Source organism: Cupriavidus sp. 05L411 (genome assembly GCF_056398045.1).
Window position 1 is genome coordinate 171,536 of record NZ_JBFTOQ010000003.1, and the last position, 57,671, is coordinate 229,206.

A 57,671-nucleotide genomic window follows, 5' to 3' on the forward strand; every position below is an offset into this window, starting at 1 on the left:
TCTGGGGGCTGGCGCTGGGCGCGCTGGCCTGGCGCTACGGCTGGCAGGGCACGCTCACGCAAATGGGCTGGTTCTTCACCAAGGCCGCGCTGATGACCTTTGGCGGTGCCTATGCGGTGCTGCCCTATGTCAACCAGGGCGCGGTGGCGCACTACCACTGGCTTAGCGCGCCGCAGATGATCGACGGCCTGGCGCTGGGCGAAACCACGCCCGGCCCGCTCATCATGGTGGTGGCCTTCGTCGGCTTCGTCGGCGGCTGGACGCAGGCGGTGTTCGGCACCGATGCGGTGGTCGCGTCGGCCGTGGCGGCGGCGACGGTGGTGACGTTCTTCACCTTCCTGCCGTCGTTCCTGTTCATCCTGCTGGGCGGGCCGTTCGTGGAGAGCACGCACGGCAACCTGAAGTTCACCGCGCCGCTGACTGCCATCACGGCGGCGGTGGTTGGCGTGATCGTCAACCTGGCGGTGTTCTTTGCCTATCACGTGCTGTGGCCCGCCGGGCTGCAAGGGCGCTTCGAATGGCCCTCCGCGCTGATCGGACTGGCCGCGGCCGTGGCGTTGTTCCGCTTCAAGGCCGGCGTGATCCCGGTCATCCTTGCTTGCGGCGGCGCCGGGCTGGCGCTGGTGTTCGTGCGCGGCGTGGCCTGAACGGGCTACCAGCCACTATAGGGTGCGCCCGCCATCCGGTGGGCCGCGAAATGCTCCGCCAAAAAGTCCACGAACGCGCGCACCTTGGCCGTGAGGTGGTCGCGCGTGAGGAAGACGGCGAACACATCGGCTGGCGGCGTCTCCCAGTCTGGCAGCACCTGGCGCAGCCGCCCCGAGCGGAGCATCGGCGCCACCTCCCATTCCGAGCGCATCAATATGCCGTGGCCCTGCAAGGCCCAGCCGAGGGCCACTTCGCCATCGTTGGTGCTGGCCGGCCCGCGCACCTTTACGGTTTCGTGGCGGCTGGCCGAGCGCAGGTGCCAGGTGCCGTAGGTGGCGTCGCTCTCCCGGATCACGATGCAACGGTGCTGCTGCAGCTCGCGCGGCGACGCCGGCTCGCCGTGGCTGGCCAGGTAGCGCGGCGCGGCGCATAGCAGGCGGCGGTTGTGCGCGATAGGCCGGGCGGTGAGGCGCGCATCGGGCAAATCGCCCACGCGAATGCCGACGTCGAAGCCCGCCTCGGCCAGGTTCAGCGGCCGGTCCGTGAGTTCCAGCTGCACCTCCACCTCCGGGCAGGCCAGCAGGAAGGCGCCCACTGCCGGCGCCACGTGGCGCCTGCCGAAGCCCAGCGTGGCGTTGACCCGCAGCAGCCCGCGCGGCGCTACCCGGCTGCCGCCAAGCCCTTGCTCCAGTTCCTCCAGCTCGGCCAGGATGCGCGCACCCTGCGCCAGGTAAGCCTCGCCTTCCTGCGTCACGCTCAGCCGGCGCGTGGTGCGGTTGAGCAGGCGCACGCCGAGCCGCGTTTCAAGCGCCGTCAGCCGCTTGCTGGCGGCCGACGGCGTGATGCCGAACTGCTGGGCCGCGCCGGCCAGGCTGCCGCGCTTGACCAGGGTGACGAAGAAGGCGAGGTCGGAGAAGTTGTCCACGATGCGGTCTGCGGCCTAATTAGTGAAAGAGGCGACTGAATGAAAGTCTTTGGATGAAATTATAGCGGTAGGTTCAATGGTTAAACTGGCATCTCCAATCTCAATAAGCGCGCGGCGTCGGGGGYGTTCCCTTGCGGCCAGCCTGCCACCCAGGAGACCCCACATGAACCGCTTTACCGCTATCGCCCGCCGGATCTGCCAGATTTGCCGGACGCCGCTCGGCTTGAGTGCTGTCGCCTTGTCCGTTGCGCTCGCGCCGGCGGCGGCGCGAGCCGAGACGTTTCCCGCGCGCCCGATTCGCCTGATCGTGCCGTTCGCCCCGGGGGGGCAGCGTCGACATCGCCGCGCGGCTGGTCACCGAAGCGTGGGGACGGCAACTCGGGCAGCCCGTGGTGGCGGACAACCGCGCGGGCGCCTCGGGCAATATCGGCATGGACCAGGTGGCCAAGGCCAGGCCCGATGGCTATACGCTGGCCATCAACAACGTGGCGCTGGCGGTGAATCCTTCGCTCTTCGCCAGGCTGCCGTTCGACACCGAGCGCGACCTGACGTCGGTTGGCACCATGGGCACCTCGCAGCATGTGCTGGTGGTGACAAACAGCCTGCCGGCCAAGAACGTGAAGGAACTGATCGCGCTGGCCAGGAGCCGCCCCGGGCAGCTCAGCTTTGGCTCGGCGGGCACCGGCAGCACCTTCCACATGGCGGCGGAGCTGTTCAAGTCGGAATCCGGCACGGCCATCCTGCACGTGCCGTACAAGGGCGGCGGCCCGGCCATGGTCGATACCATCGCCGGCCAGGTGCAGCTCAGCTTCCCAGTGCTCTCCGCCGCGCTGCCGCAGGTGCAGGCCGGCAAGCTGCGCGCGCTGGCGGTGACGGGGCCCAAGCGCTCGCCGCTGCTGCCCAATGTGCCCACCATTGCCGAGGCGGGCCTGCCCAACTACACCTTCGAGACCTGGTTCATCGTCAGCGCGCCGGCCGGCACGCCCAAGGAGGTGATCGCCAAGCTCAACCAGACGCTGAACCAGGCACTGGCTGCACCGGAGATCAAGGCGCGCCTGCTCAAGGAAGGCTTCGAGCCGCTCACCATGAGCCCGTCCCAGGCCGACACCATGCTGCACAAGGAGATCAAGCGCTGGGCCGCGCAGATCAAGCAGGCCGGCATCACGCCGGAGTAAGCGCGGCTCTTTCTGCCGCGCATTTTTTCAATTCATTTCAAGCAGGCTGTCCCATGTCAGGCCTTACCTACTATCGCAAGCTGGTGGATTCGCACACCGTGGCCGCGCTCGATGCCGACCACGTGCTGCTCTACGCGGATCTGCATCTGATGAACGAATACACCAGTCCGCAGGCCTTTGCCGGGCTGGCCGCGCAGGGCAGGGGCGTGCCGTCGCCGGGCCAGCAGGTGGCGGTGGTGGACCACATCATCCCCACCCACGCGGAAAGCCCGCGCCGCATCCAGGATCCCGCCTCGGCGCTGCAGGCGCGCAACCTCAAGCGCAACTGCGACCAGCATGGCATCCCGCTGTTCGATACCGATGACGCGCTGCAGGGCATCGAGCACGTGATCGCGCCCGAGCACGGCATGATCCGCCCGGGCATGGTGGTGCTGTGCGGCGACAGCCACACCACCACCTACGGCGCGCTGGGCGCGCTCGGCTTTGGCATCGGCACGTCCGAGGTGGAGCACGTGCTGGCCACGCAGACGCTGGTGTACCGCGTGGCGAAGGACATGCGCATCCGCGTGGACGGCGTGCTGCCGTGTGGCGCTACCGCGAAGGACCTGATCCTGCATATCATCAGCCGCATCAGCGCGCAGGGCGCGCGTGGCTATGTGGTGGAGTTCACCGGCAGCGCCATCGCCGCATTGTCGATCGAGGCGCGCATGACCCTGTGCAACATGACGGTGGAAGCCGGCGCGCGCGGCGCGCTGATCGCGCCGGATGCGCCGGCCATCGAATACGTGCTGGCCCGTGCCGCCGATATCGATGCCACGCTGCGCGAGCGCGCGCTGGCCTGCTGGCGGGCGCTGCATTCCGATGCGGATGCCAGGTTCGACAGCGAACTGGTGTTCGACGCCAGCAACGTGGCGCCGTATGTAAGCTGGGGCACCAGCCCCGACCAGGCGATCCCCATCGATGCGTGCGTGCCGCCGGTGGAGGATGCCATCGACGACACGGCGCGCAGCGCTGCCGCCAAGGCGCTGGACTATATCGGCCTGCGGGCGGGGGCCACGCTCGAAGGCCTGCCGGTGCAGCGCGTGTTCATCGGTTCCTGCACCAATGGGCGCATCGAAGACCTGCGCGCCGTGGCCGCCATCGTGCGCGGGCGCAAGGTGGCCGAAGGCGTGCGCGCGATGGTGGTGCCGGGCTCCGGCGCGGTGCGCCAGCAGGCCGAGGACGAAGGCATTGCGCAGGTGCTGCTGGACGCCGGCTTCGAATGGCGCAAGCCGGGCTGCTCGATGTGCCTGGCCATGAACGACGACGTACTCGCACCCGGCGAGCGCTGCGCTTCCACCACCAACCGCAATTTCGAGGGACGCCAGGGGCGCGCCGGGCGCACCCACCTGATGAGCCCCGCCATGGCCGCCGCGGCGGCGCTGACCGGCTGCATCACCGATGTGCGCCGCCTGGAGCAAACCAATGCCTGATGCCATGCCCGACTACGATTCCGACCTGATCGCCGCGCTTGGCGCGCCGCTGCCCATCGGCAACCTCGACACCGACCAGATCATGCCCAAGCAGTTCCTGCGCATCATCGACAAGGCTGGGCTGGACCGTGGCCTGTTCTACGATATGCGCTTTGACGCGCAAGGCGTGCCGCGCCCGGAGTTCGCGCTCAACCAGGCGCGGTACCAGGGCGCGGGCGTGCTGGTGGCCGGCCCGAACTTTGGCTGCGGATCGAGCCGCGAGCACGCCGTCTGGGGGCTGCAGCAATACGGCATTCGCGCGGTGATCGCGCCCAGCTTTGGCGAGATCTTCTACTCGAACGCGATCAATAACCGGCTGCTGCTGGTGATGTTGCCGCAGGCACAAGTGGATGCGCTGATGGCCGCGGTGTCGGGCGGCGCGCCCGCGCGGATCGAGATCGACCTCGCGGCCATGTCGGTGAGTGCCGGCGCGCTGCGCTTTGCCTTCACGCTGGCCGAGCGCCACCGCACCATGTTCCGCCAGGGACTGGACATGATCGGCGCAACGCTGGCACAGTCGTCGCAAATCGCCGCGTTCGCGCGGCGCCATCACCAGTCGCAGCCCTGGCTGCAGGACGTCGCCGCCAAGACCATGGCGCGGCTGTCCGCCTGAAGGAGGACGGAACGTGTTCGAAGGATTCACGCAGCATCGCATTCCATGTGGCGACGTCGAGATCCACGCTGTCGTCGGCGGCCAGGGCCCGGCCTTGCTGCTGCTGCATGGCCATCCGCAAACGCATGTGATCTGGCATAAGGTGGCCGCCACGCTGGCGCGGCATTTCACGGTGGTCGCCACCGACCTGCGCGGCTACGGAGATAGTGGCAAGCCGGCCGGCCTGCCGGACCACGCCAACTATAGCAAGCGCAGCATGGCGCAGGACCAGGTCACGGCGATGCGCGCGCTGGGCTTCGAGCGCTTCCTGGTGATGGCGCATGACCGCGGCGGGCGCGTGGCGCACCGCATGGCGGTGGATCATCCGGATGCCGTGCAGCGGCTGGTCACGCTGGATATTGCGCCCACGCTGGCGATGTACGAGCAGACCAGCCTGCAGTTCGCGCTGGCCTACTACCACTGGTTCTTCCTGATCCGGCCCGCGCCGTTTCCCGAGACGCTGATCGGGGCCGATCCGGCGCTCTACCTGCGCAGCACCATGGGCAGCCGCAGCGCCGGCCTGGCGCCGTTTACCGAGGCGGCCATGGCAGAGTACCTGCGTTGCCTTAGCCTGCCGGGCGCGGCGCACGGGCTGTGCGAGGACTATCGAGCCAGCGCGTCGATCGATCTCGAACACGATCGTGCCGACCTCGCCGCCGGGCGCAAGGTCGAGTGCGAGATGCTGGCGCTGTGGGGCGAGCAGGGCGCGGTAGGCCGCTGCTTCGCGCCGCTGGAAGAGTGGCGCAAGGTGGCGCGCAACGTGAGCGGCAAGAGCCTGCCATGCGGGCACTATATGGCCGAGGAAGCGCCGGAACTGCTGCTGGACGAGACGCTGCCCTTCCTGCTGGGCGCAGGTTAAGGACGCAACGGGCGAATGCGCTGCGAGCCGGGCTGGCTTACACTCGCTGTCTTCGCCCCTGTGCCCAACCGAACGCTTTCCCCAGCCCATGCCGCCCCGCAAGAATCCCGCCGCTGCCACCGAGACGCTCGATAGGCTCGAAACACTCGCGCAAGGCCGCGCTGCCAGCGAGCAGGCCATCCAGTTGCTCGACGGCGCCGTCAACCACGTGCTGGAGCACGGCATCGGCGACTTGTCGCTGCGCCATATCGCCGAGGCGCTCGGCACCAGCCACCGCATGCTGATCTACTACTTCGGCTCGGCGGACCAGTTCTGGGAGGCGGTGCTGCGCCGCATCCGCCATGCCGAGCTGGATGCGCGCGCCAGCCTGGCCGCCAGCGAGTCCGATCCCGCACGGGCGCTGGAGGTAGCCTGGGCGCGCTACTCGGCGGACAACTACCTGCCCATCATCCAGTTGCTGTTCGAGATCTACGGACGCGCCATTCGCGATCGCGAACGCTTCCAGGTGTTCCTCGACGATGTGATCGGCAGCTGGACCGGCGCGCTGACCGAGCGCTTTCACAAGCAGCTGGGATTGAGCACGAGCGAGGCGAAGCTGCGGGCTCGCATCGAGGTCGCCACCGTGCGCGGCCTGTTGCTGGATCTCGTCACCACGGGCGATCGCAAGGGCACCACTGCCGCGCTGAAATACTTCGCGCGCATGCTGAACGCGCCTGCGGCCCCGGGCGCGAAATCCGCACCCGAAGCTTGATCCGTACGCGGCGCCGGCGTCGGCGCCGCAGTCCCGAAATTTTTTTCCCTCTTCGTGTACCACATGGTACAGTAAACCGGATGCACCTCGATGCGAGGGTGCCGCTCAAGGGATGCGAGAGGAGATCAAAGTGAACAGACGCACACTGATACTAAGCGCCGCGCTCGCCGTGGCGGGCATGGCATGTGGCGCAGCCGGCTGGGCGCAGGACTGGCCGCAGCGCCCGGTCAGGCTGGTCGTGCCGCAGGCCGGCGGCACGGGCAACGACGTGCTCGCGCGCGCGCTGGCCGAAACGCTGGGCAAGCGCTGGGGACGCAGCGTTGTTGTGGAAAACAAGCCCGGCGCCAACGGCGTGCTGGCCATCAACTATGTGCTGCAGCAGCCGGCCGATGGCTACACCCTGTTCTTCGCGGGCGTCTCCAACCTGGCCTTCAATCCCTTCCTGTACCCCACGTTGCCCTATGTGCCGCAACGCGACCTGACCGGCGTGGCGATGCTGGCCAACTCGCCGTTCGTGCTAGTGGTCGCGCCGGCGATGCATGCCACCAGCTTTGCCGAATTCGTGCGGCTCGCCAAGGCGCGGCCGGGCGGCATCAGCTACGCCTCCGGCGGCATCGGCAACTCCACGCACCTGGCCATGGAGCTGGTGGCCGAGCGCGCCGGCGTCAAGCTGCAGCATGTGCCGTTCAACGGCGCCGGCGGCTCGACCAGCCTGATGTCGGGCGAGACGCCGGCCATGATGAATGTGGTGGCGGGCGTGCAGGCCTATATCGCCGGCAAGAAGCTGGTGGCGCTGGCCGTGACCGGCGAGCGGCGCCTGGCCGCGCTGCCCGATGTGCCGACGTTCAAGGAGCTTGGCTACGACGTGGCTGTGCCGGGCTGGTACGCCATCGTCGCAAAGACCGGCACGCCGGCGGCGCTGGTGCAGAAGATCAACGCCGACATCAACGCGGCCATGGACGAGCCGGCATTCAAGGACAAGCTGGCCAACCAGTTCCTCGATCCGATCAAGGGGCCGCCGGCCGAGGTGGAGCGCCATATGCAGCGCGACGCGCAGGCCTGGGGCCCCATGATCCGCAAGCTCGGCATTGCCCTTTGATCCCGCCCGGACCCATTACCAAGGAAGCAAGGAACCAAGGAGACTAGATATGCCCCAGATCACGACCGCCGTGCGCGACTATCGCCTGGCGATGATGCACGCGCTGATGGACCGCATCCGCGTTGACGCGCTGGTGTTCAGCACGCCGGACTTCTTCCAGTTCGCCACCAATTTCCAGCTGGATGTCTGGCCGTGGGAGCGCCCCGTTTTCGTGTTCGTGCCGCGCAACGGCGAACCCTTCGCCGTGATGAACGAGCTGTCCACCAACCACATGCGCCTGTGCACGGAAAAGGACAAGGTCTGGCTGCGCGACGTGACCTACTACGCCGAGCATCCGCGCGTGTCGCAGCGGCTGGCGCTGGCGCCGCAGTTGCCCGAGGTGGTGGCGTCGCTGCTGGCGTCGCACGGGCTGGGCGGCTCGCGCATTGCCGTGGACGTGGCCCATCCGATTCTCGCGGCGGCGCAGCGCTACCTGCCGGAGCTCGCGCTGCGCCCGGCCATGGCGGAGATGCGCGCCATGCGCTGGGTCAAGCATGCGGAAGAACTGCAGGTGATGCGCGAACTTGGGAGCCTGACCGACTGGGTACAGGACCGCTACCGCGAGAACATTCGGCCGGGGCGGCTGGTGCAGGAGCTGGACCATGCCATGTCGGCGCTGATGGTGGAGGAGGCTGCGCGCCGCTTTCCCGGCGAGGATTTCGATATCCTCAAATGCTGGACGCTGACGGGACCGGCCTCGGCCTCGCCGCACGGCGACGGCGCCGCATGCGGCGCGCGCATCGCGGCTGGCGATACCATCGTCAACCTGATCCTGCCGCGCCTGAATGGCTACTACGTGGAGAACGAGCGCACGTGGTTCTGCGGCAAACCGGACGAGCGCCAGGCACGCTGCTACCAGGTTGCCGCCGAGGCCACCGACGCGGCGGCGGCGGCCGCGGTGACCGGCCGGCGCGTCTGCGACATGGACGCCGCGGCGCAGGCCGTGATCGAGCGCGCGGGSCTGGGCGAGTACATCTTCCACCGCACCGGCCACGCGGTCGGGCTGATGCTGCACGAGTATCCGGAAGACATGGCCTTCAACACGCGCGCGCTGCTGGACGGTGAGGTCTACTCGGCCGAGCCGGGCATCTATGTCTATGGGCTGGGCGGCTTCCGGCTCGACGATACGGTCGTGGTGGGCGAGCGCCCGGAGGTCATCGTGAAGACGCCAAAGACACTGGAGTACGCAACCGTGGCGTGACGCCAGCGACAAGCGGGGATAGCGGGGGGATAGCGGGGGGATAGCGGGGGGGATAGTGGGGGGATAGTGGGGGGAAACCGTATGTGACCGGGGGGCATCGTGGCGGGCACTGGCGCGCAATCCTTGGGCCGAAGGCACGCGCCGGCATACCGGCGCGGGGCGTTCGAGGATAGAATGCGGCCGACGCCTGCCACCTGCCGCCTTGTCAACCGTGATGCATGCGGTGCTCGGACGACCCCCCTCGACATGGACGACTCTCCCCAGCGCGCGCCACTTTTGCCCTGTCATGCCAATCCCGCGACTACGCCGCCCGCCGGGGCGTTGCCCACGCATCTTGCCGCGATGCTCGATAGCGTCGCGGATGGCGTCATGTCGCTCGACCGCGAGTGGCGATTCGCCTACGTCAACCAGACCATGGAGCGCTGGCTCAAGCGCACCCGTACGGATCTCGACGGGCGCGGCATCTGGGAGTGCTATCCGGACCTGATTGGCTCGGCGTATTACCGGACGTTTCATGAGGCCGCTGCCAGCGGCGCATCACGCACCTGTACCGCCTACTATGCCCCGCTGGCATGCTGGTTCGAAGCGCGCGCCTTTCCCGATGCCAACGGCCTTACCGTGCTCTTTCGCGACGTCAGCCGCGAACGGCAGCAGTCGGCCCAGCTGGAATACCATGCCGACCACGACTACCTGACCGGCCTGCCGAACCGCCGGCGCTGCACGCAGGTGCTGGCGCGCGCGGTGGCGCAGGCGGCAGAGCAGGCTGCACAAGCCCAGGTGGCCGCGCTGCCCGCCGGCATGGAGGCGCAAGTGCCGCAAGCGGCTGGGGTGGTGGTGCTGTTCGTCGATCTCGACCGCTTCAAGGAAGTCAACGACGCCTTTGGCCATGCCGTGGGCGACACGTTGCTGTGCAAGGTCGCCGAACGTTTTCGCGCGCTGCTGGCGCCTTCGGCTTTTGTCGCGCGCGTCGGTGGCGACGAGTTCGTGTTCATCCTGCGCGACGCGCGGCCGGGACAGGCCGAGCGCTTTGCCGGCGCCATCCTGGCCGGCGTGTCGCAACCATTCCAGGTGGACGGCCACACGCTGCTGCTGGGTGCCAGCGTAGGGATCGCGCAGTGGCCCGAGGCTGGCGACACCGCTGACACGCTGTTGAACCACGCCGATGCCGCCATGTATGCGGCCAAGGCCGCGGGGCGTTTCCAGTTCCGCGTCTTCCACCTGGACCTTGCCCAAGGCTTGCGGCAGCGCCTGCAGCTGCGCGCCGACCTGCATGCCGCGATGGCTGACGACCAGCTGGTGCTTCACTTCCAGCCGCAGTGGTCGCTGCCGGATGGCAGGCTGGCGGGCGCGGAGGCGTTGTTGCGCTGGCAGCACCCAACGCGCGGCCTGCTGCCTCCCGCCGCCTTTCTCGATGTGCTGCTGGAGTCCCCGCTGGAGCCGGCGGTGGGGCTGTGGGTCATGCGCGCCGTGTGCCGCCAGATAGCGGCCTGGCGGCGTGCCGGCCTGACGGTGCCCAGGATCTCGCTCAACCTGTCAGCGCGGCAGCTGGTCATGCCTGGGCTGGCTGGCTTGCTGGCGGACCTTGCGCGCGAGCACGAGGTGCCGTGTGGGCTGCTGGATGTGGAGGTCACCGAGGACACCTTGATGACCGACCTCGACAGCGCCGCGGCGGCACTCGGCGAGCTCGGGCGCTGCGGCATCAGCGCCTCGCTGGACGATTTCGGCTCCGGTTACTCGAGCCTGGCCTACCTGACGCGCCTGCCGGTTGCGACACTCAAGATCGACAAATCGTTCGTTGCGGTCCTCGGCACTACGCCCGAGGCCCTGGCGGTCATTCGCGGGGTCATCGCGCTGGCGCGCTCGCTGGGCATGAGAACCCTGGCGGAAGGTGTGGAGACCCACATCCAGCAACGCTTGCTGGCCGAGGAGGGCTGCGACGCGGCGCAGGGCTACCTGCTCGGCCGGCCGATGCCGGCAACGGATTTCGCCGCGGTCATGGGCCAAGGCGCCGTGGCGCGGGGGGATTGACGCGGCGTGGCAACAGCCCCGCGGTGCCGCAAGCATGTGCCGTCCCGGAGGTGCATAATCGCTCACCGATACGTTGAGCCCTAGCCCGATTTCTCCTGCCTCAACATACATTCATGAACGGATGTATAATTTCGTAATGATTCGCTTGTCCCTAAGCGATTGTTGCGGAAATTGACCATGACTTACCGATTTATTGCCGGGTGCCTAAGCGCCTGGCTCGCGATCTGCGTGACCGCGGGCTGGGTGGTGGAACGCCTCTGGTCCTGAGTACGGGTGGTCGGCTTTGCCGCTGGGAGGTGGCAAGGTTTTCGCTAGGACTTGCCATTCTTCGCGGTAATTACCACCCACCATGCACATGACCATCGATAAGAAGAACGCCGGCCTTGCCCGTCGGCTTGCAACACGTATCAAGGCGCTTGGCGCCATGGCTGCCCTCGGCGCATGCGCTGCCGCGCACGCCGATCCCGCGGTGCACGTGGCCTTTGGCCGCGATCCCGGCCACAACATCGACAAGTACGAAGTTGGCGTGAACTGGGACTCCGGCTTTGCCTGGGGCAACCCGCAGGGCTGGCTGGCCAAGCTGCAGTGGGAGGCCGAACTGGCCGAATGGAACGCCCGCAGTGGCACCAATCACCAGAATGTGACCGAATTCGGCTTCTCGCCGATCCTGCGCGTGGAAAAGCGCGGCGGCTCGCTGGTGCCTTTCCTGGAAGCCTCCGTCGGCGTGCGCATGATGAGCCATAAGGCCACCTCCGACGAGCACCGCTCCGGCAGCCTGTTCCAGTTCTCCGACATGATCGGCGTGGGCATGGCCTTTGGCCCCAAGACCGCGTACGAAGCCGGCTTCCGCTACCAGCACGTCTCCAACGCCGGTATCAAGCAGCCCAATCCGGGCAGTGGTTTTTACACGGGTTACGTGCGTTATCGCTTCTGATCCTGCAAAAGTGGCTGGCTTGGCCTGAGGCCATGACGCTCAGGCCAGCCTGACCATGCCTGCGCGCGGGGCGCGGATGCCGCGGGAGATGGATTCCGTTTCCGCGCCTTGCGCCTGCCTGCTGCGCAGCGCGTCAAAAAACCGCCACAGCGCGGGTTCATCGCTGGTTGCCACGTTGAACCGTATCCACGGCGAGTCGCCTTCTTCCGGTTCAAAATAAGACCCCGGCGCCAGCCAGATGCCGTGCTCCAGCGCCAGCGTCGCCAGCCGGTTGCCCGACAGCGCGGCCTGGTCGCCGCCGTCTTCCGGCCGCATCCTTGCCCAGGCGAACATCCCGCCTTCCGGGCGCAGCATCACCTCCAGCCCGTGGGCTTCCATCTTCTCCGTGATCCGGTCCTGCTGGGCGCGCAGCCGTTCGGCCAGCGCCGCCACATGGCGGCCGTAGTGGCCGCTGGTCAGCACCGAGTACACCAGCCGCTCGGTTACTTCCGATGACGTCAGCCCCACAGCCATCTTGGTGCGGGCGAGTGCCTTGGCCAACTCCGGGCTGGCCGCGAGGTAGCCGACCCGCAGCGATGGCGTGATGGTCTTGGAAAACCCGTTGACGTAGATCACGTGCGAGAGCCCGTCCATGGCCGCCAGCATGGGTGAGCCGGGCGGCGCCAGCTCGCGGTAGATATCGTCCTCCACCACCAGCAGCCGGTACTGCTCGGCCAGTTGCAGCACGCGGTGCGCGTTCATGCTGGTGAGTGTGCCGCCGGTGGGGTTCTGCAGCACCGTGTTGACGAACAGCGCGCGTGGCGCGTGGGTGCGGATGGCGTGGTCGAGCGCGTCGGTGTCGAGCCCGCTGGCGGTGCGGCGCACGCCAACCACCTGCAAGCCGGCAAGGCGCAGGATCTGCAGCAGATTGCAGTAGCAGGGGTCTTCCACCAGCACGGTGTCGCCCGGGCGCAACAGCGTGCGGACCACCAGGTCCAGCGCTTGCGTGGCGCCCTGGGTCAGCACCACTTGCTGGGCCTGCACCGGCATGCCGTACTGGCTGAGCCCGGCGGCGATATGCTCGCGCAGCGCGGCGAAGCCGTACGGGTGGCCGTAGCCCGAGACCTGCGCGGCGGGCACCCGCGCCGCAGCGCGCATGGCCTGGTGCAGCCCTTCCTCGTTGAGCCAGTCGCCGGGCAACCAGCCCGCACCCGCCTTGATCGGCACCGAATGATCGGCGAACACATCCGACAGCAGCCACGCGGCGTTGAGCCCCGGCGCCTCCCAGCGTGCCGCCGGCGCCTGGCCGGCGGGGGCGTGGCGGTGTGCCACCGTGTAGCCCGAGCCCACCCGCGCGCTCAGGTAGCCCAGCGCGGTCAGGCGGCCGTAGGCCTCGGCCACGGTGAAGGTGCTGACCCCATGCTGCTGGGCAAAGCGCCGCACCGACGGCAGCGCCACGCCGGCGCGCAGCACGCGCCGGTCCACCAGGCTGGCGATGCCCGCCACGATCTGCTCGGTGAGGGTGTCGCCGCTGCGCCGGCTGCGGACAAGTTCGAGGTTGAGCATGCGTGACATGTAAGGATGGACCTGTACAGTTTAATGGCCGTACCGGTTCGGTGGGAAGCCTTATGGCGGCGCGGGGCTTTGCGGCGCTGCAACGTGAATCCGGCTGCTGGCGGGACTTTAGCCGCTGTGGTGAGCGAAGTGGCTGGATCCGCGGGTGCGATCTCCCGGCTTAGGTGTCTCTTGACCTGTACGGTTGTCTCACTCTTAACTGTACGGTAAGGCGAGGTTCTGCCGACCGTATATTCTTTAAGCCGGGCAGGGCCGCTACAGTGGCCGCATTCACCAGAATCACCTGACAACCCGGGCGGCGCCAGCCGCCGCCCAAGCCAATGCCAATTGCTCCTGAGGAGGATGTATGGATGCCGCCAAGACTGTGATCCCCGATCTCGATGCCCTGTGGATGCCGTTTACCGCCAACCGCCAGTACAAGGCGGCCCCGCGCCTGCTCGACTCCGCCAGCGGCATGTACTACACCTCGCATGACGGCCGCCAGATCCTCGACGGTTGCGCCGGCCTGTGGTGCGTCGCTGCCGGCCATTGCCGCCAGGAGATCGCGGACGCGGTCGCCCGCCAGGTGCAGACCCTGGACTACGCGCCGCCGTTCCAGATGAGCCACCCGCTCACCTTCGAGGCTGCCACCAAGGTGGCCGCCATCATGCCGGCCGGGCTGGACCGCATCTTCTTCACCAACTCGGGCTCGGAATCGGTCGACACCGCGCTGAAGATCGCGCTGGCGTATCACCGCGCCCGTGGCGAAGGCCAGCGCACCCGCGTGATCGGGCGTGAGCGCGGCTACCACGGCGTTGGCTTCGGCGGCATGGCGGTGGGCGGCATCGGCCCCAACCGCAAGGCCTTCTCGGCCAACCTGATGCCCGGCACGGACCACCTGCCGGCCACGCTGAATATTGCCGAGGCGGCTTACTCCAAAGGCCAGCCGACCTGGGGCGCGCACCTGGCCGACGACCTGGAACGCATCCTGGCGCTGCACGACCCGTCCAACGTCGCCGCCGTCATCGTCGAGCCGCTGGCCGGCTCGGCCGGCGTGCTGGTGCCGCCGGTGGGCTACCTGGAAAAGCTGCGCGAGATCACCAGCAAGCACGGCATCCTGCTGATCTTCGATGAGGTCATCACCGCCTTCGGCCGCCTGGGCGCGGCCACCGCCGCCGAGCGCTTCAAGGTCACGCCGGACCTGATCACCATGGCCAAGGCCATCAACAACGCAGCCGTGCCGATGGGCGCGGTGGCGGTGCGGCGCGAAGTGCACGACACCGTGGTCAACGCCGCGGCGCCGGGTGCCATCGAGTTCCTGCACGGCTATACCTATTCCGGCCACCCGCTGGCCATGGCCGCGGCCATCGCCACGCTGGATATCTACAAGAACGAGAACCTGTTCGGCCGGGCCGCCGAGTTGGCGCCGAAGTTCGAAGCCGCGGTGCATGCCGTGCGCGGCGCGCCCCACGTGAAGGACATCCGCAACCTCGGCATGGTCGCCGGCATCGAGCTGGAGCCGCGTCCCGGCCAGCCCGGCGCGCGTGGCTATGAGGCCTTCCTGAAATGCCTGGAGCGCGGCGTGCTGGTGCGCTTCACCGGCGACATCCTCGCTTTCTCGCCGCCGCTGATCATCACCGAGGCGCAGATCGAAGAGATGTTCGACACCGTGAAGAAGGTGCTGCAAGAACTGCAGTGATTACAGTGATTGCAGCGAATGCCGTGGCCGCAGAGACAAGACAAGGAACACTGACGTGAACATCGCAGAGAACCGGCAGATCGCCGACATTGCGCACTACATTGGCGGGACCGTGCGCGCCGCCTCGTCGGACCGGTTTGCCGACGTCTTCAACCCGGCCACGGGCGCCGTGGCCGGGCGCGTGGCGCTCGGCTCGGCGCAGGACGTGGATGCCGCTGTGGCTGCGGCCCACGCCGCGTTCCCGGCCTGGTCCGAGACCGCGCCGCTCAAGCGCGCGCGCATCCTGTTCAAGTTCAAGGAACTGCTCGACCGCCACCATGACGACCTCGCCGCGCTGATCACGCGCGAGCACGGCAAGGTGTTCTCCGATGCCAAGGGCGAAGTCACCCGCGGCGTGGAGATCGTTGAGTTTGCCTGCGGCATTCCCAACCTGCTCAAGACCGACTTCACCGACAACATCGGCGGCGGCATCGACAACTGGAACCTGCGCCAGCCGCTGGGCGTGGTGGCCGGCATCACGCCGTTCAACTTCCCGGTGATGGTGCCGATGTGGATGTTCCCGGTGGCGCTGGCCTGCGGCAATACCTTCGTGCTCAAGCCGTCCGAGCGCGATCCCTCGCCCTCGCTGTTGATTGCCGACCTGCTCAAGCAAGCCGGCTTGCCGGATGGCGTGTTCAATGTGGTGCAAGGCGGCAAGGAAGCCGTTGATGCGCTGCTGGCGCACAAGGACGTGCAGGCGCTGTCCTTCGTCGGCTCCACGCCGATCGCCGAGTACATCTACACCGAAGGCACCAAGCGCGGCAAGCGCGTGCAGGCCCTGGGCGGCGCCAAGAACCACCTGGTGGTGATGCCCGACGCCGACCTCGACCAGGCCGTGGACGCGCTGATCGGCGCTGCCTATGGCTCGGCCGGCGAGCGCTGCATGGCCATCTCGGTGGCCGTGGCGGTGGGCGATGTCGCCGACAAGCTGGTGCCGCGCCTGGCCGAACGCGCGCGGTCGCTGAAAATCCGCAACGGCATGGAAGACGATGCCGAGATGGGCCCGCTGGTGACCGCCGCGCACAAGGCCAAGGTAGAAGGCTATATCGCCAAGGGTGTGGAAGAGGGCGCCAAGCTGGTGGCCGACGGCCGCGGCCACAAGGTCGACGGGCACGAGAACGGCTTCTACGTGGGCGGCACGCTGTTCGACAACGTCACGCCGGACATGACCATCTACAAGGAAGAGATCTTCGGCCCGGTGCTGTCGGTGGTGCGCGTGCATGACCTGGCCGAAGCGGTGGACCTGATCAATGGCCACGAGTACGGCAACGGCGTGTCCTGCTACACCAGCGACGGCGGCGTGGCACGTGCGTTCTCGCGCCAGATCCAGGTGGGCATGGTGGGCATCAACGTGCCGATCCCGGTGCCGATGGCATGGCACTCGTTCGGCGGGTGGAAGCGCTCGCTGTTTGGCGATCACCATGCTTATGGTGAGGAAGGCATCCGCTTTTATACGCGGTACAAGAGCATCATGCAGCGCTGGCCGGACAGTATTGGGAAGGGGGCGGAGTTTACGATGCCGGTGGCTAAGTGAAGGGGTGGTCGGTGTTTCTTTGAGCGGCGATGGTTTTTGCACCCAAGGGCCATACGACATCCCCCTGCGGGGGCTGCCGGTCACTCTTCTTTGCGTCGGCAAAGAAGACTAACGAGAAGAAAGCCGACCCTGCCGGGCGCAGAGCAATAAGGCTGTCCGGCCTCGGTGGTTGCGTCGTACGGCCCGGAGTGCCGGTGGGCTTCTGCCGGTACCGGCTTGACCGGCCACGAACCTGCCAGCCTCCGGGATGCGTGGTGAGGCCCCCGGTGGCAGACATCACTTGCTTCAAGCCGTCTGTCGCTCGCGCAGTGGCCGGCCACGAAGTTGCACGCGCACCGGTTCCGTCGTGGGCGCGGTGGCACCGGGTTGATATGCCCGAGGCCCTGACCACCGCGCCCGCCCCACCACGAAACCAATGACGGGCGACGTGTCGTGGTGCTTCATGCCGGTAACGGCAGATGTGGGAATGGTCACCGTACACGAGGTCAGGGGCCCCACAACGAAACCCATGGGTCATGCCATTGCGATGCCCTACAAACCGGTGCCGGCAGATGCCAGCAGAACTGCGGCCGCACGACGAAACCAGTACCCCTCGCACCCGCGATTGCTCTGCTCCCGGCAGGGTCGGCTTTCTTCTCGTTAGTCTTCTTTGCCGATGCAAAGAAGAGTGACCGGCAGCCCCCGCAGGGGGATGTCGTATGGCTTTTGGGTTCAACAGCCATCGCCGCTAAAAGAAACAGCGACCAACACCGCGATCAACCAAAAAGTGACGAATCCGCCCACCCCATCACGCTAAAATACGCCGCTTTTCAAAGCCGCCCAGCGCGCCAGGAGTACCCACCGATGAGTCTGTTCCGCACCAAGAACATCGAGGCCATGCTGGCCGCCGCACGCGATGATGGCCTGAAAAAGGTGCTCGGTCCCGTCGACCTGATCCTGATGGGCATCGGCGCCATCATCGGCACCGGCATCTTCGTGCTGACGGGCACCGGCGCGCTCACGGCCGGCCCGGCGCTGACTGTCTCCTTCGTGATCGCCGCGCTCGCCTGCGGGTTTGCCGCGCTCTGCTACGCCGAGTTCGCGTCCGCGATCCCCGTCTCCGGCTCCATCTACACCTATAGCTACGCCACGCTCGGCGAGATCGTGGCGTGGATGATCGGCTGGGATCTGCTGCTTGAATATGGTCTTGCGACCTCGGCGGTGTCGGTGGGCTGGTCGGGCTATTTCCAGTCGCTGATGGCGGGCTTCGGCATTCACCTGCCGGTCATGCTTACCGCCGCACCTGGTGCTGTGCCGGGCGTGCAGACGCTGTTCAACCTGCCGGCTGCCGTGATCATGCTGCTGATCACCTGGGTCGTGTCCTACGGCGTGCGCGAGTCGGCGCGCTTGAACAACGTGATGGTGGCCATCAAGATTGCGGTGGTGCTGCTCTTTATCGGGGTGGGCGTGTGGCACGTCAAGCCGGCCAACTGGCATCCGTTCGCGCCGTTTGGGCTGGACGGCGTTTTCAATGCGGCCGCGCTGGTGTTCTTCGCTTTTATCGGTTTCGACGCGGTGACATCGGCGGCCGAGGAAGTGCGCAACCCGCGCCGCGACCTGCCGATCGGCATCATCGGCTCGCTGGCGGTCTGCACCGTGCTGTACGTGACGGTGGCGGCCATCATGACCGGCATCGTGCCTTTCGCCAAGTTTGCGGGCATCGATCATCCGGTATCGCTGGCGCTGCAGTACGCGGGCGAGAACTGGGTGGCGGGATTCGTCGATCTCGGCGCCATCCTGGGCATGACCACGGTGATCCTGGTGATGACCTTCGGCCAGACCCGCGTCATCTTTGCCATGTCGCGCGACGGGCTGCTGCCGGAGCGGCTGTCGAAGGTGCACCCGGTGCATGCCACGCCGTTCTTCGCCACATGGACGGTGGGCATCGTGTTTGCCTGCATTGCGGCTTTCGTGCCGCTCAATGTGCTGGCGGAGCTGATCAATATCGGCACGCTGTCCGCCTTCACGCTGATCTCGGTGGCGGTGCTGGTGCTGCGCAAGACGCGGCCGGATCTGCCGCGCGCTTTCCGCTGCCCGGGTGTGCCAGTGGTGCCGCTGCTGTCGGTGGGCTTTTGCCTGTTCCTGATGGCCCACCTGCAGGCGCTGACGTGGGTGGCGTTCCTGGCGTGGCTGGCGATTGGCCTTGCGATCTACTTCCTCTACGCGCGCCGCAACGCGGTGCTGCACGGCGGCGCCTGACGCCGCCTGCGCTTACCGTTCGCGCGCTCCGGCTTCCTGCAGGAAGGCCAGCGCGCGCGGCTCCTCGACAAAGGCGGAGTTGATGCGGATCCAGGCCGAGCCCTCGCCGCCCGGCCGGAAGTAATTGCCGGGCGCCAGTGTCACCCCATGCTGCTCGGCCAGGGTCACCAGCTCGCGCGAATCCTCGATTCCGCGCGTACGAGCCCACAGGAAATTGCCGCCCGCCGGCTCGCAATACACTTCCCAGCCGGCGTCACCCAGGTGCTGCACCGCGCGCGCGGTGGCCTGGCGCACGCGCAGCCGCAGCCGCTCCATGTATTTGCGGTAGGCGCCGCGCTCCAGCAGCGCCGCCGTCACGCTCTCCGCGAAATGCGAGCCCGCTACGCTGGTTAGCACCTTCACATCCACCAGGTCCTTCACCAGCGCCTTGTCGGCCACCAGGTAGCCGACGCGCAGCGAGGCCGACACCGTCTTGGAAAAGCCGCCGATGTAGATCACGTGCTCAAGCTGGTCCAGCGTGGCCAGCCGGTCGGTGTAGTTGGTCTGGAAGTCCGAGAAGATATCGTCCTCGACAAAACGGAAGCCGTGCCGGCGCGCCAGCTCCAGCAGGCGGAACGCCACCGGCGGCGAGAGGGTCGAGCCGGTCGGGTTCTGCAGCACGCTGTTGGTGAAGAACAACTTGGGCTTGTGCTCGCGCAGCAGCGCTTCGGCTGCGTCCGGGTCGGGGCCGTTGCGGGTTTGCGGCACCCCCACCAGCCGCACCCCGTGCAGGCGCAGCAGGCCGAACAGATTGTAGTAGCCGGGATCCTCCACGAACACCGCATCGCCTGGCTTGAGCAGGCGCCGCACCACCAGGTCCAGCGCCTGGCTGGCGCCCGTGGTGATCAGCACCTGCGGCAGCTCCGCCGCGATGCCGAGCTGCCGCACGCGGGTCAGCACGTGCTGGCGCAGCTCCGGGCTGCCCATCGGCGTGGCGTAGTGGATCACGCTGTTGATGTCGTTGCGCGAGACCTGGCGGATGGCCTGGGTCAGCCCTTCCACGTCGCGCCAGCTCTCGGGCACGAAGCCGCCCGCCAGCTTGAGCGTGGCGCTGGGATGGTTGAACTGCTCCAGGATATGGCCCGACAAATCCTCTGCCAGACGCGGGTCCGACCAGCCATTGGCGCCGCGCGCCAGCAGCGGGCTGTCCGCGACGAAGAAGCCCGACCCGTGGCGGGAATCGAGCAGGCCCTGCGACACCAGCCGGTCATAGGCCTCGATCACCGGGAAACGGCTGATGCCATGCTCCGCCGCGAGCTGTCGGATCGACGGCAGGCGCGCGCCGGGGCGCACCTCGCGCGCGCTGATCCAGGTCTTGACCTCGTTGACGATCTGGTCGGTCAGGGGCACGCCGGTGGCGGGAACGAGGGTTAGCTTCATCGGCAGGGTGCAGGGGGAAGTGTCAGGAAAAACTACTGAACAGTTCATGTCAAACTGTTCGCAACTGTTCATGGGATTGTAGTTTGCGCTGTGAATAATGGAAGGCATGCGGCGGAAGTGCCGGCACTGGCTGGGCCGGTGGGCACGAGAGACATGGCCGCCATGCAGAACAGGAGTGATGAAATGCGCGAACTAAGGATCTTCGAATTCGATGAACTGGGCCAGCCGGTGAGCTGGCGCGCCCGCGAAGGGCAGCGCGTGAAGGCAGTCGAAGGCCGCCTTTGGCTCACGGTGGAAGGCCACCACGCGGACATCTGGCTGCTGCCGGGGGCCGTCTTTGCGCTGCCTGCCGGCGCCCGGGTATGGTTGTCCGGCGAAAGCGAGGGCGCGCGCTTCACGCTGGCCGAGACGCCGGCCCCGTCGTCGTGGCGCTGGCTGGGCGGGCTGGCGAGTGCGCTGAAGCGCCGCTTTGGCGAGCGCGGTGCCTCCGGTGCCGGCCAGTGCCCGGAACCGGGCCTCTGAGAGGATCTCGGCCGGACCGCGCGCAGCGCGTGTCCGGTCATCCCGCTCCCATCCGTATTGGTAGAAGCCTGGCCAAGTGTCTGGTCGCGCGCTCTCCAGAATGCCGTTTGCCGGCATCGAACTCCCCCGATGCCTCGCTCCCTCCCTCCACATCGTCGCGCCAACTATGCGAGGATGTTCATATGGCTGGCCGCGCCGCGCGGCAATCAGCGCTGCCGTGGATTGATTGCCGTTAACGTAAACGTCATATAATCAAGCCGTTGCGCCGGCACCAGCCAGACCGCTCGCGTGTCAGATCCGAGCCGCCTCCAGAGCGGCAGCCATGGACGTCATGCGACCAGCCAGAACACCGAACATGGTGGAGACAATGACCGATCTTTCCGATGTGCAGAAGGGCGCTCAACCCGGCGCTCAACCGGGTGCTCCCCATCAGGCGCAGGGACCGAAAGGGCCCGTCAACAAGGTGCGCTTTGTCACCGCGGCCTCGCTGTTCGACGGCCACGACGCTTCCATCAACATCATGCGGCGCATCCTGCAGTCCTCGGGCTGCGAGGTGATCCATCTCGGGCATAACCGCTCAGTGGAAGAGGTGGTCAGCGCGGCCTTGCAGGAAGACGTGCAGGGCATCGCCATCTCCAGTTACCAGGGCGGCCACGTCGAGTATTTCAAGTACATGGTGGACCTGCTGCGCCAGCGCGGCGGCGAGCATATCCAGTTGTTCGGCGGCGGCGGCGGCGTGATCGTGGCGGACGAGATCCGCGAGTTGCAAGCCTACGGCGTGGCACGGATCTTCAGCCCGGAGGACGGCCAGCGCCTGGGCCTGGCGGGGATGATCGCCGACATGGTGCAGCGCTGCGATATCGACCTGGCGCGCTATGCCCCCACCACGCTCGATGCGATGAAAGGCGGCGACCGCCGCGCGCTCGCGCAGCTGATCACGGCACTGGAAAACGGCAAGGCGGATCCCGCGCTGGCCGACGCCCTGCGCGCCGAGGCGGCCAAGGTGAAGACGCCCGTGCTCGGCATCACCGGCACGGGCGGCGCGGGCAAATCCTCGCTGACCGATGAGCTGATCCGCCGCATCCGGCTGGACCAGCGCGATGCGCTATCCATCGCGGTGATCTCGATCGACCCGTCGCGCCGCAAGTCCGGCGGCGCGCTGCTGGGCGACCGCATCCGCATGAACGCGATCAACGATCCGCACATCTTCATGCGCTCGATGGCCACGCGCGAGGCCGGCTCGGAGATCTCGCGGGCGCTGCCCGATGTGCTGGCGGCCTGCAAGGTGGCCGGCTTCGACCTGATCATCGTCGAGACCTCGGGCATCGGGCAGGGAGACGCGGCCATCGTTGCGCACGTGGACCTGTCGCTCTACGTSATGACACCCGAGTTCGGCGCGGCCAGCCAGCTCGAGAAGATCGACATGCTGGACTTCGCGGATTTTGTCGCCATCAACAAGTTCGACCGCAAGGGCGCGCAGGACGCGTGGCGCGACGTGGCCAAGCAGGTGCAGCGCAACCGCGAGCAGTGGCATGCCAAGCCCGAGGAGATGCCGGTGTACGGCACCCAGGCGTCGCGCTTTAACGACGACGGCGTGACCATGCTCTACCAGGGCCTGCGCGAAGCGCTGTGCGCGCGCGGCATGTGTGCGCCGGCCGGCGTGCTGCCGCAGTTGAGCGGACGCGTCTCCACCGGCCAGAACGTGATCGTCCCGCCGGCGCGCAACCGCTATCTGGCCGAGATCGCCGACACGGTGCGCGCTTATCATCGCCGCGTGGACGCGCAGAGCCGGCTGGCGCGCGAGCGCCAGCAACTGCGCGAGGCGCGCCGCATGCTGCTGGCGGCCTCCGGTCAAGAGGACCAGGGCGAAGCGCTGCAGGCGCTCGCCGCCGAGCGCGACGCCGCGCTCGGCGCACAGGAGCGCAAGCTGCTGGCGATGTGGCCGGAGATGCGCAAGGCTTACAGCGGCGACGAATACGTGGTGAAGATCCGCGACAAGGAAATCCGTACCGCGCTCACCACCACGACCTTGTCCGGCACCACGGTGCGCAAGGTGGTGCTGCCGCGCTTCGAGGACGATGGCGAAGTGCTCAAGTGGCTGCTGTGCGAGAACGTGCCTGGCAGCTTCCCTTACACCGCCGGTGTGTTCGCCTTCAAGCGCGAGAACGAAGACCCCACCCGCATGTTTGCCGGCGAGGGCGATGCCTTTCGCACCAACCGCCGCTTCAAGCTGGTCTCCGAGGGCCTGGATGCCAAGCGCCTGTCCACCGCCTTCGATTCGGTCACGCTGTACGGCGAGGACCCGCACACCCGCCCGGACATCTACGGCAAGGTCGGCAACTCGGGTGTGTCGATCGCCACGCTCGACGACATGAAGGTGCTGTACGACGGCTTCGATCTCACCAGCCCGTCGACCTCGGTGTCGATGACCATCAACGGGCCCGCGCCCACCATCCTGGCGATGTTCATGAACACCGCCATCGACCAGCAGCTCGACAAGTTCCGCGCCGACAACAACCGAGAGCCCACCGCCGGCGAGGAAGCCAAGATCCGCGCGTGGGTGCTGCAGAACGTGCGCGGCACGGTGCAGGCCGACATCCTCAAGGAAGACCAGGGCCAGAACACCTGCATCTTCTCGACCGAGTTCTCGCTCAAGGTGATGGGCGATATCCAGGCGTACTTTGTCCATCACCAGGTGCGCAATTTCTACTCGGTGTCGATCTCCGGCTATCACATCGCGGAGGCGGGAGCGAACCCGATCTCGCAACTGGCGTTCACGCTGTCCAACGGCTTCACCTATGTGGAGGCGTACCTGGCGCGCGGCATGCATATCGATGACTTCGCGCCCAACCTGTCGTTCTTCTTCTCCAACGGCATGGACCCGGAATACAGCGTGCTGGGCCGCGTGGCGCGCCGCATCTGGGCGGTGACGCTGCGCGACAAGTACGGCGCCAATGAACGCAGCCAGAAGCTCAAGTACCACATCCAGACTTCCGGGCGCTCGCTGCACGCGCAGGAGATCGACTTCAACGATATCCGCACCACGCTGCAGGCGCTGATCGCCATCTACGACAACTGCAATTCGCTGCACACCAACGCGTACGACGAAGCCATCACGACGCCCACCGGCGAGTCGGTGCGCCGCGCGCTGGCGATCCAGCTCATCATCAACCGCGAGTGGGGCGTGGCCAAATGCGAGAACCCCAACCAGGGCAGCTTCCTGATCGATGAGCTGACCGACCTGGTGGAAGACGCGGTGATGCAGGAGTTCGAGCGCATCGCCGAGCGCGGCGGTGTGCTCGGCGCGATGGAGACGGGCTACCAGCGAGGCAAGATCCAGGATGAGTCGCTGTACTACGAGCAGCGCAAGCATGACGGCACGCTGCCCATCATCGGCGTCAATACGTTCCGCAATCCCAATGGCGACGCTACGCCGCCATCGCTCGAACTGGCGCGTTCCAGCGAAGAGGAGAAGCAGGGACAACTTGCGCGGCTGGCGGACTTCCACGCCCGTCATGCGGATGCGGCGCCGGCCATGCTGCAGCGGCTGCGCCAGGCTGTGATCGACAACGACAATGTGTTTGCGGTGCTGATGGATGCGGTGCGCGTGTGCTCGCTCGGGCAGGTCACGCATGCATTGTTCGAGGTAGGAGGCCAGTACCGCCGCAATATGTGATCCGTCCGCCAGGGGCTGTCTCGTGCGAGGTCCCTGCGTTAAACTTGGCGTTTGCGCCAGCCGCGTCGCCTTGCTGGCAGCGAGCGCCAGCGAAGATCAAGACCAAGACCAATCAGGAGTACCGTGTACGATCCCAACAATATCTTCGCCCGCATCCTGCGTGGCGAATTGCCTTGCAACAAGGTGTATGAAGACGCCGACACCATGGCCTTCATGGACATCATGCCGCAGTCGGATGGCCACGTGCTGGTCGTGACCAAGGAACCCGCCGCCGAGTTGTTCGACCTTTCCGACGCTGGCGCCGAAGCCGCCATCCGCACCACCAAGCGCGTCGCCCGCGCGGTGCGCGCCGCCTTCTCGCCGGACGGCATCTCGATCGGCCAGTTCAACGGCGCCGCTGCGGGCCAGACCGTGCCGCACGTGCATTTCCACATCGTGCCGCGCTACGCCGAGCGCACCCTGCGCGGCCACGGCAGCGACATGCAGGATCCGGAAATCCTCAGCCAGCACGCCGAGCGCATCATTGCCGCGCTGCGCGAAGCCTGACCAGATACATTGGTGCGCCGTGACTGCAGCGCGCCACGCCAGAATCAAGCAACCAGCAACAAGGAAGACAAGATGGGAATCAGGACAGTGGGCATCGTAGGCGCCGGCACCATGGGCAACGGCATCGCGCAAGCGTGCGCCGTGGTGGGCCTGGACGTGGTGATGGTGGACATCAGCGACGCAGCGGTGAACAAAGGCATCGCCACCGTCGGCAGCAGCCTGGATCGCCTGATCAAGAAAGACAAGATCAGCGAAGCCGACAAGGACGCCGCACTCGCGCGCATCAAGGGCTCCACGTCCTATGATGCGCTCAAGGCCGCCGACATCGTGATCGAAGCCGCTACCGAGAACTTCGACCTCAAGGTCAAGATCCTCAAGCAGATCGACAGCATCGTCGGCGACAACGTGATCGTSGCGTCSAACACCTCGTCGATCTCGATCACCAAGCTGGCCGCCGTCACCAGCCGCCCGGGCAACTTCATCGGCATGCACTTCTTCAACCCGGTGCCGATGATGGCCCTGGTGGAGCTGATCCGCGGCCTGCAGACCAGCGATGCCACGCACGCGCTGGTGGAAGAACTGTCGAAGAACCTCGGCAAGTACCCGATCACCGTGAAGAACAACCCGGGCTTCGTGGTCAACCGGATTCTCTGCCCGATGATCAACGAGGCGTTCTGCGTACTGGGCGAAGGCCTGGCGTCGCCGGAAGAAATCGACGAAGGCATGAAGCTGGGTTGCAACCACCCGATCGGCCCGCTGGCGCTGGCTGACATGATCGGCCTGGATACGATGCTGGCGGTGATGGAGGTGCTGTACACCGAATTTGCCGACCCGAAATACCGCCCGGCCATGCTGATGCGCGAAATGGTGGCGGCGGGCTATCTCGGCCGCAAGACGGGCCGCGGTGTGTACGTCTACAGCAAGTGACATTGAAGCAGTAAAAGGCTGAAAGTCCGCCTTCCCCAAAGGCGGGGGGAGCCAAGAAAGCTGGCAACGGAGCGATCCGTCGCCAGCTTTTTTTGTTCCCGGAACGCCCCGGCCTGCGGGGTTCTCCAGCCTGTCGCGATCAATGAAAACTGCCTCTTGCAGCTCCCGGCTATTTGCTGTCTGCCTGAATTTTTAAATAAGAATCGATATCAATTTCCATTTAATAGAACGATCGTATTAAAAAATATTGTCAAGCTTGTGGTAACGAAAAATCCGACAAATGCCAGGTGAAATCCATTTCGATCAAGGTAAAGAGCCAGATGAATGCCTTATTTATCCCTAATCGCTAAAGATTTGTATAGACATTTCCGTAAACGCTGATATGCACTACGCGCCGCCGCAGTCGTGGCACTGCCTGTGCGTCGCGCGTGCTTTGGAAAACCGATGGGGAATCTTTATGCGCAACAACCAACCCGTCTCGCAGCGCGAATACGAACTGCCTGAGAATGCGACGCTGATGTCGACCACTGACACCGAAAGCCGCATTGCCTATGCCAACGCGGCCTTCGTCGATGTCAGCGGTTTCACACGTGAGGAAATCCAGGGCCAGCCCCACAATATCGTGCGGCACCCGGATATGCCGGCCGAGGCCTTCGCCGATATGTGGGCCACGCTCAAGAGCGGCCAGCCCTGGACAGCGCTGGTGAAGAACCGGCGCAAGGACGGCGACCATTACTGGGTACGCGCCAATGCCATGCCGCTAGTGCGCAATGGCAAGCCGGTGGGGTACATGTCGGTGCGCACCAAGCCCTCGCGCGAGGAGATTGACGCCGCCGGGCAGCTCTACCAGGACTTTCGCGAGGGTAGTGCGGGCCAACGGCGTTTTCACAAGGGTCTGATCATTCAGGGCAGCTGGAAGCGGTGGGCGTCGGCCTTCAAGACCATGCCGGTGCGCTGGCGCATCCGCAGTGCCCTGGCAACCTTGCTGCCGGCCTCGGTCATTGGTGCCGCGGCGCTCGGCATGAGCGGGATGCCGCTGGCCGGCCTGGGCGGCATCGTCGCCGCCATGTTGCTGCTGGTCTCCGGCTGGCTGGAGGCGCAGATCTCGCGGCCGTTGGAGCGGGTCATGGCACAGGCCCTGCGCGTGGCGTCCGGCGAAAGCCAGCAGGTCGAACATATGGACCGCGTGGACGAGATCGGCATGACGCTGCGCACGATCAGCCAGCTTGGCCTGATGTTCCGCTGGCTGATCGACGATGTGAGCGAGCAGGTGCTGAACGTGCAAGGCGCAAGCGGCGAGATCGCGCAGGGCAATAGCGACCTGAGCGTGCGTACCGAGCAGGCGGCATCCAACGTACAGGATACGGCGTCGTCGATGACGCAGATGACGGCCACGGTCAAGAGCAATGCCGAGACCGCGGCGCAGGCAAACGAGTTGTCCGGCTCCGCCAGTACCGAGGCGGCCAAGGGCGGCAAGGCGATGTCGCAGGTGGTGGCGACCATGGAGGAAATCAGCAGCAGCTCGAAGCGGATCGGCGACATCATCAGCGTGATCGACGGCATCGCCTTCCAGACCAATATCCTTGCGCTGAATGCCGCGGTGGAAGCCGCGCGGGCCGGGGAACAGGGCAGGGGCTTTGCGGTGGTGGCCGGCGAGGTGCGCGGGCTCGCGCAGCGCAGCGCCAGCGCGGCCAAGGAGATCAAGGCGCTGATCGGCGCCAGCGTGGAAAAGGTCGACTCGGGCGCGCAACTGGTCAACGACGCCGGCCAGACCATGGACAACATCGTGGCCCAGGTCAGGCGCGTCTCCGACCTGATCGCCGAGATCAGCCTGGCTACGTCCGAGCAGAGCGCGGGCATCAGCCAGGTTGGCGATGCCATCGGCGACCTCGACCGCATCACCCAGCAAAACGCGGCGCTGGTGGAGCAGAGCGCGGCCGCCGCACAGAGCCTGAAACAACAGGCCAACCGGCTGGTGGAAGCGGTCAGCGTATTCCGTTGACCGCGCGCCACGCCGCATCGGGCTATGCCGCAAGGTGGCTGCGAGGGGCGTGGCGGCCCTACTCGCCGTACTGCCGCAGCCCTTCCAGGTCCAATACCTCGATCACGCCATAGTCGACCTTCACCAGTCCCTGTTGCTCCAGCACCTTCAGCGCCTGGTTGGCCCGCTGCCGCGATATGCCCGCCAGCAGTCCGATTTCTTCCTGCGAAATCTCCAGCGTGGTTCCCAGGCCAGGGTACAGGTGTTGATTGAACAGCGACGACACGGCGCGCGCCACACGCGAATCGATATCTAGCAGCCGCTCGTATTCCACGGCGGCAATGAACTGTCCCAGCCGCTCATTGAACTGCGTCAGCAGGAACCGCGTGAACGGCAAGCTGGTATCCAGCAACCACTGAAAAGTCTCGCGCGGCAGGAACGCAATGCGCGAGCGCCGCAGCGCCATCACATCGTATTTGCGGATTTCACCCTTGAGCACGGCGCCTTCGCCAAACCAGCCCCCCGTAGGCACGCCGGTGAATGTGACCGACTTGCCGGACGGCGATACGGTAGTGATCTTGACGATCCCTTCCAGCACACCCAGCCAGTGTTCCGCCATATCGCCTTTATGGCAGACATAGTCGCCCTGGCTATATTCGCGCACGCACATGGCGCGGCGGACGATGTCGCGTTGTTCTTCGCTGAGGTCGGCTGCCCACACGCAGCGGTCGACGAAATCGTTGAGCATGACCTGGGAACCTTCCCGTAGGGATTAACCCGGAATTGTCATCGGCGTGACAACCGGGGGAAATGGCATGGACTATCTTACGATCACCACGAACCGCGAATGCGCGCCAGGACAGGCGCGGCGGGCTTGTTGCGTCGCGGCACAAACACCGCCGGGCAAAACAGGCCAAGTATAACCAGCGGCAGCAGGCTTGGCACCGGTGGCGGACCCCCGCGCCGGAGGGACAGGAGACATCCATGCAGGAACCGTCGGCGACGACCTTCCCGCGCTTGTTGCTCGCGCATGCGCAGCAGCGGCCGGAAAGCCCGGCTTACCGTGAGAAGGATCTCGGGATCTGGCAAACCTATAGCTGGGCGCAGACCGCGCAGGAGGTGCGCGCGCTCGCGTGCGGTCTGGCGGCCCTGGGCTTTGCCCGCGGCATGAACCTGGCGGTGGTCGGCGACAACCGGCCGCGCCTGTACTGGGCCATGAGCGCGGCGCAGTCCATGGGCGGCGTGCCGGTGCCGCTCTACCAGGATGCCATTGCCGGCGAGATGATCTATGTGCTGAACGATGCCGAGATCGACTTCGCCATCGTGGAGGACCAGGAGCAGGTGGACAAGCTGCTGGAGGTGGAGGAACAGCTAGCCGCGCAGGGCCGCAGGGTGCGTCACATCATTTATGAGGACCCGCGCGGGCTGCGCGACTACGATCATCCGGCGTTGATGTCTTACCAGCGCCTGCAGGAAATCGGCCGCGAGTTCGATCGCGCCAATCCAGGCTACTTCGATGCGGCCGTTGCCGCGGGTGAGCCTGACGATACCGCCATCATCCTCTACACCTCCGGCACCACCGGCAAGCCCAAGGGCGTGTGCCACTCGCATCGCGGCCTGATCGGCGCGGCGCGCAACGGCTGCGCGTTCGATGGCCTGACCGCAAGTGACGATGTGCTGTCCTACCTGCCGATGGCATGGGTGGGCGACAACCTGTTCTCGTACGCGCAGGCCATGGTGGCGGGCTTCACCGTGAACTGCCCGGAATCGCGTGAGACGGTGATGACCGACCTGCGCGAGATCGGCCCCACCTATTACTTCGCGCCACCGCGCATCTATGAAAACCTGCTCACGCAGGTGATGATCCGCATGGAAGACGCGGGCTGGATCAAGCGCAAGCTCTTTCACTGGGCCATGGGCGTGGCGCGCCGCTGCGGCACCGACATCCTCGACGGCAATCCGGTGCCGCTGGCCGATCGCCTGCGCTACGTGGCCGGCGAGGCGCTGATCTTCGGGCCGCTGCGCAATGTGCTCGGCATGAGCCGCATCCGCGTGGGCTACACGGCGGGCGAGGCGATTGGCCCGGACCTGTTCCGCTTCTATCGCTCCATCGGTGTCAACCTCAAGCAGTTCTATGGCCAGACCGAAACCTGCGCCTATGTCTGCCTGCAGCCGGACGGCAAGGTCAAGTTCGATTCGGTAGGGCCCGCCGCGCCGGGCATGGAGATCCGCATTGCCGAGAACGGCGAAGTGCTGGTGCGTGGCGTGGGCTTGTTGAAGGCCTACTACAAGCGCGACGATGCCACCCGCGAGGCGATCAACGACCAAGGCTATTTCATGACCGGCGACGCCGGCGTGATCGACGCCGATGGCCACCTCAAGATCATCGATCGCGCGAAGGACGTGGGCAAGCTGTCCGACGGCGCCATGTTCGCGCCCAAGTACATCGAGAACAAGCTCAAGTTCTTCCCCTATATCAAGGAGGCGGTGGCGTTCGGCACCGGCCGCGACAGCGTCTGCGCGTTCATCAACATCGATTTCGATGCCGTGGGCAACTGGGCCGAGCGGCGCCACCTGGCCTATGCGGGCTACATCGACCTGGCGGCGCAGCCAGAGGTGATCGCCATGATCGGCGAGTGCGTCGAGCAGGTGAATGCCGACCTTGCCGCCGATGCCATGCTGGCTGGCTCGCAGGTTTCGCGCTTCCTGATCCTGCACAAGGAACTCGATCCGGACGACGATGAGCTCACCCGCACGCGCAAGGTGCGCCGTGGCTATATCGCCGAGAAATACGCGTCGCTGATCGAAGCGCTGTACGCCGGCAAGCCGGAGCAGTTCATCGAGACGCGCGTGAAGTTCGAGGACGGGCGTGAAGGCAGCGTCTCGGCCACGTTGAAGCTGGTCGATGTAAAGCGCTTCCCCCCGGCCAGCGCCGGTGCGAAGCGCGCAGCATGAGCAGGGGCGAGAGGATGACGCAAATGGCATGGCAAGGCGTGGGGCGCGGCGGCGATGGCCAGCCGGCGTGGAGCGGCGCGTCCGCGGGGGCAGGGGCAACAGCACAAGCGCTCGGCGGGGTTCAGATGGAGCATGCGCAGGTGCGCCAGGCCGGCGACGTGATACTCGACCTGCAGAATATTTCGCTGGCCTTCGGCGGCGTGAAGGCGCTGACCGATATCTCGTTTGACGTGCGCGAGCATGAGATCCGCGCCATCATCGGCCCCAACGGCGCGGGCAAGAGCTCGATGCTCAATGTGATCAACGGGGTTTACCACCCGCAGCAAGGGCGCATCGTGTTTCGTGGCGAGGAACGGCGCAAGATGCATCCCACCGCCGCGGCGCGCCAGGGCATCGCGCGCACTTTCCAGAATATCGCACTGTTCAAGGGCATGACCGTGCTCGACAACATCATGACCGGGCGCAACACCAGGTTCCGCAGCGGCCTGCTGGCCAACGCGCTGTGGTGGGGCCCGGCGCGCAACGAGGAAATGCAGCACCGGCGCAAGGTCGAGGAGGTGATCGATTTCCTCGAGATCCAGGCGATCCGCAAGACGCCGGTGGGGCGCCTGCCCTACGGCTTGCAAAAGCGCGTGGAGCTGGCACGCGCGCTGGCGGCAGAGCCTTCGATGCTGCTGCTCGACGAGCCGATGGCCGGCATGAACGTGGAAGAAAAGCAGGACATGTGCCGCTTCATCCTGGACGTGAACCATCAGTTCGGTACCACCATCGTGCTGATCGAGCACGACATGGGCGTGGTGATGGACATCTCCGACCGCGTGGTGGTGCTGGACTACGGCAAGAAGATCGGCGACGGCACGCCGGAAGCGGTGAAGGCCAACCCGGATGTGATTCGCGCTTATCTTGGCGCTGGTCACTGATGCAGCTGCAAGACAAGGACAACCATGACGTTCTTCTTTGAAATCCTGATCGGCGGCTTATTGTCGGGGTTGATGTACTCGCTGGTGGCGCTCGGGTTCGTGCTGATCTACAAGGCATCGGGCGTGTTCAACTTCGCGCAGGGCGCGATGGTGTACTTTGCCGCGCTGGCGGTGGTGGGGCTGATGGACAAGGGCCTGCCAATGTGGGCGGCCGTGATCGGCGCATTTGGCGTGATGGTGGTGGTCGGCATCAGCACCGAACGGCTGGTGCTGCGCAAGCTGGTGAACCAGCCACCCATCACGCTGTTCATGGCCACCATCGGGCTGTCCTTCTTCCTCGAGGGGCTGGGGCCGTTGTTGTTCGGCAATGAAGTGCGCCCGATCAACCTCGGCATCGTCGACGAGCCCATTGAAGCCATCCTGACGCGCTTCAATATCGTGGTATCCAAGTTCGACCTGGCAGCGGCGGGCATCGCCGCCGTCCTGGTGGGCACGCTGGCGCTGTTCTTCCAGTACACCAAGGTGGGCCGTGCATTGCGCGCGGTGGCGGACGATCACCAGGCCGCGCTGTCGCTGGGGATTCCGCTGCAGCATATCTGGGCCATTGTCTGGGGCGTGGCGGGCTTCGTGGCGCTGGTGGCGGGCATGCTGTGGGGCTCGCGCAATGGCGTGCAGTTCGCGCTGACGCTGACCGCGTTGAAGGCGTTGCCGGTGCTGATCCTGGGCGGCTTTACCTCGGTGCCCGGCGCCATCGTCGGCGGGCTGATCATCGGGGCTTCGGAGAAGCTGGCCGAGATCTATATCCCGCCCGTGTTCCAGTCCGCGTTCGGCGGCAACTTCGGTGGCATCGAAGGCTGGTTCCCCTATGTGTTTGCGCTGTTGTTCCTGCTGGTGCGGCCCGAGGGGCTGTTCGGTGAGAAACACATCGATCGTGTCTGACCGGCCCGCGCCTCAGGAGAGAAAACATGTTCTACCGTGAATCCGGCCAGTTCAAGACCACCTACGTTGCCGACAGCCAGATCTTCCCCATCCGCCAGGACCGCATCGGCTTTGCGGTGCTGATGGCGGTGGCCTTCGTGGCGATCCCGCTGCTGGGTTCGGAGTACTGGTTCTCGGCCATCCTGATCCCGTTCCTGATCTTCGCGCTGGCCGCGCTCGGGCTCAATATCCTCACGGGCTACGCGGGGCAGCTCTCGCTTGGCACCGCGGCCTTCATGGCGGTGGGCGCTTACGCGGCCTACAACTTCCAGTTGCGCATCGAGGGCCTGCCGGTGCTGCTGACCTTTATCCTCGCCGGCTTATCGGCGGCGATGGTGGGCGTGGCGTTTGGCCTGCCGTCGCTGCGCATCAAGGGCTTCTACCTAGCGGTGGCGACGCTGGCAGCGCAGTTCTTCGTGGTGTGGGCGCTGACCAAGTTTCCCTGGTTCTCCAACAACAGCTCATCGGGCGTGATCACCGCGCAGCAGTTGAACCTGTTCGGCATCGCCATCGATACACCGGTGAAGAAGTACCTCTTCGTGCTGATGCTGGTGACGGTGCTGGCCATCGTGGCCAAGAACCTGGTGCGCTCCTCCACCGGGCGCGCCTGGATGTCGGTGCGCGACATGGACGTGGCGGCGGAAGTGATCGGCATTCCGCTGATGCGCACCAAGCTGCTGGCCTTTGCCGTCAGCTCGTTCTACTGCGGCGTGGCGGGCGCGCTCTATGCGTTCTGCTACCTGGGCTCGGTCGAGCCGGACGGTTTTTCGCTCGACCTTTCCTTCCGCGTGCTGTTCATGATCATCATCGGCGGCGTGGGCAGCATCCTCGGCTCGTTCCTGGGCGCGGCCTTCATCCTGTTGCTGCCGATCTTCCTGGACATCGCGCTGCCGCCGCTGGCCGCGCTGCTGCACCTGCCCTTTACCAATGCCGCCGTGTCGCATATCCAGTTGATGGTGTTCGGCGGGCTGATCATCTTCTTCCTGGTGGTGGAGCCGCATGGCCTGGCACGGCTGTGGCAGATCGCGAAGGAGAAGCTCCGGCTCTGGCCATTCCCCCATTGAGTCTCATCGCATTGACGTTTTTTGGTTCGGAACAAGAGAAACGGGTATTCCATAACAAACACACCTGCCAAGGTGAAGGAGACTGTCATGACCATCCTGATTCGCAATCTGCAGCGCATAGCCCTGGCGATGGGGGCGTCGGCCGCGCTGCTGGCGCCGCTGGCGGTGCAGGCGCAAAGCGGCGAGCAGTTCGTCGCGCTGCCCAGCTATCGCGTCGGCCCGTATGGCGCCAACGGACAGTCCTTTTATGGCGGCTTCGTCGACTACCTGAACTACGTCAACCTCAAGGACGGCGGCGTGAACGGCGTCAAGCTGTCGTGGGAAGAGTGCGAGACGGAGTACAACAACGCCAAGGGTGTGGAGTGCTACGAGCGGCTCAAGGGCAAGAGCCCCGTCAGCAAGGGCACCGCGTACCACACCATGTCGACCGGCATCTCCTACGCGCTGGTGGACAAGACCGCGGCTGACAAGGTGCCGCTGGTGATGATGGGCTATGGCCGCACCGATGCGGTCGACGGTTCGGTCTTCCCCTATGCCTTCCCGCTGGTCACCACCTACCAGATGCAGGTCTCGGCCATCGTCAAGTTCCTGGCGGGCAAGAACGGCGGCTCGCTGGCCGGCAAGAAGATCGTCTACCTGTATCACGACTCCGCCTATGGCAAGGAGCCGATCGTGGCGCTGGAAGCCGAAGCCAAGCTCGGCAAGTTCAACCTGGTCGAGATCCCGGTGGCGCACCCCGGCAACGAGCAGGGCGCGCAGTGGCTGAAGATCCGCCAGGAGAATCCTGACTACGTGATCTTCTGGGGCTGGGGCGTGATGAACCAGACCGCGCTCAAGGCGGCGCAAAAGGTGGGCTTCGCACGCGACAAGATGATTGGCTCGTGGTGGGCAGGTTCGGAAGAAGACACCGTGCCTGCCGGCGATGCCGCCAAGGGCTATATGAGCGCAACCTGGAACGTGGCGGGCAAGGGCGTGCCGCTGATCGCCGATATCGACAAGGTGGTCTACGGCGCCGGCAAGGGCAATATGCAGGACCGCAACAAGGTTGGCTCGGTGCTCTACAACCGTGGCGTGTCCGCGGCCGTGGTGACGGTGGAAGCGATCCGCGTGGCGCAGGCCAAGTACGGCAAGGGCAAGGTCATGAGCGGCGAAGACATGCGCTGGGCATTCGAGAACCTGAACGTGAACAATGCGCGCCTGCAGCAGCTGGGCGCCACGGGCTTGCTGCCGGAGATCAAGACCAGCTGCGACAACCACGAAGGCTCGGGCAAGGTGAAGATCCAGCAGTGGGATGGCACCAAGTGGGTCGTGGTGTCGGACTGGATCGAAGGCAACAAGAACCTGATCCATCCGCTGTTCAAGGCGAGTGCCGCGCAGTTCGCGAAAGAGAAGGGCATCTCGCCTGCCTGCATGAAGTCTTGATCCGGGCGCTGCAAGGCGTTTGTTGATTGTTGTCGACTCCGCTCGCCCGCATGCGGGCGGGCGGAGATGAAGCCAGCCAGGAACCACCAACCGAGCCGCACCATGAGCCTGTTGTCCGTCAACAATATCGAAGTCATCTACGACCACGTCATCCTGGTGCTCAAGGGCGTTTCCCTCGACGTGCCCGAGGGGCGGATCGTGGCGCTGCTGGGCGCCAACGGCGCGGGCAAGACCACCACGCTCAAGGCCATCTCCAACCTGCTGCATGCCGAGCGTGGCGATGTCACCAAGGGCTCGATCGAGTACCGCGGCAACCGGGTCGACCGGCTCACGCCCAACGAGCTGGTCAAGCGCGGGGTGATCCAGGTGATGGAGGGGCGGCATTGCTTCGCCCACCTGACGCTGGAGGAAAACCTGCTGACCGGCGCCTATACGCGCGGATTGTCGCGCAGCGAAACACGCGATGCGCTGGAGCGCATCTACGACTACTTCCCACGCCTGAAGACGCGCCGCAAGTCGCAGGCGGGCTACACCTCGGGCGGCGAGCAGCAGATGTGCGCGATCGGCCGGGCCATGATGGCCAAGCCCAGCATGATCCTGCTCGATGAGCCATCGATGGGGCTGGCGCCGCAGATCGTGGAGGAGATCTTCGAGATCGTGCGCGACCTGAACCAGCGCGAGAAGGTCAGCTTCCTGCTGGCCGAGCAGAACACCATGGTGGCGCTGCGCTATGCGGACTACGGCTACATCCTGGAGAACGGCCGCGTGGTGATGGATGGCGCGGCCGAGGCGTTGCGCACGAATGAGGATGTGAAGGAGTTCTACCTGGGCGTCGCCGCGAATGACGGAGAGGGCGGCGGGAGAAGCTCCTTCCGCGACGTAAAGAGCTATCGCCGGCGCAAGCGCTGGCTCGCCTGAGAAGCGCGAACAAGCCTGCCGTGCGAACCGTGCGCGACTGCGCTCTTCAACTCCGCCTCGGGCCACTCGCCACGGCTTCTTCGCTCTTCTCGATGCGTGTCCGGCTCTAAACAGTACGGTTCATCACGCGACTACCTACGCGAACTACGCACCATGCCTGACTACTTCGATTCGCTTGAAACGCGCGCCCCGGCCGTCCGCACGCTGGCCTTGCTGGACGCATTGTCGCGCCAGGTTGCGCATGCCAAGGCGCATGCGCCTTATTTTGCGGAGGTGCTGCGCGACGTGGATCCGCGCGCGCTGGACTCACGCGCCGCGTTGGCGGCGCTGCCGGTGACGCGCAAGTCCGAGCTGACGGCGCGGCAGAAGACCATGCCGCCGCTGGGCGGGCTGAATGCGACGCCGCTCGGCGGCCTGCGCCACATCTTCCAGTCGCCCGGCCCGATCCACGAGCCCGACGGGCATGGCGCAGACTGGTGGCGGATCGCGCGCGCGATGTTCGCCGCGGGATTCCGCTCGGGCGATCTCGTCTACAACACCTTCTCCTACCACTTCACGCCGGCCGGCATGATGATGGAAAGCGGCGCCCATCGGCTGGGTTGCTGTGTATTTCCGGCGGGCGTGGGACAGACCGAATCGCAGGTGCAGGCGATGGCGAGCCTGCAGCCGGCGGCCTACGCGGGCACGCCATCCTTTCTCAAGCTGCTGCTGGAGAAGGGCGACGAGCTCGGCTTGCCCTGCCAGGGCCTGACGAAGGCGCTGGTGTCTGGCGAGGCATTGCCGCCATCGCTGCGGGCCTGGTTCACCGAGCGCGGCATCCGCGTGCAGCAAATGTACGGCAGCGCCGACGTGGGCCTGATCGCCTACGAGACGCAGGGCGGCGACGGCTGGGTGGTGGACGAGAATGTGCTGGTGGAGATCGTCGAGCCGGGCGGCACGCAGCCCATGCCTGACGGCGAGACCGGCGAGGTGGTGGTCACGGTGCTGGGCAATGGCGACTATCCGCTGATTCGCTTCGGCACGGGGGACCTGTCGGCGTTCGTGGCAGGCTCGGACGAGCGCGCCAGCCCGTGCGGGCGCACCAACCAGCGGCTCAAGGGCTGGCTGGGCCGCGCCGACCAGACCACCAAGGTCAAGGGCATGTTCGTGCATCCCGGGCAGGTGGGCGAGGTGGTGCGGCGCCATCCCGAGGTGCGCGCCGCGCGCCTTGTGGTGACGGGCAGCGTGGGTGCCGACGTGATGACGCTGCATTGCGACGCCGCGCGCGGCGATGCGGCACTGGCACAGGCCATTGGCGAATCGCTGCGCGAGGTGATGCGCCTGCGCGGCGAGGTGTGCTTCGTGGCAGCGGGCTCGTTGCCGCAGGATGGCAAGGTGATCGAGGACGCGCGGCGTTACGACTGAGCGCGGTCGCGGCCGGGGGGCGCAGCCGCATGGCCGCCGGCGGGCCGCGTCGGCAGCCACAGCAGCCACGCGCTGACGGCCGTGGCGATGGCGACCAGCGTCAGCGAAGCCAGCGCTCGCTCGCGCATCAGCCATGCGGTGGTGCCCATCGACAGCCACATCATGCCGATGGCCAACTGCTTGGCGCGCAAGGGAATGCTGCGGTGGGCCTGCCAGTCACGCACCAGCGGGCCGAAGCGCGGATGCGCAATCAGCCGCGCATGGAAGCGCTCCGAGCCGCGCGCGAAACACGCGGCGGCCAGCAAGACGAAGGGCGTGGTCGGCAGCACTGGCAGGAAGATGCCGACGATGCCCAACAGCAGGCTGAGCACGCCGAGCGCCACCCACAGCCCGCGCAGCGCGCGTTGCCTGCGGCTGCGCACGGCGGGGGGTGGGGCGGGACGGATGGGCGTAGCGGCCGGCAACGCGCTCAGACCGCGAGCCCCAGGCGGGCGCGTGCGTCGTTGTACTCGGCCTTCATGCGCGCCACGATTTCGCCGGCGGTGGGGATGTCGTGGATCTGGCCCACGCCCTGGCCGGCGCCCCAGACGTCCTTCCATGCCTTGGCCTTGGAGGCGCCGCTGGAAAAATCCATCTTGGTCTTGTCCGCCTGCGGCAGGTTGGCGGGATCCAGCCCCGAGGCCTCGATGCTCTCGCGGATGTAGTTGCCGTGCACGCCGGTAAACAGGTTGGTGTAGATGATGTCGGCCGCGGCGGAAGTGGTGATCGACTGCTTGTAGGACTCGCTGGCATGGGCTTCCTGCGAGGCAATGAAGCGGGTGCCGACGTAAGCGAAGTCCGCGCCCATGGCCTGCGCGGCCAGCACGGATTCGCCGGTGGCAATCGAGCCCGACAGTGCGATCACGCCGTCGAAGATCTTGCGCACTTCGCCCACCAGCGCGAACGGCGACAGCGTGCCGGCATGGCCGCCGGCGCCAGCCGCCACCAGGATCAGCCCGTCCACGCCCGCCTCGATCGCCTTTTCGGCGTGGCGGATGCTGATCACATCGTGCAGCACGATGCCGCCATAGCTGTGCACGGCGTCGATCATCTCCTTGGGCGGCGCGCGCAGCGAGGTGATGAAGATGGGCACCTTGTGGTCCACGCACACCTTGATGTCGTGCTCCAGGCGCACATTGGAGGTGTGCACGATCTGGTTGACGGCGATCGGCCCGACCGGCTTGCCCGGGTTGGCGGCGCGGAAGGCGGCGAGATCGTCTTCCATCTGGGTGAGCCAGTCGCCCAGCATCTCGGCAGGGCGCGCGTTCAGCGCGGGGAAGGAGCCGACGATGCCGGCCTTGCACTGCGCCAGCACCAGCTCGGGGTAGCTGACGATGAACATCGGCGAGGAAATCACGGGCAGCGCCAGGTTTTGCAGGACCTGGGGCAATTGTTTGGCGGCGGGCATGGCGTCTCCTGGACCACGAACGGGCGCCGGTGGCGCCCTGGATATGAACGATCGTTCGATTATAGGGAGTTTCGGCTGGCGGGCGTTAGACGGGCGTTAGAAGGGGCTGTCTACCGGGGGCCATCCACCGAGGCAAGCTGCGGGGACAGTCCTTGGGCCGAGTCTGCGCCGGAACCCGCACCGGCAGCAAGTAACATGGCGGCATGCATTTCGTGGCCGGCGCTGTCACAAAACGGCTGGCCGCCGCGTCTTGTATCCATATCAACCACCGGACCATTATTGCCCCGATCATGCGTTCCAGCGCCTTGCCCGCCGACCCCGAGATTTTTGCCACATTGCGTCCGCGCCTGTTTTCCATCGCTTACCGCATGCTTGGCACCCGGGCGGACGCCGAGGACGTGCTCCAGGATGCCTGGCTGCGCTGGGACCGCGCGGACCACGCCGCGCTGGCGTCGGCCGAGGCCTGGCTGGTCACGGTGGTCACGCGGCTGGCCATCGACCGCCTGCGCGCGGCCAAGGCCGAGCGCGAAGCCTATGTGGGGTGGTGGCTGCCCGAGCCGCTGGTGGAACTGGACGAGCGCACACCGGAGGCCGCGGCCGAGATGGCGAGCGAGCTGTCGGTGGCCTTCCTGTGGGTGCTGGAGCGCTTGTCCGCCGACGAACGCGCGGCCTTCCTGCTGCGGCAGGTGTTCGATCACGACTATGCCGAGATCGCGGCGCTGCTCGGCAAGAGCGAGGCTGCCTGCCGGCAGATGGTGCACCGGGCCTCAGAGCGCGTGCAGCAGCAGCGCCCGCGCTTTGACGTGCCCAAAGACACGCATCGGCGCTTGCTGGAAACCTTCATGCTGGCCGCGCGCAGCGGCGAGATGGAGGCCATCAAGGCGGTGCTGGCCGATGACGTGCAGATCATCGGCGATGGCGGCGGCAAGGTGACTTCGTTCGTCAAGGTGGTGCATGGCGCGGACAACATTGCCCGGCTGTACCGGCATATGGCCCAGCGCCATGGCGACGCGCAGGTCTACCGCTTCGCCTGGATCAACGGCGAGCCGGGATTGCTGCGCTACGTGGACGGGCAGCTTGAGTCCGCGCAGGCTTTCCTGATCGACGGCGAGCGCATTGCCGCGATCTACTCGGTGCGCAATCCGGACAAGCTGGCGGGCGTTCCTCCACTTTCTTGAGGTGCGCTGTCACAAACGCCTGGGCCCCCGCGTCTTGACTGCATGGGGGCCGCAAGGGGCGGCCTTCGCAACGCAAGCGGTCCCGCGAGATCTCACCGGATTTCACCCGATCTCACCGGATCTCACGAGCCCGCGCCAAAAGGCCAAGCCATGACCCACACCATCCGTCTCCCGTACTTCCAGCGCGCTCCCAAGTCCTTCAAGGCGCTGCTTGACCTGTCCGCCATCATCCAGAATGGCTTGCTCGGCAAGCGCCTTGTCGACCTGGTATTCCTGCGCGTGTCGCAAATCAACGGCTGCGGCTTCTGCATCGACATGCACTGGCGCGACCTGATCCGCCAGGAGGTGGATCCGCGCCATCTCAACGCCGTTGCCGGCTGGCGCGAAGCGCCGTTCTTCAGCGGGCGCGAGCGCGCGGCATTGCGCTGGGCGGAGATCGTCACCGCCACGCCGCACAGCGACGCGAGCGACGAGGAGTTTGCCGCTTTGCGCGCGCACTTTTCCGATGAAGAGATCGCCGAGCTTGGCTTTGCCATTGTCACGATCAACGCGTGGAACCTGCTCAATGTGAGCTTTCGCAACCCGATCCCGGAAAAGGCATGACGCGCAAAAAGGCATAGCGCCAGCCCGCAGCTCGCGCGTGTCGTCCTTGCCTTCACCGCGCACCCTGTAGACCTCCCCGGGCGGAACGGCGAACAAAAAAAACCCCGCTACGCCGCGGGGCAACTACCACGAAGACTGATAGGAAGAGGCGGGAGGGCACCTGCCAATGCCGCATCCGCACAGCGGACTATAGGCGGCGTTTATGACGGACTGAAGGCGCTCGCGTGAAGACGGGATGACGGCCGCAAGCGCGGCGTGCCCACGAAAAAACGGCGCCCCGGGGCGCCGTCTCTTCCTGGCCTGTCGCTTCGGGTTCAGACCCGTTTCAGATCTTTTCCAGCAACAGGCCCTTGAGGTACTCGCCTTCGGGGAAGGCCGCCAGCATCGGGTGATCGGTGCCGGCCGAGAGGCGTCGCAGGATGCGCGCATCGGCGCGGGCATCGGTGGCCGCGCCCGCCACGATCTTCTGGAACAGCTCCATGCTGATCGCGCCGGAGCATGAGTAGGTGAACAGCAGGCCACCCGGGCGCAGCAACTGCAGGCCGACCAGGTTGATCTCCTTGTAGGCGCGCGCGGCGCGGTCGATGTGCTGGGCCGACGGCGCGAACTTGGGCGGGTCCAGCACGATCAGGTCGAACTGGCGGCCGTCGGCGCGGAACTGGCGCAGCGACTTGAACACATCGGCGTCGAGCCAGGTCGCGCGCTCGGGGTCGAAGCCGTTGAGGGTGACGTTGCCCGCGGCGGTCTTGAGCGCCTCGCCGGAGGAGTCGATCGAGGTCACCGAGGTGGCGCCGCCGCGCAGCGCCGCCAGCGAGAAGCCGCCGGTGTAGCAGAAGCAGTTGAGCACTTCGCGGCCATTGGCCAGATCGCCTACCAGCTTGCGGTTGTCGCGCTGGTCGACATAGAAGCCGGTCTTGTGGCCGCTCTTCACGTCCACGTAGTAGCGCACGCCGTGCTCGGTCACGCTGAGTTCGGGGTCGGGCTCGGCGCCGGCCAGCACGCCGGTCACCAGCGGCAAGCCTTCGCGCTCGCGCACGGCGGCGTCGGAGCGCTCGTACACGTTCGGGCAGCCGGTTTCCTTGACCAGCGCCTGCACCAGCGCGTCCTTCCAGGCTTCGACCCCGGCCGCGTTGAACTGGCACACCAGCTGGCCGTTGGCGCCGCTGGCGTAGTAGTCGACGATCAGGCCCGGCAGGCGGTCGGATTCACCGAAGATCAGGCGCACGGCGTCGCTGTCTTTCACCCACTGCTTGCGATGCGCGAGGGCGGCGGACACGCGCCGCTTGAACATGGCGTGATCGACCGGCTCGTTCTCGTCGAAGCTCCACACCCGCACGCGAATCTGGGAAGAGGGGCTGTACGCCCCGCGCGCCAGGAAGCGGCCGTCGGCGGCGCGCACGATCACGGTGCTGCCGGGCTCGCAGCGGCCTTCGACGGTATCCACGCCGGTGGCGTAGACCCAGGGGTGGCGGCGCAGCAGGGATTTTTCCTTGCCGGGCTTGAGGGTGATGGTGTTCATGAGTCTGTGTTTTAGACGCCAAACGAAGCCGAGCAGATAGGCCAACTCGGTCCGAAGTGCCTGATTGTTGTTACTCCCTCTCCCCTCAGGGGGAGAGGGGCGGGGAGAGGGGTGGCTTAGCTAGGAGCCACAACAAGCGGAGCCAATGTTTTTGTCCAGCACGGTAGCATTGGATACGCTCCCCTCTCCCGCCATGCGGGAGAGGGGAGCCACGCAGCACATGGCGGGAGGATGACGGCAAGCTCGCCGGCCCGCTACACCGCTTAACCGGCTACAGCACCACCTTCACCATCGGGTGCGACGTCAGCGCGCGGTACAGCTCGTCGAGCTGTTCGCGGCTGGTGACCCATACCGTGACGGTCAGGCCGAGGTAGTTGCCCTTGGCTGACGGGCGCATCTCCATCTTGCCGGCGTGGAAGTCGGGATCGAAGCCTTGCACCAGCGTCACGATGGCTTCGGCGAAGCCATCCTGCATGCCGCCCATCACCTTGATGGGGAAATGGCTGGGGTACTCGATCAGCGACTCGGCCGGCGGGATGTCGCCCGGCTTGCCCTGGTCGGAATTGTCGGCGCTCATTTCAATGCCCTCCTTACTTGCGCTTGAACCACAAGCGGATGGTATCCCACAGGCGGCCGAAGAAGCCGGCCTCGGGCACGTCTTCCAGCGCCACCACCGGGAACTCGGCGACCTTGGTGGCGCCGTCCATCAGCTTGACCGTGCCGACCTGCTGGCCGGCGGTGAGCGGTGCCACCAGCAGTTCCTGGCGCTCCAGCACCGGCTTGATGCGCCCGCCCGTGCCCTTGGGCACGGTGATGTAGGTCTCGTCCTTGACGCCGATCTTGACGGTGGATGCCTTGCCCTTGTAGATATCGGGCGTGGCCAGCACCTGGCCGCGGTCGTATAGGCGCAGCGTGTCGAAGAACTGGAAGCCGTAGTTCAGGATCTTCAGGCTTTCCTGCGTGCGGACCGCTTCGGTGGTGGTGCCGATCACGATCGAGACCAGGCGGCGCGAACCGTTAGGCACATTGGCCAGCGGACGCTTGGCCGAGGAGATCAGGCAATAGCCGGCCGACTTGGTGTGGCCGGTCTTGAGGCCGTCCACGGTGGGGTCGATGTAGAGCAGGCGGTTGCGGTTGGGCTGGCGGATCTTGTTGTAGGTGAATTCCTTCTGCGAGTACATGCTGTAGTACTCGGGGAAGTCCTTGATGATCCGCGTGGTCAGCGTGGCCAGGTCCATGGCCGTGGTGTAGTGGTTCGGATCGGGGATGCCGTCGGTGTTGCTGAAGTGGGTGTTCTTCATGCCCATCCGCTGGGCCTCGCGATTCATCATCGCCACGAAGCCCTCTTCCGAGCCGCCCACGGCTTCGGCCAGCGCCAGCGCCGCGTCATTGCCCGATTGCACGATCAGGCCCAGCAGCAGGTCCTGCACGCTGACCGGCTTGTTGGCTTCCAGGAACATGCGGGATTCGTCGCTCTTGACCTTCTGCACGATCGTGGTCGGCACTACGGTCTGGTCCAGCGTGAGGCGCTTTTCCTTGAGTGCCGAGAAAGCCAGGTAGGCGGTCATCAGCTTGGTCAGCGAAGCCGGCTCGATGCGCACATCGGCGTTCTGCGAAGCCAGGGCCTGGCCGCTGGTGACGTCAAACAGCATCCAGGACTTGGCCGCCACCTGCGGCATCGGCACGCCCTGGGCGCGCACGGGAGCCGGGGCAAGCACCACGGCGGCGCCGACGATGGCTGCCGTGACCAGGGCGGATGTGTTGGCGGACGCGAAAAGCGGCGTGGCTCTATTCAACATGTTTCAGTTTCCGGCAAAAAAAAGGGGCGTGGAGTGCATCCGGTGACATGGCGGGGCGGCGCGCCGCCCCCGTCACTGGTCCCACGCATTGACGACGAGCTGCTTGATCAGGTGCAGCTTGCGGTGAAAGAAGTGGTCGGCGCCGGGGATCACGATCACCGGCAGTTCCTGCGGGCGGGCCCAGTCGAACACGCTCGCCAGCGGCACGGTATCGTCCTGCTCGCCGTGGATGACGATGGTGTCGGCCGGCACGTTGGCGACTTCCCAGCGGCTGGCGGCGGTGCCCACCATGGCCAGCCGCTGCACCGGCGTGCCTGCCTCGGCCAGGCGCCTGGCGACGTGGCTTGCGACGAAGCTGCCGAACGAGAAGCCGGCCAGCGCCAGCGGCAGCGTGGCGGCATCGGCCGACCACGCGGACTGGGTGCGCATCCAGTCGATGACAGCCAGCAGGTCGTCCTGCTCGCCCACGCCGTTGTCATGGCTGCCGGCGGTGCCGCCGACGCCACGGAAGTTCGGGCGCACGGTGGCGTAGCCAAGCTGCACGAAACTGCGTGCCAGCGTCTGCGCTACCTTGTTGTCCTTGGTGCCGCCGAACAGCGGATGCGGGTGGGCCACCAGCGCGAGCCCGCGCGGGGCGCCGGCCTGGGGCAGGTCGACTGAAACGTCGATGGCGCCGACGGGGCCGGCGACGGTAAGTACCTGGGTATGCGCGTTCATGGAAACAGGATGCAGGGTGGCTGGCTCTGGCGCCGTGGCGCCCGGGTTTCAGTGATTCAGCGTTTCAGCCGGGGCCGGGGCTGAGGTCAATCAGTGATCGACCATCAGGCGTTCGACCGGCTTGCCGCCCACCAGATGGCTCTCGATGATCTCGTCGATGTCCTGCTCGTCGACGAAGGTGTACCAGACGGCCTCGGGATAGACCACCAGCACCGGCCCGAGTTCACAGCGGTTCAGGCAGCCAGCCTTGTTGATGCGCACGCGGCCTTCGCCGCCGGAGATGCCAAGCGCCTTGCAGCGCTTCTTGGCGTATTCCTGCATGGCCTGCGCGTTATGCGCGCCGCAGCAGGCGCCGCCGTCCTCGCGCTGGTTGAGGCAGAAGAAAACGTGGTGCTGGTAGTGGCTGCGCATGCGTGGTGGGCGTATCGGCGGCGGCAACGCAGGAGGCAAAGTGTGCCCGGGGCGCGCGCCGGCCGCCAGGAATAGGTGGAAGGGCTGAATTATACGGCGTCATGGGGGGCGGTTCGACGCTTTGGCGACCCGCTTCGATGCCGCGCGTGTGTCGCGCGTGCTGCGCCGCGGCCACGGGTGGCGTAGCGCGCACCCGCGCCGGCCGGATCGTCCGGATCTCCGGACGGCCGGATTCCGGAATTCCGGAAAATCGGAGTGAGGTGTCGTCCGCTTTGCCAGCTTCCTTTTGAAATCAGTCACTTGGCGACACCGGCCGGCCTGGCACGGCGGTTGCGATGCTTAAGGCAGACGCGCTCCATTTGCAGGGCGCGCGAACCTGCCGCTGTGCGGCGGCGGGCACGGTCAAATACCGAGGACGACATCATGAGGAAACCCTTTTACAAGATCCTGTACGTGCAGGTGCTGTTCGCCATCGCGGTGGGCATCGTGCTCGGGCATTTCTGGCCTGCTACGGGCGTAGCCATGAAGCCGCTGGGGGATGGCTTCATCAAGCTGATCAAGATGATCATCGGTCCGATCATCTTCTGTACCGTGGTGTCCGGTATCGCCGGCATGCGCGACATGAAGAAGGTGGGCCGGGTCGGCGGCAAGGCGCTGCTGTACTTCGAGGTGATCTCCACTTTCGCGCTGCTGATCGGCCTGCTGTCCGCGCACCTGCTCAAGCCGGGCGTGGGCTTCAACATCGATCCGGCCACGCTCGACACCAAGGCGATCTCGCAGTACGTGACGCAGGCGCATGGCCAGAGCACGGTCGAGTTCTTCATGCACATCATCCCGGACACGATGGTCAGCGCGTTCGCCAATGGCGACATCCTTCAGATCCTGCTGATTTCGCTGCTCTTCGGCTCGGCGCTGGCGGCCATGGGTGACCGCTCGAAGATCGTGTTCGATTTCGTCGAGCAGGTCTCCAAGGTGTTCTTCCACATCGTGCACGTGATTACCAAGGTGGCCCCGTTGGGCGCGTTCGGCGCGATGGCCTTCACCATTGGCAAGTACGGCCTGGGCTCGCTGGTGCCGCTGCTCAAGCTGATCGGCACCTTCTACTTCACCGCGATCGTCTTCGTGGTGGTGGTGCTGGGCACGGTGGCGCGGCTGACGGGCTTCAACATCTTCCGCTTCATCGCCTACATCAAGGAAGAACTGCTGATCGTGCTGGGCACCAGCTCGTCGGAAGCCGCGCTGCCGCACCTGATGGAAAAGCTGGAAAACCTCGGCTGCTCCAAATCGGTGGTGGGGCTGGTGGTSCCCACSGGTTACTCSTTCAACCTGGAYGGCACCAACATCTACATGACCMTGGCSGYGCTSTTYATCGCCCAGGCCACCGGCATCGAGCTCACGCTGCTGCAGCAGCTCACCGTCCTGGGCGTGGCGATGATCACCTCCAAGGGCGCCAGCGGCGTGACCGGCTCCGGCTTCATCACGCTGGCCGCCACGCTGGCGGTGGTGCCGGACATTCCGGTGGCGGGCATGGTGCTGATCCTGGGCATCGACCGCTTCATGAGCGAATGCCGCGCGCTGACCAATATCATCGGCAATGGTGTGGCGACGGTGGTCATGTCGGCGTGGGAGCACGAACTCGACCGCGCGCAGCTTGACCGCGCGCTGCGCCGTGGCGGCGATGAAACGGCCGAACTTGCCGAAGCCGGCCCCGGCGTCCGCTGAGGTCCCGGCCTCCGGAGCGGCGGCGCCAGCCGGCGCCGCCCGCCAGCGGGTATCATCGGCGCGTGTCCCTTCGCATGCGCCGATGCCACATTCCGACGATTTCCTCGCCGTGCATGATCCCGCTTCCGCCCGCCTGGTGCATGCGCCCGGCGATGGCGGCGGAACCTGGCGGGGCTTTGCCGCGGCGCTCGCCGTTGGCCTGGTCGTCCTGTGCTCGCTGACCTGGCTGGTTTCCATGCAGCGCGGCATCGACGGGCTGCAGCAAGCCACGGCCACCCGCGCCGATCGTTACGCGGCCACGCTGGAAAGCACGCTCGACCGCTACGAGTTCCTGCCCGCGCTGGTCTCGCTCCATCCCTTTGTCCATGACCTGCTGGCCGCGCCAGGCGATCCCGTGCGCGTGGCGGCGGCCAACCGCTACCTGTCCGAAGTCAACCGCCGCGCGCGGGCTTCGGCCACCTACGTCATTGCCGCCAGCGGCCTCGCGCTGGCCGCCAGCAACCATGACGAGCCGGGCAGCTTTGTCGGCACCGACTACCGCTTCCGCCCTTACTTCCAGAGCGCATCGCGCGGGGAGATCGGGCGCTTCTACGCCATCGGCATCACCAGCGATGAGCCCGGCTACTACATTGCGCAGCCCGTGAAGGTGGCGGGGCGCGTGGTGGGCGTGACCGTGGTCAAGCTCAACCTGGAGTGGTTCCAGCGCGCTGGCGCCGGCGGCGCCGAGCCGGTGATGGTGAGCGACGAGCATGGCGTGATCTTCCTTTCCTCGGTGCCGGCCTGGCAGTACCGCACCTTGCAGCCGCTGCCAAGCGAGCTGCAAACCGAGCTGGACCGCACGCGCCAGTACCATGACCAGGAGGTCAGGTCGCTGCCGCTGGAGGCGCTGCAATCTCCGGTTACGCAATGGCTCGGCCGGACCGTGCTGGGCGAGGGCGCGCGGCTGGTGCGCATCGGAACCGGCAGCAACGCCGAGCGCTACCTCGAGATCAGCCGCAAGGTGGGCCCGGCCGACTGGACCATGCAGGTGATGGCGGCGCTGGACCCGGTGCTGGCCAGCGCGCGCAATGCCACCATCGGGGCGGCGCTGGCCTATGCCTGCATGTGCCTGCTGCTGTTCAACTGGCGCCAGCGCCGGCAGCGCGCGCGCGATATCGAATATGGCAGGCGCCTGCTGGAAGCCGCCTACGATGAGCTGGAGCGCCGGGTGGAGGCGCGCACCGCCGACCTGATGGCCATCAACGAGCAGCTGGAAGCCGAGGTAGCGGAGCGCACCCGCGCCGAGAGCGAGCTGCGCGCGGCGCAGGATGAACTGGTGCAGGCCAGCAAGCTGGCGGCGCTGGGCCAGATGGCAGCTGGCATCACACATGAGCTGAACCAGCCGCTGGCGGCCCTGCGCACGTTTTCCGACAACACCCGCGTGCTGCTCGAGCGCGGGCAGCTCGATGCGGCCGCCGGCAACCTCGTCGCCATCGCCGACCTCACCACCCGCATGGGCAAGATTACCGGGCAGCTCAAGCTGTTCGCCGGCAAGGCGCGCCAGCGACGGCACGCGGTGCATGTGCGCGCCGCGCTGGACCACGTGCTGGCGCTGATGGCCCCGCGCCTGGCCCATGTCGCGCTGAAGGTGGAGGGCTTGTCCCAGCCGCCCGGGCCGGCGGTGTGGGCCGATGAGCTCAAGCTCGAGCAGGTGCTGCTCAACCTGATCGGCAACGCCCTCGATGCACTGGCCACCGCGGCGCCGCACGCGCCCTGCGTGGAAGTCGCGGTGAGCGAGCATGGCGGCACGGTCAGCATCGCGGTGCGCGACAATGGCACCGGCATCGCGGCCGACGCCTTGCCACGATTGTTCGAACCCTTCTTCACTACCAAGGAGATCGGCCAGGGACTCGGCCTGGGACTGGCCATTTCGTCGTCCATCGTGCGCGAGTTCGGCGGGCAGCTGAGCGCGGCCGACCGGCCCGGCGGCGGCGCGGAATTCGTGGTGATGCTGCGGCGCGCGCCCGCGCCCGAAGGCGCCGCGCCCCGCGCCGGCGCCACTCCCATCTCTCCCACCCATACTGAGTGAGCATTGCCATGCAAGACGGATTGCGTGTCCTGTTCGTCGAAGACGAACCCCTGGTACGCCAGGCCACCGCGCAGAGCCTGGAGCTGGCTGGCTTCTCCGTGCTGGCGCTGCCCTCGGCCGAGGCCGCCATGCCGCACCTGTCGCCGGAGTTTCCCGGCGTGCTGGTGACGGACGTGCGCCTCACCGGCGCCAGCGGGCTGGACCTGCTGCAGCACTGCCGCAATGCGGCGCCGGGCGTGCCGGTGATCCTGGTCACCGGCCACGGCGATATCACCATGGCGGTACAGGCCATGCGCGAAGGCGCCTATGACTTTATCGAGAAGCCCTTTGGCGCCGACCGCCTGACCGAAACCGTGCGCCGTGCGCTGGAGCGGCGCGCGCTGGAGCTGGAGAACCGCGCGTTGCGGCGCGAGCTGGCCGGCCCGGCCGCGGGCACGCGCATCATCGGGCGCTCGCCGGCCATCGAGCAGGTGCGCACGCTGGTGGCCAACGTGGCCGCCACGGACGTCCCCGTGATGATCAACGGCGAGACCGGCACCGGCAAGGAACTGGTGGCGCGCAGCCTGCATGCTTTGTCGCCGCGCCACCAGGCGCCCTTTGTCGCGCTGAACTGCGGCGCGGTGCCCGAGGCCATCTTCGAGAGCGAGATGTTCGGCCACGAGGCCGGCGCGTTTACCGGCGCCGGCAAGCGCCGCGTGGGCAAGCTCGAGCACGCCTCGGGAGGCACGCTGTTCCTCGACGAGATCGAGAGCATGCCGCTGGCGCTGCAGGTCAAGCTGCTGCGCGTGCTGCAGGAGGGCACGCTGGAGCGGCTTGGCTCCAATGCCTCCATCGCCATCGACGTGCGCATCGTGGCCGCGGCCAAGGGTGATATGGAGACGCTGGTGGCGCAAGGCACGTTCCGTGAGGATTTGTACTACCGGCTCAACGTGGTCACCATCCCGTTGCCCCCGCTGCGCGAGCGGCGCGAGGACATCGTTGCGCTGTTCGAGCATTTCATGCTGGTGGCGGCGGTGCGCTACCAGCGCCCCGTGCCCATCCTCTCCGAGCTGCAGCGCCAGGCGCTGATGCAGCGCGCATGGCCCGGCAATGTGCGCGAGCTGCGCAATGCCGCCGACCGCCTGGTGCTGGGCGTGCCCGAGGGCGGCACGCGCGCCGATGCGCTTGACGACTCCACGCCGCTCAAGGAGCGCATGGAGCACTACGAGCGTGCCGTCATCGCCGATACGCTGGCGCGCACCGGCGGCGCGGTCAGCCAGGCGGCGGATCTGCTGCAGGTGGGCAAGGCCACGCTGTACGACAAGATCAAGCGCTACGGGCTGTAGCGCTTCCAGCGCTTCCAGCGCTTCCAGCGCCTCCAGTGTTTCCGGCATTTCCTGGCATTTCCCGGCGAACGGGCCGCTGCGCGCTTCGTGTCAACATCTCTTGATACACTCGCGGGCCCGAACAGCTCACCCGGAACACGCAATGAACGAGGTATCCAGCCAGCACGCATCCAGCCGCCTGGGCGGCACGGCCGTCGAGGTCGATGGCCAGCAACTCACCGCCGCGGCGCTGGCGCAGGTGGCGCAAGGCCGTCGCCCGGCCAGCCTGGACCCGGCTGCGCGTGCCCATGTGGCGGATGCGCGTGCGCGTTTCGAGGAACTTGCCTCGTCCAATATCCCCATCTACGGCGTGTCCACCGGCTTTGGCGAACTGGTGCATAACTGGGTGGATATCGAGCATGCCGGCGCCCTGCAGGAGAACCTGTTGCGCAGCCACTGCGCCGGCGTGGGCCCGCTGTTCGGGCGCGAAGAGGTGCGCGCGATGATGGTTGCGCGCGCCAATGCGCTGGCGCGGGGCTATTCGGCGGTACGCCCGCTGGTGATCGAGCAATTGCTGCGTTATGTCGAGGCGGGCATCACGCCCGCCGTGCCGCAGGTGGGCTCGCTAGGCGCCAGTGGCGACCTCGCGCCGCTGTCGCATATCGCCATCACGCTGATCGGCGAAGGCAAGGTGCTGCTGGCCGACGGCACCACCGCACCCACCGCGCAGGTATTGCGCGAGCACGGCATCGAGCCGATCAAGCTGTCCCACAAGGAAGGGCTGGCCCTGATCAACGGCACCTCGGCCATGACCGGCATGGCGTGCCTGCTGCTGGAAACCATGCGCGCCCAGGTGACGCAGGCCGAGATCATCGCGGCGCTGGCGCTGGAAGGGCTCAACGCCTCGGCCGACGCCTTCATGACCCACGGCCACGACATTGCCAAGCCGCATCCGGGCCAGGTGCAATCGGCGGCCAACCTGCGCGCGCTGCTGGCGGGTTCCACGCGCCTCTCAGGGCATGGCCAGCTGGCGGGGGAAATGAAGACCCGCGCCGGCGACGAGAAGAACACCGGCACCGGTGTGTTTATCCAAAAGGCCTACACGCTGCGCTGCATTCCGCAGGTGCTGGGCGCGGTGCGCGACACGCTGGGCCACTGCGCCACCGTGGTCGAGCGCGAGCTGAATTCGTCCAACGACAATCCGCTGTTCTTCGACGACGGCGAGCTGTTCCACGGCGGCAATTTCCACGGCCAGCAAGTCGCGTTCGCCATGGACTTCCTCGCCATCGCGGCCACACAGCTTGGCGTGGTGTCGGAGCGCCGCCTCAACCGCCTGCTCAGCCCGCACCTGAATAACGGCTTGCCGGCTTTCCTGGCGGCCGCCAACGAGGGCCTGAGCTGCGGGTTTGCCGGCGCGCAGTATCCGGCCACCGCGCTGATCGCGGAGAACCGCACCATCTGCAGCCCGGCCAGCATCCAGAGCGTGCCGTCCAACGGCGACAACCAGGACGTGGTGAGCATGGGCCTGATCGGCGCGCGCAATGCACGCCGCATCATCGACAACAACCAGTACATCCTCGCCGTGGAACTGCTCGCAGCCTGCCAGGCCGCCGAGCTGGCCGGCGCGGTGGAAAGCCTGTCGCCGGCGGGCAGCGCGGTCTTTGCCTTTGTGCGCGAACGCGTGCCGTTCCTGGCGATGGATCGCTACATGACCGACGACATCGAGGCCATTGCCGCGCAACTGCGTGCCGGCGCGCTGGTGGAGGTGGTGCGCGCGGCTGGCGCGGCGGTCAACTGACACGCGCCTTGGCCGCGCAGCCTCATTTCCACATGTCGCGCATGCGCCCGGCCAGGTCGAGCCTGGGCAGCGGCGCCTTGGCCGGCGCGTCCGCCACCGGTGGGGGCGGCGGCCAGGACCGGCTGTGGAACAGCGGCATCACGCGGTTAGGCAGAAAGCGCGTGCGCGAGGCGTAGACATGGCGGTCGCCATAGGCGGTCTGCTGGTGCACATAGAACCGCTGAGGCACCACGATGTCGAGGTGGTCGCGGGCGCGGGTCATGGCGACGTATAGCAGCCGGCGCTCTTCCTCGATTTCCTCGGTGGTGCCGGTGGCCAGGTCCGAAGGCATGCAGCCATCGACGGCATTGAGCACATAGACGGCTTTCCATTCCTGGCCCTTGGCCGAGTGGATGGTGGACAGGATCAGGTAATCCTCGTCGCGCAGCGGCACGCCGGATTCGTCGCTCGATGCGTCCGGCGGATCGAGCGTGAGTTCCGTCAGGAAGCGCTCGCGCGACGCGTAGGTGGCGGCGATACGCTCCAGTTGCTGCAGGTCGGCAGCGCGCGCGGGCGCGTCGTCGTGCAGGCGCTCAAGGTGCGGCTGGTACCACGCCACCACCTGCTCGAAGGCGGAGGGCCACGGCGCGGCCGGGGCCATCAGGCTGCGCGCCAGCGCCAGCAGGTCGGGCCACGCCTCGGCGGCGGCCGGCGGCGCCTCAAAGGACTCCAGGGCAAATAGCGGCTCGGTGGCGATTTCCACCGCATCGAGCACGCGAGCGGCAGTCTTGGGCCCCACGCCCGGCAATAGCTGCAGGCTGCGGAAGCCTGCCATGCGGTCGCGCGGATTTTCCAGCCAGCGCACCACCGCCAGCACATCCTTCACGTGCGTGGATTCCAGGAACTTCAAGCCGCCGAATTTCACGAACGGGATGTTGCGCCGGACCAGCTCGATCTCCAGCTGCGCGCTGTGGTCGGCGGCGCGGAACAGCACCGCCTGCGACAGCAGCGCCAGTCCGGCCTCGCGCCGCGAGAGGATCTGCTCGACCACATAGCGGGCCTGGTCCGCCTCGTCGTTGACCACCACGATCTCCGGCTTCTCGGCCGAGCCGCGCTCCGACCACAGGTCCTTGGTATAGCGCTCGGCCGCCAGCCCGATCACCGCGTTGGCGGCGGCCAGGATGGGCTGGGTGGAGCGGTAGTTCTGCGACAGCGTGACCATGTCCGCGGCCGGCGTGAACTGCGCGGGGAAATCGAGGATATTGCGCACCGTGGCGCCACGGAAGGCGTAGATCGACTGGGCATCGTCGCCCACCACCGTCAGGCCGCGCCCGTCGGGCTTGAGCGCAAGCAGGATGGCAGCCTGCAGTGCATTGGTGTCCTGGTATTCGTCGACCAGCACGTGGTCGAAGCGCGCGCCCATGTCCTGCGCCAGCGCGGGCTCGGCCAGTGCCTGCGCCCAGTAGAGCAGCAGGTCGTCGTAGTCGAGCACGTGCTGCTTTTGCTTGGCTTGCACATAGCCGGCAAATAGTCCGCGCAGCGCATCCGTCCACATGGCATAGCGCGGGAACCATTGCTTGAGCACGTTTTCGAGCGGCGCCTGCGTGTTGACCACGCGCGAGTAGATCGACAGGCAGGTTTCCTTGCGCGGGAACCGCGAAGCCTGGGCCGACAGGCCCAGGTCGTGCCGCACCACGTTCATCAGGTCGGCGGCGTCGCCGCGATCGCAGATGGTGAAGCTGGGCGACAGGCCAAGCGTTTCCGCGTACTCGCGCAGCAGGCGCGCGCCGATGGCGTGGAAGGTGCCGGACCATGTGAGTGCCGCGCGCCCCGCCCCGGAGGCTTGCATGCCCAGCGCCTGGTCGACGATGCGCTCGACCCGCCGCCCCATCTCCGACGCCGCGCGGCGCGAGAACGTCAGCAGCAGGATGCGGCGCGGGTCTGCGCCGCCCAGCACCAGATGGGCAACGCGGTGCGCCAGCGTGTTGGTCTTGCCCGAGCCGGCACCGGCGATGATCAGCAGCGGCGCGGCGGGCTCGTGCGTCACGGCCGCGCGCTGTTCCGGGTTCAGGGTGGACAGGTAGGCCGGCGTGTCGGGAGCGGCGGCATCCACGGTATCGGGCTGCTTGACGGCGGGTGCGTCGCAAAGCACGGCGCTGGGATCGGGATCGAGTAACACGAAGCGGGGGCCTTAGGGGATGCCGGGCGCAAGTGCGCTGGCCAGCATGGGCGGGGAAAGCTGCTGGCAACTGTATATCCATACAGCCGGGCTGCGCAAGCCGGGCATTGCGCGACGGCGCCCGGTAATAAAAGAAGGTGCCATGGAAGGCACCTTTCTGGGCGGAGGCGGTGGGCCAGCCAGTGGGCCAGGCAGTGGCTCAAGCCGCCTTGGCGAGCGCGCCGTCGAGCAGCTTGTGCAGCGCGTCCCACTCGGGCTCGCCCACATAGCGCTTGAGGATATGGCCGTCCTTGTCGATCACGAAGGTGGTCGGGGTCAGCTGCACTTCGCCAAATGCCTTGGCGGCCGCGCCGTCGGAATCCATCGCCACCTTGAACGGCAGCTTGCGCGTTTGCGCATAGTTCATCACGTACATGGGCGGGTCATAGCTCATTGCCACGGCGACGAACTCCAGGCCCTTGTCCTTGAACTTGTCATAGGTGCGGACCATGTCCGGCATTTCCTTGACGCAGGTGACGCAGCTGGTGGCCCAGAAGTTGACCAGGTAGACCTTGCCCTTGAGATCGGCGGTGCTGACTTTTTCGCCGGACAGCAGCGTGAACGTGGCGGGCGGCGCCGCATTGGCGGGGGCGATGGCGCGATAGCCGAACCAGCCCAGCACGGCAACCAGCAGCACGGCGGCGATCACAGGCCACAGCTTGCGCGAGGCGGTGCTTGCCGGGGTGGGTGCGGTGGGGGAAGCGGAGGTCGTCATGATGCTCGCCGACAGGTCAGACAAGCCACTATTCTACTGCCGCTGCCGAGGCGCTGCCGGCTGCATTCACCGAGCCGCCGCGGATGCGACGATTGGCCGCAGTCGGGTGCACCTTCGTGCGCCTCAATGCGCCTTGCTTGCCAAGGCCGAGCGGGCTTGGTCCAGCGCCTGCTCAAGGTAGGCGCCATAGAAATCGGGCTGCATGCCGCGCAGCGGCGTGGCCAGGGAGCGGCCGCGCGCGTCGAGGAAGAGCACCGTGGGCGCTACCGCCACATTGCGGCTGCGCGCCCATTCCCGTGCGGTGGTCATGCTGCCATCGGCGTTGCGCAGCGGCGTGTCGGCGGTCATGTCGAGCTCGCGCGCCTCGATTTCTCCCGCCGCGGCTTGCGGGCCGAGATAGTTGCGGCGCACCGTTTCGCAGTACACGCAGCCCGGCAGTGTCACCAGCACCACCAGGGGCTCGCCCCGGCTCGCCGCAGCGGCGGCCTGGATGGCGAGATCGTTGACGGGGGGCAGGTGGGCCGTGGCGGCCAGGGCGCTCGTGCTTGCCGCGACCAGCATGGCGCCGAGCATCGCCGCGCCGGTACGGCGTGCGGTGCCAAAGACACCCCGGGGGGATGGCTGCATTGGCTGGATCGATGGCTGGGTTTGCATTGGCGGGCAATGTGGATGAGCGCTGGCACGCGGGTTCTACGATAATAGCGGCTTATTTCCGCATTCGCCGCCCTGATGCCCCACGCCTGGTTTCCACGGTTCTTCCGCTTGCCGCAGTCCCTGCTTGCCAAAGCCATCGTCCTGGGCGCGCTCGGCGCCGGGCTGATCGCCTGTTCGCCCCGCTATGACTGGCGCACCATCCAGTCCAACGAAGGCGCCTACGCGGCGCTTTATCCCGGCAAGCCATCCGGCGCTGCGCGCGAGGTGGCGATTGCCGGGCGCAAGCTGCCCATGACGATGGACGCGGCCCGGGTCGACGAGACCTTGTTCGCCGTGGGCGTCGTGACTTTGCCCGCCGATGACGCCGAGTTGCGGCAGGCGGCGCTGGATTCCATGCAAAAGGGCTTGCTCGGCAACCTCGGGCCGCATCCCGCCGAAGCGGTCAAGACCCGCAAGGTAACGGTGATGTCGGCCGCATCGCCGGCCGTGCCGCTCGAGGGCGTGGAGGTGCAGGTGGCCGCGGTATCGCCGCAGGACCAGTCGCCACGCAGGCTGACGGCGCGGCTGGTGGCGTCGGGCGTGCACGTCTACCAGGCGGTCGTGCTGGAGGCGGGAGAGGCCGCGCGCGACCAGCGCCAGGCGGAACAGATAGACCAGTTCCTGACGGGCTTCCATCCGTTCTGACCTGGGCGCCCCAGGCTTCCAGGCCTCCAGGCAGATTCAAGACAGTTTATTTTCAAGGAGTAACGTAATGCGTTGGGATGTTTGGCTGGCCTATTTCGCGGCCTGTTGGGTGATTGCCGTGTCGCCGGGTTCCGGCGCGGTGCTGTCGATGAGCCATGGCCTGTCTTACGGCCTGCGCAAGACCACCACCACGATCTTCGGCTTGCAGACCGGGCTGGTCATCATCCTGCTGGTGGCCGGCGGTGGCCTGGGCGCGCTGCTGGTGGCCTCCGAGCATGCCTTCGCCGTGGTCAAGACGATTGGTGCGCTCTACCTGATCTATATCGGCGTGCAGCAATGGCGCGCGCGGGTGGACGGCGGCCAGGACGATGCCGTGCCGGGTGCGGAAGCGCCGCGCGTGGCCGCGCTGAGCCCGCGCCGGCGTTTTGCCACGGGCTTGCTGACCAATGTGACCAACCCCAAGGGCATCATCTTCATGGTGGCGGTGTTGCCGCAGTTCATCGATCCGGCCCATGCGTTGGGGCCCCAGCTTGCCATTCTGGCCGCGACCATGTGCGGCGTGGACCTGGTGGTGATGCATGGCTACGCGCTGCTGGCCTCGCGCATGCGCGGCCTGTTCCGCAATGCGCGCGCGGTGCGCTGGCAGAACCGGATCTTCGGCAGCGTGCTGGTGGCCGTGGGCGCGGCGTTGTTCTTCGTCAGGCGCCATCCGGCTTGAGGATTCGGGGCCGGCTCCGCGCCGGCCCGATCCGTCCATATGTCTATCTATCGCTGGCTTCCCACGAGTGCGTTTGCTTCAATAAGGTAAGACGAAGACGACCCAAGCGGAGGCAAGCAATGCGAAGCTCTTCCCCCCAGCAGGCTCCATTGCAAGCGCAGCCGGCCCATACCGTGCCGCCGGCCGAAGATCCGCTGCCGCCTGGCGTGCCGCCCGACCTCCCTCCGATCGAGGAGCCCCCGCCGCCGTCGGAGCCTCCTGTGGCCGTGCCACCGCGCCGGGCGTGAATGGCTACGGTGTCCGCAAGGCGCGCCGGTACTGGATAGCCTCGCCCACATGGCTCGGCTGCAATTGCTMGGCGCCCGCCAGGTCGGCAATGGTGCGGGCGATCTTCAATACGCGGAAATAGGCGCGCGCCGACCAGGCTAGTTTGGCCATGGCGCCGCGCAGCAATGCCTGCGCCTCGGGCGCGAGCGGGCAGTGTTCGTCGATCTCGCGACCGGACAGGGCGGCATTGGGCTTGCCCTGCCGGGCCTGCTG

47 protein-coding genes and 1 pseudogene (2 of these 48 running past the window's edge) are annotated in these 57,671 nt (G+C 66.6%); 33 read left to right on the forward strand and 15 right to left on the reverse strand.

The window, feature by feature from the left end:
- Positions 1-647: the end of a chromate efflux transporter gene (gene chrA, locus AC1DQR_RS04770; RefSeq protein ID WP_416050325.1), read on the forward strand. Its footprint begins 715 nt before the window's first position; only the last 647 of its 1,362 coding nucleotides appear in the window; the start codon falls outside the window, past its left edge; its stop codon occupies positions 645-647.
- 5 nt (positions 648-652) lie between these two features.
- Here the strand turns inward: chrA and AC1DQR_RS04775 are convergent, their stop codons facing one another.
- Positions 653-1,573, reverse strand: a complete 921-nt coding sequence (locus tag AC1DQR_RS04775; RefSeq protein ID WP_416050326.1) for a LysR family transcriptional regulator — start codon at positions 1,571-1,573, stop codon at positions 653-655.
- Positions 1,574-1,736: 163 nt separating this feature from the next.
- On the opposite strand from AC1DQR_RS04775, the pseudogene AC1DQR_RS04780 reads away from it, so the two are divergent.
- From AC1DQR_RS04780 to AC1DQR_RS04820, 9 genes and pseudogenes are all read left to right on the forward strand, one after another.
- Positions 1,737-2,748 (forward strand): annotated as a pseudogene (locus AC1DQR_RS04780) (tripartite tricarboxylate transporter substrate binding protein).
- Between the two features lie 53 nt (positions 2,749-2,801).
- A complete protein-coding gene (leuC, locus tag AC1DQR_RS04785) occupies positions 2,802-4,220 on the forward strand; it encodes a 3-isopropylmalate dehydratase large subunit (protein ID WP_477132618.1) in 1,419 nt (472 codons plus the stop codon).
- Complete coding sequence (leuD, locus tag AC1DQR_RS04790; RefSeq protein WP_416050329.1) at positions 4,213-4,872, forward strand: 3-isopropylmalate dehydratase small subunit; 660 nt, start codon at positions 4,213-4,215, stop codon at positions 4,870-4,872. The genes leuC and leuD overlap by 8 nt, the downstream gene beginning before the upstream one ends.
- A 13-nt stretch (positions 4,873-4,885) precedes the next feature.
- Positions 4,886-5,770, forward strand: a complete 885-nt coding sequence (locus AC1DQR_RS04795; protein ID WP_477132619.1) for an alpha/beta fold hydrolase — start codon at positions 4,886-4,888, stop codon at positions 5,768-5,770.
- An 88-nt stretch (positions 5,771-5,858) separates the two neighbouring features.
- Positions 5,859-6,521, forward strand: a complete 663-nt coding sequence (locus AC1DQR_RS04800; RefSeq protein WP_416050331.1) for a TetR family transcriptional regulator — start codon at positions 5,859-5,861, stop codon at positions 6,519-6,521.
- A gap of 130 nt (positions 6,522-6,651) precedes the next feature.
- A complete protein-coding gene (locus tag AC1DQR_RS04805) occupies positions 6,652-7,620 on the forward strand; it encodes a Bug family tripartite tricarboxylate transporter substrate binding protein (RefSeq protein WP_477132620.1) in 969 nt (322 codons plus the stop codon).
- Between the two features lie 49 nt (positions 7,621-7,669).
- Positions 7,670-8,860 (forward strand): M24 family metallopeptidase, encoded by a 1,191-nt coding sequence (locus tag AC1DQR_RS04810; protein WP_416050333.1) that lies wholly within the window; start codon positions 7,670-7,672, stop codon positions 8,858-8,860.
- A gap of 246 nt (positions 8,861-9,106) precedes the next feature.
- Positions 9,107-10,888 carry a sensor domain-containing protein gene (locus AC1DQR_RS04815; RefSeq protein WP_416050334.1) on the forward strand — a complete coding sequence of 594 codons (1,782 nt, stop codon included), beginning with the start codon at positions 9,107-9,109 and terminating at the stop codon, positions 10,886-10,888.
- 355 nt (positions 10,889-11,243) lie between these two features.
- The gene (locus tag AC1DQR_RS04820) at positions 11,244-11,822 is read left to right on the forward strand and encodes an acyloxyacyl hydrolase (protein WP_174428041.1); all 579 of its coding nucleotides are present in this window, start codon (positions 11,244-11,246) and stop codon (positions 11,820-11,822) included.
- 39 nt (positions 11,823-11,861) lie between these two features.
- On the opposite strand, the gene AC1DQR_RS04825 is transcribed toward AC1DQR_RS04820, so the two are convergent.
- Positions 11,862-13,367 carry an aminotransferase-like domain-containing protein gene (locus AC1DQR_RS04825; protein WP_477132656.1) on the reverse strand — a complete coding sequence of 502 codons (1,506 nt, stop codon included), beginning with the start codon at positions 13,365-13,367 and terminating at the stop codon, positions 11,862-11,864.
- 355 nt (positions 13,368-13,722) lie between these two features.
- On the opposite strand from AC1DQR_RS04825, the gene aptA reads away from it, so the two are divergent.
- The 3 genes from aptA to AC1DQR_RS04840 all read left to right on the forward strand — a co-directional run bounded on the left by aptA (position 13,723) and on the right by AC1DQR_RS04840 (position 18,865).
- Positions 13,723-15,054, forward strand: coding sequence for an omega-aminotransferase AptA (gene aptA / locus AC1DQR_RS04830; protein WP_183032005.1), 1,332 nt, complete (start codon positions 13,723-13,725; stop codon positions 15,052-15,054).
- Between the two features lie 55 nt (positions 15,055-15,109).
- Entirely contained in the window at positions 15,110-16,627 is a 1,518-nt protein-coding gene (locus AC1DQR_RS04835; RefSeq protein ID WP_416050335.1) for a CoA-acylating methylmalonate-semialdehyde dehydrogenase, read from the forward strand.
- Between the two features lie 843 nt (positions 16,628-17,470).
- Positions 17,471-18,865 carry an amino acid permease gene (locus AC1DQR_RS04840; RefSeq protein ID WP_477132621.1) on the forward strand — a complete coding sequence of 465 codons (1,395 nt, stop codon included), beginning with the start codon at positions 17,471-17,473 and terminating at the stop codon, positions 18,863-18,865.
- A 12-nt stretch (positions 18,866-18,877) separates the two neighbouring features.
- Here the strand turns inward: AC1DQR_RS04840 and AC1DQR_RS04845 are convergent, their stop codons facing one another.
- Positions 18,878-20,284: an aminotransferase-like domain-containing protein gene (locus AC1DQR_RS04845; RefSeq protein WP_477132622.1), complete on the reverse strand. Its 1,407-nt coding sequence runs from the start codon at positions 20,282-20,284 to the stop codon at positions 18,878-18,880.
- Positions 20,285-20,467: 183 nt separating this feature from the next.
- Here AC1DQR_RS04845 and AC1DQR_RS04850 point away from each other — a divergent pair, with 183 nt between their 5' ends.
- From AC1DQR_RS04850 to AC1DQR_RS04870, 5 genes are all read left to right on the forward strand, one after another.
- Positions 20,468-20,806 (forward strand): DUF2917 domain-containing protein, encoded by a 339-nt coding sequence (locus AC1DQR_RS04850; RefSeq protein ID WP_416050337.1) that lies wholly within the window; start codon positions 20,468-20,470, stop codon positions 20,804-20,806.
- A 367-nt stretch (positions 20,807-21,173) separates the two neighbouring features.
- The gene (gene icmF / locus AC1DQR_RS04855) at positions 21,174-24,482 is read left to right on the forward strand and encodes a fused isobutyryl-CoA mutase/GTPase IcmF (RefSeq protein ID WP_477132623.1); all 3,309 of its coding nucleotides are present in this window, start codon (positions 21,174-21,176) and stop codon (positions 24,480-24,482) included.
- A 111-nt stretch (positions 24,483-24,593) separates the two neighbouring features.
- The gene (locus tag AC1DQR_RS04860) at positions 24,594-25,028 is read left to right on the forward strand and encodes an HIT family protein (RefSeq protein WP_416050427.1); all 435 of its coding nucleotides are present in this window, start codon (positions 24,594-24,596) and stop codon (positions 25,026-25,028) included.
- Between the two features lie 72 nt (positions 25,029-25,100).
- Positions 25,101-25,955 carry a 3-hydroxybutyryl-CoA dehydrogenase gene (locus AC1DQR_RS04865; protein ID WP_150989583.1) on the forward strand — a complete coding sequence of 285 codons (855 nt, stop codon included), beginning with the start codon at positions 25,101-25,103 and terminating at the stop codon, positions 25,953-25,955.
- A 457-nt stretch (positions 25,956-26,412) separates the two neighbouring features.
- Positions 26,413-27,957, forward strand: coding sequence for a methyl-accepting chemotaxis protein (locus AC1DQR_RS04870; protein ID WP_477132624.1), 1,545 nt, complete (start codon positions 26,413-26,415; stop codon positions 27,955-27,957).
- A 58-nt stretch (positions 27,958-28,015) separates the two neighbouring features.
- On the opposite strand, the gene AC1DQR_RS04875 is transcribed toward AC1DQR_RS04870, so the two are convergent.
- Positions 28,016-28,684 (reverse strand): Crp/Fnr family transcriptional regulator, encoded by a 669-nt coding sequence (locus AC1DQR_RS04875; protein WP_416050340.1) that lies wholly within the window; start codon positions 28,682-28,684, stop codon positions 28,016-28,018.
- A 236-nt stretch (positions 28,685-28,920) separates the two neighbouring features.
- On the opposite strand from AC1DQR_RS04875, the gene AC1DQR_RS04880 reads away from it, so the two are divergent.
- The 7 genes from AC1DQR_RS04880 (at position 28,921) to AC1DQR_RS04910 (ending at position 37,597) form a co-directional block, all read left to right on the forward strand.
- The gene (locus AC1DQR_RS04880; RefSeq protein ID WP_477132625.1) at positions 28,921-30,891 is read left to right on the forward strand and encodes an AMP-dependent synthetase/ligase; all 1,971 of its coding nucleotides are present in this window, start codon (positions 28,921-28,923) and stop codon (positions 30,889-30,891) included.
- 14 nt (positions 30,892-30,905) lie between these two features.
- A complete protein-coding gene (locus AC1DQR_RS04885) occupies positions 30,906-31,811 on the forward strand; it encodes an ABC transporter ATP-binding protein (RefSeq protein ID WP_082054781.1) in 906 nt (301 codons plus the stop codon).
- 24 nt (positions 31,812-31,835) lie between these two features.
- On the forward strand, positions 31,836-32,750 hold the full coding sequence (locus tag AC1DQR_RS04890) for a branched-chain amino acid ABC transporter permease (RefSeq protein WP_150989598.1): 915 nt from the start codon (positions 31,836-31,838) through the stop codon (positions 32,748-32,750).
- Positions 32,751-32,776: 26 nt separating this feature from the next.
- Positions 32,777-33,853, forward strand: a complete 1,077-nt coding sequence (locus AC1DQR_RS04895) for a branched-chain amino acid ABC transporter permease (protein ID WP_174426560.1) — start codon at positions 32,777-32,779, stop codon at positions 33,851-33,853.
- Between the two features lie 87 nt (positions 33,854-33,940).
- Positions 33,941-35,275: an ABC transporter substrate-binding protein gene (locus tag AC1DQR_RS04900; RefSeq protein ID WP_416050342.1), complete on the forward strand. Its 1,335-nt coding sequence runs from the start codon at positions 33,941-33,943 to the stop codon at positions 35,273-35,275.
- A 102-nt stretch (positions 35,276-35,377) separates the two neighbouring features.
- Positions 35,378-36,193: an ABC transporter ATP-binding protein gene (locus tag AC1DQR_RS04905; protein ID WP_035875783.1), complete on the forward strand. Its 816-nt coding sequence runs from the start codon at positions 35,378-35,380 to the stop codon at positions 36,191-36,193.
- Between the two features lie 153 nt (positions 36,194-36,346).
- Positions 36,347-37,597: a phenylacetate--CoA ligase family protein gene (locus AC1DQR_RS04910; protein ID WP_477132626.1), complete on the forward strand. Its 1,251-nt coding sequence runs from the start codon at positions 36,347-36,349 to the stop codon at positions 37,595-37,597.
- Here AC1DQR_RS04910 and AC1DQR_RS04915 read toward each other — a convergent pair.
- The gene (locus AC1DQR_RS04915) at positions 37,588-38,019 is read right to left on the reverse strand and encodes a YbaN family protein (protein ID WP_416050344.1); all 432 of its coding nucleotides are present in this window, start codon (positions 38,017-38,019) and stop codon (positions 37,588-37,590) included. The genes AC1DQR_RS04910 and AC1DQR_RS04915 overlap by 10 nt on opposite strands.
- 47 nt (positions 38,020-38,066) lie before the next feature.
- Entirely contained in the window at positions 38,067-39,044 is a 978-nt protein-coding gene (locus AC1DQR_RS04920) for an NAD(P)H-dependent flavin oxidoreductase (protein WP_183032018.1), read from the reverse strand.
- A 290-nt stretch (positions 39,045-39,334) separates the two neighbouring features.
- Here AC1DQR_RS04920 and sigJ point away from each other — a divergent pair, with 290 nt between their 5' ends.
- Both sigJ and AC1DQR_RS04930 read left to right on the forward strand, forming a co-directional pair.
- Entirely contained in the window at positions 39,335-40,222 is an 888-nt protein-coding gene (sigJ, locus tag AC1DQR_RS04925) for an RNA polymerase sigma factor SigJ (protein ID WP_416050345.1), read from the forward strand.
- A gap of 150 nt (positions 40,223-40,372) precedes the next feature.
- Positions 40,373-40,825 (forward strand): carboxymuconolactone decarboxylase family protein, encoded by a 453-nt coding sequence (locus tag AC1DQR_RS04930; RefSeq protein ID WP_477132627.1) that lies wholly within the window; start codon positions 40,373-40,375, stop codon positions 40,823-40,825.
- Positions 40,826-41,150: 325 nt separating this feature from the next.
- Here the strand turns inward: AC1DQR_RS04930 and AC1DQR_RS04935 are convergent, their stop codons facing one another.
- From AC1DQR_RS04935 to AC1DQR_RS04955, 5 genes are all read right to left on the reverse strand, one after another.
- Positions 41,151-42,344: a class I SAM-dependent rRNA methyltransferase gene (locus AC1DQR_RS04935; RefSeq protein WP_416050347.1), complete on the reverse strand. Its 1,194-nt coding sequence runs from the start codon at positions 42,342-42,344 to the stop codon at positions 41,151-41,153.
- A 271-nt stretch (positions 42,345-42,615) separates the two neighbouring features.
- On the reverse strand, positions 42,616-42,921 hold the full coding sequence (locus AC1DQR_RS04940; RefSeq protein WP_043343278.1) for a YbeD family protein: 306 nt from the start codon (positions 42,919-42,921) through the stop codon (positions 42,616-42,618).
- A 13-nt stretch (positions 42,922-42,934) separates the two neighbouring features.
- Positions 42,935-44,143: a D-alanyl-D-alanine carboxypeptidase family protein gene (locus tag AC1DQR_RS04945; RefSeq protein ID WP_150989621.1), complete on the reverse strand. Its 1,209-nt coding sequence runs from the start codon at positions 44,141-44,143 to the stop codon at positions 42,935-42,937.
- A gap of 72 nt (positions 44,144-44,215) precedes the next feature.
- The gene (locus AC1DQR_RS04950; protein ID WP_416047492.1) at positions 44,216-44,860 is read right to left on the reverse strand and encodes an alpha/beta hydrolase; all 645 of its coding nucleotides are present in this window, start codon (positions 44,858-44,860) and stop codon (positions 44,216-44,218) included.
- 90 nt (positions 44,861-44,950) lie between these two features.
- Entirely contained in the window at positions 44,951-45,271 is a 321-nt protein-coding gene (locus tag AC1DQR_RS04955; protein ID WP_267605322.1) for a (2Fe-2S) ferredoxin domain-containing protein, read from the reverse strand.
- 420 nt (positions 45,272-45,691) lie between these two features.
- Here AC1DQR_RS04955 and AC1DQR_RS04960 point away from each other — a divergent pair, with 420 nt between their 5' ends.
- From AC1DQR_RS04960 to cmdF, 4 genes are all read left to right on the forward strand, one after another.
- Positions 45,692-46,993 carry a dicarboxylate/amino acid:cation symporter gene (locus AC1DQR_RS04960; RefSeq protein WP_477132657.1) on the forward strand — a complete coding sequence of 434 codons (1,302 nt, stop codon included), beginning with the start codon at positions 45,692-45,694 and terminating at the stop codon, positions 46,991-46,993.
- 82 nt (positions 46,994-47,075) lie between these two features.
- Entirely contained in the window at positions 47,076-49,061 is a 1,986-nt protein-coding gene (locus AC1DQR_RS04965; protein WP_477132628.1) for a sensor histidine kinase, read from the forward strand.
- An 8-nt stretch (positions 49,062-49,069) separates the two neighbouring features.
- Positions 49,070-50,386 carry a sigma-54-dependent transcriptional regulator gene (locus AC1DQR_RS04970; RefSeq protein WP_043343292.1) on the forward strand — a complete coding sequence of 439 codons (1,317 nt, stop codon included), beginning with the start codon at positions 49,070-49,072 and terminating at the stop codon, positions 50,384-50,386.
- A 142-nt stretch (positions 50,387-50,528) separates the two neighbouring features.
- A complete protein-coding gene (gene cmdF, locus AC1DQR_RS04975) occupies positions 50,529-52,163 on the forward strand; it encodes a tyrosine 2,3-aminomutase (RefSeq protein ID WP_416047494.1) in 1,635 nt (544 codons plus the stop codon).
- A gap of 22 nt (positions 52,164-52,185) precedes the next feature.
- On the opposite strand, the gene AC1DQR_RS04980 is transcribed toward cmdF, so the two are convergent.
- The 3 genes from AC1DQR_RS04980 to AC1DQR_RS04990 all read right to left on the reverse strand — a co-directional run bounded on the left by AC1DQR_RS04980 (position 52,186) and on the right by AC1DQR_RS04990 (position 55,702).
- Entirely contained in the window at positions 52,186-54,255 is a 2,070-nt protein-coding gene (locus AC1DQR_RS04980) for an ATP-dependent helicase (protein ID WP_477132658.1), read from the reverse strand.
- A gap of 265 nt (positions 54,256-54,520) precedes the next feature.
- The gene (locus AC1DQR_RS04985) at positions 54,521-55,075 is read right to left on the reverse strand and encodes a TlpA disulfide reductase family protein (protein WP_477132629.1); all 555 of its coding nucleotides are present in this window, start codon (positions 55,073-55,075) and stop codon (positions 54,521-54,523) included.
- A gap of 123 nt (positions 55,076-55,198) precedes the next feature.
- Positions 55,199-55,702, reverse strand: a complete 504-nt coding sequence (locus tag AC1DQR_RS04990) for a thioredoxin domain-containing protein (protein WP_416047496.1) — start codon at positions 55,700-55,702, stop codon at positions 55,199-55,201.
- A 102-nt stretch (positions 55,703-55,804) separates the two neighbouring features.
- Here AC1DQR_RS04990 and AC1DQR_RS04995 point away from each other — a divergent pair, with 102 nt between their 5' ends.
- Complete coding sequence (locus tag AC1DQR_RS04995; protein WP_416047497.1) at positions 55,805-56,413, forward strand: hypothetical protein; 609 nt, start codon at positions 55,805-55,807, stop codon at positions 56,411-56,413.
- A 67-nt stretch (positions 56,414-56,480) separates the two neighbouring features.
- Entirely contained in the window at positions 56,481-57,131 is a 651-nt protein-coding gene (locus AC1DQR_RS05000; protein ID WP_477132630.1) for a LysE family transporter, read from the forward strand.
- A 291-nt stretch (positions 57,132-57,422) separates the two neighbouring features.
- Here the strand turns inward: AC1DQR_RS05000 and AC1DQR_RS05005 are convergent, their stop codons facing one another.
- Positions 57,423-57,671 carry the end of a YifB family Mg chelatase-like AAA ATPase gene (locus AC1DQR_RS05005; RefSeq protein ID WP_477132631.1) on the reverse strand. The gene runs 1,296 nt beyond the window's last position, so the window shows 249 of its 1,545 coding nt (coding positions 1,297-1,545); its start codon lies off the right edge, out of view; its stop codon occupies positions 57,423-57,425.

Excerpts from the sequence above, each read along its gene's own strand:
- leuC (WP_477132618.1), top strand. The coding sequence starts at position 2,802 with ATGTCAGGCCTTACCTACTATCGCAAGCTGGTGGATTCGCACACCGTG.
- leuD (WP_416050329.1), top strand. The coding sequence starts at position 4,213 with ATGCCTGATGCCATGCCCGACTACGATTCCGACCTGATCGCCGCGCTT.
- AC1DQR_RS04800 (WP_416050331.1), top strand. The coding sequence starts at position 5,859 with ATGCCGCCCCGCAAGAATCCCGCCGCTGCCACCGAGACGCTCGATAGG.
- AC1DQR_RS04815 (WP_416050334.1), top strand. The coding sequence starts at position 9,107 with ATGGACGACTCTCCCCAGCGCGCGCCACTTTTGCCCTGTCATGCCAAT.
- AC1DQR_RS04820 (WP_174428041.1), top strand. The coding sequence starts at position 11,244 with ATGACCATCGATAAGAAGAACGCCGGCCTTGCCCGTCGGCTTGCAACA.
- AC1DQR_RS04825 (WP_477132656.1), bottom strand. The coding sequence starts at position 13,367 with ATGCTCAACCTCGAACTTGTCCGCAGCCGGCGCAGCGGCGACACCCTC.
- aptA (WP_183032005.1), top strand. The coding sequence starts at position 13,723 with ATGGATGCCGCCAAGACTGTGATCCCCGATCTCGATGCCCTGTGGATG.
- AC1DQR_RS04840 (WP_477132621.1), top strand. The coding sequence starts at position 17,471 with ATGAGTCTGTTCCGCACCAAGAACATCGAGGCCATGCTGGCCGCCGCA.
- AC1DQR_RS04845 (WP_477132622.1), bottom strand. The coding sequence starts at position 20,284 with ATGAAGCTAACCCTCGTTCCCGCCACCGGCGTGCCCCTGACCGACCAG.
- AC1DQR_RS04850 (WP_416050337.1), top strand. The coding sequence starts at position 20,468 with ATGCGCGAACTAAGGATCTTCGAATTCGATGAACTGGGCCAGCCGGTG.
- AC1DQR_RS04870 (WP_477132624.1), top strand. The coding sequence starts at position 26,413 with ATGCGCAACAACCAACCCGTCTCGCAGCGCGAATACGAACTGCCTGAG.
- AC1DQR_RS04875 (WP_416050340.1), bottom strand. The coding sequence starts at position 28,684 with ATGCTCAACGATTTCGTCGACCGCTGCGTGTGGGCAGCCGACCTCAGC.
- AC1DQR_RS04880 (WP_477132625.1), top strand. The coding sequence starts at position 28,921 with ATGCAGGAACCGTCGGCGACGACCTTCCCGCGCTTGTTGCTCGCGCAT.
- AC1DQR_RS04885 (WP_082054781.1), top strand. The coding sequence starts at position 30,906 with ATGACGCAAATGGCATGGCAAGGCGTGGGGCGCGGCGGCGATGGCCAG.
- AC1DQR_RS04890 (WP_150989598.1), top strand. The coding sequence starts at position 31,836 with ATGACGTTCTTCTTTGAAATCCTGATCGGCGGCTTATTGTCGGGGTTG.
- AC1DQR_RS04895 (WP_174426560.1), top strand. The coding sequence starts at position 32,777 with ATGTTCTACCGTGAATCCGGCCAGTTCAAGACCACCTACGTTGCCGAC.
- AC1DQR_RS04900 (WP_416050342.1), top strand. The coding sequence starts at position 33,941 with ATGACCATCCTGATTCGCAATCTGCAGCGCATAGCCCTGGCGATGGGG.
- AC1DQR_RS04905 (WP_035875783.1), top strand. The coding sequence starts at position 35,378 with ATGAGCCTGTTGTCCGTCAACAATATCGAAGTCATCTACGACCACGTC.
- AC1DQR_RS04910 (WP_477132626.1), top strand. The coding sequence starts at position 36,347 with ATGCCTGACTACTTCGATTCGCTTGAAACGCGCGCCCCGGCCGTCCGC.
- AC1DQR_RS04920 (WP_183032018.1), bottom strand. The coding sequence starts at position 39,044 with ATGCCCGCCGCCAAACAATTGCCCCAGGTCCTGCAAAACCTGGCGCTG.
- sigJ (WP_416050345.1), top strand. The coding sequence starts at position 39,335 with ATGCGTTCCAGCGCCTTGCCCGCCGACCCCGAGATTTTTGCCACATTG.
- AC1DQR_RS04930 (WP_477132627.1), top strand. The coding sequence starts at position 40,373 with ATGACCCACACCATCCGTCTCCCGTACTTCCAGCGCGCTCCCAAGTCC.
- AC1DQR_RS04935 (WP_416050347.1), bottom strand. The coding sequence starts at position 42,344 with ATGAACACCATCACCCTCAAGCCCGGCAAGGAAAAATCCCTGCTGCGC.
- AC1DQR_RS04940 (WP_043343278.1), bottom strand. The coding sequence starts at position 42,921 with ATGAGCGCCGACAATTCCGACCAGGGCAAGCCGGGCGACATCCCGCCG.
- AC1DQR_RS04945 (WP_150989621.1), bottom strand. The coding sequence starts at position 44,143 with ATGTTGAATAGAGCCACGCCGCTTTTCGCGTCCGCCAACACATCCGCC.
- AC1DQR_RS04950 (WP_416047492.1), bottom strand. The coding sequence starts at position 44,860 with ATGAACGCGCATACCCAGGTACTTACCGTCGCCGGCCCCGTCGGCGCC.
- AC1DQR_RS04955 (WP_267605322.1), bottom strand. The coding sequence starts at position 45,271 with ATGCGCAGCCACTACCAGCACCACGTTTTCTTCTGCCTCAACCAGCGC.
- AC1DQR_RS04965 (WP_477132628.1), top strand. The coding sequence starts at position 47,076 with ATGCCACATTCCGACGATTTCCTCGCCGTGCATGATCCCGCTTCCGCC.
- AC1DQR_RS04970 (WP_043343292.1), top strand. The coding sequence starts at position 49,070 with ATGCAAGACGGATTGCGTGTCCTGTTCGTCGAAGACGAACCCCTGGTA.
- cmdF (WP_416047494.1), top strand. The coding sequence starts at position 50,529 with ATGAACGAGGTATCCAGCCAGCACGCATCCAGCCGCCTGGGCGGCACG.
- AC1DQR_RS04985 (WP_477132629.1), bottom strand. The coding sequence starts at position 55,075 with ATGACGACCTCCGCTTCCCCCACCGCACCCACCCCGGCAAGCACCGCC.
- AC1DQR_RS04990 (WP_416047496.1), bottom strand. The coding sequence starts at position 55,702 with ATGCAGCCATCCCCCCGGGGTGTCTTTGGCACCGCACGCCGTACCGGC.
- AC1DQR_RS04995 (WP_416047497.1), top strand. The coding sequence starts at position 55,805 with ATGCCCCACGCCTGGTTTCCACGGTTCTTCCGCTTGCCGCAGTCCCTG.
- AC1DQR_RS05000 (WP_477132630.1), top strand. The coding sequence starts at position 56,481 with ATGCGTTGGGATGTTTGGCTGGCCTATTTCGCGGCCTGTTGGGTGATT.